This is a genomic window from Streptomyces sp. NPDC002845, assembly GCF_053591955.1.
This window is the reverse complement of the sequence record NZ_JBSFUU010000021.1, coordinates 10,459-68,129: the sequence shown is the minus strand read 5'-3', so window position 1 is coordinate 68,129 and position 57,671 is coordinate 10,459. Positions and strand designations below refer to the sequence as shown.

37 protein-coding genes and 5 pseudogenes (1 of these 42 running past the window's edge) are annotated in these 57,671 nt (G+C 69.9%); 27 read left to right on the top strand and 15 right to left on the bottom strand.

Annotated elements, in window-relative coordinates; translation table 11 throughout:
- The 5 genes from ACWD3C_RS17430 to ACWD3C_RS17410 all read left to right on the top strand — a co-directional run.
- Positions 1-315, top strand: partial view of a hypothetical protein gene (locus ACWD3C_RS17430; RefSeq protein ID WP_451144731.1) — the 3' end only. 2,535 nt of this gene lie to the left of the window's left edge; 315 of the gene's 2,850 nt are visible here — the last part of the coding sequence; its start codon lies off the left edge, out of view; its stop codon occupies positions 313-315.
- 468 nt (positions 316-783) lie between these two features.
- Complete coding sequence (locus ACWD3C_RS17425; RefSeq protein WP_059198621.1) at positions 784-1,278, top strand: hypothetical protein; 495 nt, start codon at positions 784-786, stop codon at positions 1,276-1,278.
- Between the two features lie 480 nt (positions 1,279-1,758).
- Entirely contained in the window at positions 1,759-2,388 is a 630-nt protein-coding gene (locus tag ACWD3C_RS17420) for a tyrosine-type recombinase/integrase (protein WP_352377726.1), read from the top strand.
- Between the two features lie 229 nt (positions 2,389-2,617).
- Positions 2,618-2,824 (top strand): helix-turn-helix domain-containing protein, encoded by a 207-nt coding sequence (locus tag ACWD3C_RS17415; protein WP_210525259.1) that lies wholly within the window; start codon positions 2,618-2,620, stop codon positions 2,822-2,824.
- Between the two features lie 60 nt (positions 2,825-2,884).
- On the top strand, positions 2,885-3,973 hold the full coding sequence (locus tag ACWD3C_RS17410) for a tyrosine-type recombinase/integrase (protein ID WP_210525260.1): 1,089 nt from the start codon (positions 2,885-2,887) through the stop codon (positions 3,971-3,973).
- A 50-nt stretch (positions 3,974-4,023) separates the two neighbouring features.
- Here the strand turns inward: ACWD3C_RS17410 and ACWD3C_RS17405 are convergent, their stop codons facing one another.
- Entirely contained in the window at positions 4,024-5,511 is a 1,488-nt protein-coding gene (locus tag ACWD3C_RS17405) for a hypothetical protein (protein ID WP_451144728.1), read from the bottom strand.
- A 325-nt stretch (positions 5,512-5,836) separates the two neighbouring features.
- Here ACWD3C_RS17405 and ACWD3C_RS17400 point away from each other — a divergent pair, with 325 nt between their 5' ends.
- A complete protein-coding gene (locus ACWD3C_RS17400) occupies positions 5,837-10,342 on the top strand; it encodes a sacsin N-terminal ATP-binding-like domain-containing protein (protein ID WP_319073027.1) in 4,506 nt (1,501 codons plus the stop codon).
- Between the two features lie 259 nt (positions 10,343-10,601).
- Here the strand turns inward: ACWD3C_RS17400 and ACWD3C_RS17395 are convergent, their stop codons facing one another.
- From ACWD3C_RS17395 to ACWD3C_RS17380, 4 genes are all read right to left on the bottom strand, one after another.
- Entirely contained in the window at positions 10,602-11,552 is a 951-nt protein-coding gene (locus ACWD3C_RS17395) for a hypothetical protein (protein ID WP_210525262.1), read from the bottom strand.
- Positions 11,540-12,241 (bottom strand): restriction endonuclease subunit S domain-containing protein, encoded by a 702-nt coding sequence (locus ACWD3C_RS17390; protein WP_319073028.1) that lies wholly within the window; start codon positions 12,239-12,241, stop codon positions 11,540-11,542. Before ACWD3C_RS17390 ends, ACWD3C_RS17395 begins: the two co-directional genes overlap by 13 nt.
- A gap of 464 nt (positions 12,242-12,705) precedes the next feature.
- Complete coding sequence (locus ACWD3C_RS17385; RefSeq protein ID WP_210525264.1) at positions 12,706-14,013, bottom strand: HsdM family class I SAM-dependent methyltransferase; 1,308 nt, start codon at positions 14,011-14,013, stop codon at positions 12,706-12,708.
- A gap of 390 nt (positions 14,014-14,403) precedes the next feature.
- Positions 14,404-15,528, bottom strand: a complete 1,125-nt coding sequence (locus ACWD3C_RS17380) for a DUF4062 domain-containing protein (RefSeq protein WP_451144725.1) — start codon at positions 15,526-15,528, stop codon at positions 14,404-14,406.
- Between the two features lie 78 nt (positions 15,529-15,606).
- Between ACWD3C_RS17380 and ACWD3C_RS17375 the strand changes: the two genes are divergently transcribed.
- The 7 genes from ACWD3C_RS17375 to ACWD3C_RS17345 all read left to right on the top strand — a co-directional run bounded on the left by ACWD3C_RS17375 (position 15,607) and on the right by ACWD3C_RS17345 (position 31,168).
- Positions 15,607-16,059: a hypothetical protein gene (locus ACWD3C_RS17375; protein ID WP_210525266.1), complete on the top strand. Its 453-nt coding sequence runs from the start codon at positions 15,607-15,609 to the stop codon at positions 16,057-16,059.
- A gap of 220 nt (positions 16,060-16,279) precedes the next feature.
- Entirely contained in the window at positions 16,280-16,882 is a 603-nt protein-coding gene (locus ACWD3C_RS17370) for a hypothetical protein (protein WP_210525267.1), read from the top strand.
- Positions 16,876-18,330 carry a hypothetical protein gene (locus tag ACWD3C_RS17365; protein WP_451144723.1) on the top strand — a complete coding sequence of 485 codons (1,455 nt, stop codon included), beginning with the start codon at positions 16,876-16,878 and terminating at the stop codon, positions 18,328-18,330. Before ACWD3C_RS17370 ends, ACWD3C_RS17365 begins: the two co-directional genes overlap by 7 nt.
- Before the next feature lie 607 nt (positions 18,331-18,937).
- Positions 18,938-26,497 carry an amino acid adenylation domain-containing protein gene (locus tag ACWD3C_RS17360; RefSeq protein ID WP_451144721.1) on the top strand — a complete coding sequence of 2,520 codons (7,560 nt, stop codon included), beginning with the start codon at positions 18,938-18,940 and terminating at the stop codon, positions 26,495-26,497.
- A gap of 209 nt (positions 26,498-26,706) precedes the next feature.
- Positions 26,707-29,037: an ABC transporter ATP-binding protein gene (locus tag ACWD3C_RS17355; RefSeq protein ID WP_451144719.1), complete on the top strand. Its 2,331-nt coding sequence runs from the start codon at positions 26,707-26,709 to the stop codon at positions 29,035-29,037.
- 412 nt (positions 29,038-29,449) lie between these two features.
- Entirely contained in the window at positions 29,450-29,674 is a 225-nt protein-coding gene (locus ACWD3C_RS17350) for an MbtH family protein (protein ID WP_451144717.1), read from the top strand.
- 192 nt (positions 29,675-29,866) lie between these two features.
- On the top strand, positions 29,867-31,168 hold the full coding sequence (locus tag ACWD3C_RS17345) for an acyl-CoA dehydrogenase family protein (RefSeq protein WP_451144715.1): 1,302 nt from the start codon (positions 29,867-29,869) through the stop codon (positions 31,166-31,168).
- Between the two features lie 54 nt (positions 31,169-31,222).
- On the opposite strand, the gene ACWD3C_RS17340 is transcribed toward ACWD3C_RS17345, so the two are convergent.
- Positions 31,223-31,435: a hypothetical protein gene (locus tag ACWD3C_RS17340; protein ID WP_451144713.1), complete on the bottom strand. Its 213-nt coding sequence runs from the start codon at positions 31,433-31,435 to the stop codon at positions 31,223-31,225.
- Positions 31,436-31,685: 250 nt separating this feature from the next.
- On the opposite strand from ACWD3C_RS17340, the gene ACWD3C_RS17335 reads away from it, so the two are divergent.
- Complete coding sequence (locus ACWD3C_RS17335) at positions 31,686-31,916, top strand: DUF5132 domain-containing protein (protein WP_451144711.1); 231 nt, start codon at positions 31,686-31,688, stop codon at positions 31,914-31,916.
- A gap of 101 nt (positions 31,917-32,017) precedes the next feature.
- A complete protein-coding gene (gene argG, locus ACWD3C_RS17330) occupies positions 32,018-33,472 on the top strand; it encodes an argininosuccinate synthase (protein WP_451144709.1) in 1,455 nt (484 codons plus the stop codon).
- A 110-nt stretch (positions 33,473-33,582) separates the two neighbouring features.
- On the opposite strand, the pseudogene ACWD3C_RS17325 reads toward argG, so the two are convergent.
- From ACWD3C_RS17325 to ACWD3C_RS17310, 4 genes and pseudogenes are all read right to left on the bottom strand, one after another.
- Positions 33,583-34,098 (bottom strand): annotated as a pseudogene (locus ACWD3C_RS17325) (substrate-binding domain-containing protein); the annotation flags it as partial.
- Positions 34,099-34,272: 174 nt separating this feature from the next.
- Positions 34,273-34,593, bottom strand: coding sequence for a WhiB family transcriptional regulator (locus ACWD3C_RS17320; protein WP_451144707.1), 321 nt, complete (start codon positions 34,591-34,593; stop codon positions 34,273-34,275).
- Between the two features lie 282 nt (positions 34,594-34,875).
- Positions 34,876-34,974: pseudogene (locus ACWD3C_RS17315) on the bottom strand (serine hydrolase); the annotation flags it as partial.
- 202 nt (positions 34,975-35,176) lie between these two features.
- Positions 35,177-35,839 carry a helix-turn-helix transcriptional regulator gene (locus ACWD3C_RS17310; RefSeq protein ID WP_451144705.1) on the bottom strand — a complete coding sequence of 221 codons (663 nt, stop codon included), beginning with the start codon at positions 35,837-35,839 and terminating at the stop codon, positions 35,177-35,179.
- Positions 35,840-36,144: 305 nt separating this feature from the next.
- Between ACWD3C_RS17310 and ACWD3C_RS17305 the strand changes: the two genes are divergently transcribed.
- A complete protein-coding gene (locus ACWD3C_RS17305; protein WP_451144703.1) occupies positions 36,145-39,390 on the top strand; it encodes an AAA family ATPase in 3,246 nt (1,081 codons plus the stop codon).
- A gap of 158 nt (positions 39,391-39,548) precedes the next feature.
- On the opposite strand, the gene ACWD3C_RS17300 is transcribed toward ACWD3C_RS17305, so the two are convergent.
- From ACWD3C_RS17300 to ACWD3C_RS17290, 3 genes and pseudogenes are all read right to left on the bottom strand, one after another.
- Positions 39,549-39,641 carry a hypothetical protein gene (locus ACWD3C_RS17300; RefSeq protein ID WP_451144834.1) on the bottom strand — a complete coding sequence of 31 codons (93 nt, stop codon included), beginning with the start codon at positions 39,639-39,641 and terminating at the stop codon, positions 39,549-39,551.
- A gap of 181 nt (positions 39,642-39,822) precedes the next feature.
- Positions 39,823-39,933: pseudogene (locus tag ACWD3C_RS17295) on the bottom strand (TetR-like C-terminal domain-containing protein); the annotation flags it as partial.
- Positions 39,934-40,084: 151 nt separating this feature from the next.
- Positions 40,085-40,270, bottom strand: a pseudogene (locus ACWD3C_RS17290) (hypothetical protein); the annotation flags it as partial.
- On the opposite strand from ACWD3C_RS17290, the pseudogene ACWD3C_RS17285 reads away from it, so the two are divergent.
- The 4 genes and pseudogenes from ACWD3C_RS17285 to ACWD3C_RS17270 all read left to right on the top strand — a co-directional run.
- Positions 40,271-41,299: pseudogene (locus ACWD3C_RS17285) on the top strand (medium chain dehydrogenase/reductase family protein); the annotation flags it as partial.
- Between the two features lie 132 nt (positions 41,300-41,431).
- Positions 41,432-41,827, top strand: a complete 396-nt coding sequence (locus tag ACWD3C_RS17280) for a TOBE domain-containing protein (RefSeq protein ID WP_451144832.1) — start codon at positions 41,432-41,434, stop codon at positions 41,825-41,827.
- Between the two features lie 42 nt (positions 41,828-41,869).
- A complete protein-coding gene (gene modA / locus ACWD3C_RS17275; protein WP_451144701.1) occupies positions 41,870-42,658 on the top strand; it encodes a molybdate ABC transporter substrate-binding protein in 789 nt (262 codons plus the stop codon).
- 37 nt (positions 42,659-42,695) lie between these two features.
- Positions 42,696-44,633, top strand: coding sequence for an ABC transporter permease (locus ACWD3C_RS17270; RefSeq protein WP_451144699.1), 1,938 nt, complete (start codon positions 42,696-42,698; stop codon positions 44,631-44,633).
- A gap of 23 nt (positions 44,634-44,656) precedes the next feature.
- Here the strand turns inward: ACWD3C_RS17270 and ACWD3C_RS17265 are convergent, their stop codons facing one another.
- Positions 44,657-48,814, bottom strand: coding sequence for a molybdopterin-dependent oxidoreductase (locus tag ACWD3C_RS17265; protein ID WP_451144697.1), 4,158 nt, complete (start codon positions 48,812-48,814; stop codon positions 44,657-44,659).
- A 246-nt stretch (positions 48,815-49,060) separates the two neighbouring features.
- Here ACWD3C_RS17265 and ACWD3C_RS17260 point away from each other — a divergent pair, with 246 nt between their 5' ends.
- The 4 genes from ACWD3C_RS17260 (at position 49,061) to ACWD3C_RS17245 (ending at position 51,815) form a co-directional block, all read left to right on the top strand.
- Positions 49,061-49,468, top strand: a complete 408-nt coding sequence (locus ACWD3C_RS17260; RefSeq protein WP_451144695.1) for a cell division protein SepF — start codon at positions 49,061-49,063, stop codon at positions 49,466-49,468.
- 81 nt (positions 49,469-49,549) lie between these two features.
- Complete coding sequence (locus tag ACWD3C_RS17255; protein WP_451144693.1) at positions 49,550-50,758, top strand: ATP-binding protein; 1,209 nt, start codon at positions 49,550-49,552, stop codon at positions 50,756-50,758.
- Positions 50,759-50,798: 40 nt separating this feature from the next.
- Positions 50,799-51,131 carry a nucleotide pyrophosphohydrolase gene (locus ACWD3C_RS17250; RefSeq protein WP_451144691.1) on the top strand — a complete coding sequence of 111 codons (333 nt, stop codon included), beginning with the start codon at positions 50,799-50,801 and terminating at the stop codon, positions 51,129-51,131.
- Between the two features lie 207 nt (positions 51,132-51,338).
- Positions 51,339-51,815: a DUF6099 family protein gene (locus tag ACWD3C_RS17245; RefSeq protein WP_451144689.1), complete on the top strand. Its 477-nt coding sequence runs from the start codon at positions 51,339-51,341 to the stop codon at positions 51,813-51,815.
- Positions 51,816-52,055: 240 nt separating this feature from the next.
- Here the strand turns inward: ACWD3C_RS17245 and ACWD3C_RS17240 are convergent, their stop codons facing one another.
- The gene (locus tag ACWD3C_RS17240) at positions 52,056-52,223 is read right to left on the bottom strand and encodes a hypothetical protein (RefSeq protein WP_451144687.1); all 168 of its coding nucleotides are present in this window, start codon (positions 52,221-52,223) and stop codon (positions 52,056-52,058) included.
- A gap of 233 nt (positions 52,224-52,456) precedes the next feature.
- Here ACWD3C_RS17240 and ACWD3C_RS17235 point away from each other — a divergent pair, with 233 nt between their 5' ends.
- From ACWD3C_RS17235 to ACWD3C_RS17225, 3 genes are all read left to right on the top strand, one after another.
- Positions 52,457-53,380, top strand: a complete 924-nt coding sequence (locus tag ACWD3C_RS17235; RefSeq protein WP_451144685.1) for an LLM class F420-dependent oxidoreductase — start codon at positions 52,457-52,459, stop codon at positions 53,378-53,380.
- 168 nt (positions 53,381-53,548) lie between these two features.
- The gene (locus ACWD3C_RS17230; RefSeq protein WP_451144683.1) at positions 53,549-55,018 is read left to right on the top strand and encodes a 3' terminal RNA ribose 2'-O-methyltransferase Hen1; all 1,470 of its coding nucleotides are present in this window, start codon (positions 53,549-53,551) and stop codon (positions 55,016-55,018) included.
- A complete protein-coding gene (locus ACWD3C_RS17225) occupies positions 55,015-57,573 on the top strand; it encodes a polynucleotide kinase-phosphatase (protein ID WP_451144681.1) in 2,559 nt (852 codons plus the stop codon). Before ACWD3C_RS17230 ends, ACWD3C_RS17225 begins: the two co-directional genes overlap by 4 nt.
- The last annotated feature ends 98 nt before the right edge of the window (positions 57,574-57,671 follow it).

Genomic DNA, 57,671 nt, shown 5'->3' with positions numbered 1-57,671 from the left:
GTGGTCATGCCGGAGGACGACACGGACGGGTCGCACAGCGGCTTGATCCATACCCTCCGTCCCAAGGCCGCAGGGCGCCGCAATGACCCACCTGAGGTGGACCTGGACCTGTGGACCGAGCCGGGGTTCGGCCCTACCTCGCCGTTCCCCGGTGGGCCGGTCGGTTCCAAGACGAACTTCCATCGGCCCTACTACGTAGATCGCGAACTGTCCACTGGCTCATCCCGCCCGGCGACTGAGCTTGCCTATGAGTGGCTCGTCCGTGACTTGAAGGCGGTTGGCTGGCTGGGTGTGCACGTCCAGCTCTCTTTATGAAGGCGTCGTCAAGGTGTCAGGGAGGGCGAACGGCCAGGCACGCCGTCCAGCTTCCGTAGTGGGTGATTTCTGAGCCGGATGCCGTCGTTGCGGAGTGAGTGGGCACTGGCAATGCACCAGATCGCGAAGCAACTACAGTGTTGGCTCCGCTCCGGCGAGTTGAGACCCCACCGTCCACATGTAGTCGCGGCTGTGTGTGTGAGGATCGGCCGTTGTCGCAGTTTCGAACGCTCTGGGGGCGTACGGAAGTGCCACGGGCGCAGAGCGACGGCTTCCTCTTGCATCTGGAGCGGTCGATAGGCGGCCTTTTCCGTTGCATTTCGGCCAAGTTGAGGAGAGCGTCTGCGGACGTTGCCGGACGTCCACGGACTGGCGCGAACACAGTGAGAACTACTGAGACAGAGTGGGACTGGCCTGGTTTGATCCACGGAGAGTTACCTACTTCGCTCGGCGGGTCACACTGCATTCATGGCGAGCTTCCAGCAGCGGAAAGCGATAGGCGATGCGCACGAGCGGCACGTCGCCGAGCAACTCATCGGGCGAGGATGGGAAGTGGATTTCTGGGGGCAGGGTCTACTGAGCCGGGCGCTCCAATGCGCGCTCCGGAGAACGGACAGCTCCATTCGCTGGTTTCCGGATCTCATTGCGGCGAAGGCACGGGACCTGGTGCTGATCGACTGTAAGGGTGGGATGACCAGCCAGCGAACAGGGCGTCATGCCGTTGAACGCTCAGCAGTTCTGGCGCACTTGCAGCTCATTGCCTGGACCAGTCTCCCGGTCTACTACGTGTTCGATGGGCTCGACGTGTGGGCGCCACATGATGTCCTCATCGCGGGGCAGCAAGGGCCGCACAGCGTTGTCGGCTCCGGGGCCCCGTACTTTCTGATTTCTACGCAAGGAGCCCGCCGCTTCGACGACCTGTTCGGCGGACGGGATCTTCCAGAGTTGGGCATTGCCTCGTAGGGGTCCTCCCGCGTGTCTACGAGGCTGCTGGACGGCTCTCTTGCACGAAACTTCGAGTCCCTGTCGGCGTCGGCTGAGCGTTCGGCCGTCGTCGAGACCAGTGATTGCTGGCTGCCGCCGCTGACAACAGGGCAGGCGCTTAGAAGAAGCCTGCTCTGTTCTCTGGCGTCGACCGCCAGGCGAGCGCGCCGGTAGCGGCGCTCCTGCGTGATCCTGGGGCGTTCTGATTCGCCGACGGCAGACACATTGAGGGTGCAACGGACTGGAATGACGCGGCGAAGCAAGCAAACCTAGAGCGGTCCGGAGAAGCGCGGCTACGCCCTGCTGTTCCGCATGCGCCTGGATGCCGTGAGCGCTGTGTCGGGCGAAACATAGCCGACGATCGCCGGTTAGCCAAACCGGCGATTCCGCAGACCATTGAACCTGTCGCGCTGATCCCCGCGTGACGCATTCCGTTGTTTCCCCGAGGAGTTCAGAGCTATGTATGTCGAGGTCATGGACGAGGAATGGTTGTATTCCGAGGAGCAGGTTCGATCGCTGCTCGAGTGGATGCGCGGGCATGCGGGTGCCCATCGCTCGGTGCACCCCTTCATGCGCATCGTGGCCGAGCAGGCTCTGCGACCGGGTGAGGCTCGCGCCCTGCGAGTGAGCGACGTGGTGCTCCCGGAGGGCGACCTGGGTAAGTTGACAGCCCGTCACAAAGGTGTGGCAAGGGAAATTCCGCTCCAGCCGCAGGCCGTGGAGTTCCTGCGTGGGTGGATCAGCGACGCTGGTCTACAGGAGGACGACCTGCTCTTTCCCGGTATGGGAGGTGGGGCGCTCTCGCCTTCCGTCTACAAACGGGTCTGGGAGCAGGCCCAGCAGGCCGTCCTTTCGCGGGACGAGCTGTACTCGTGGCGTCTGGGGGAGCCGATCTCGATTCTCCGTGAGTCCTGCCTGGTGAAGTGGCTGAGGATGGGCATCTCGTCCTTCGCAGTTGCCGAGTGGGCCGGTGTCACCCCGAACTGGCTGGGGTTGCGCTACCAGCACTGCTTCCGCACCGAGAAGGTCGAAATCGACTGGGACCGTCTGGCCGAAGCCACGGCTCTTCCGGATTTGCCCAGGTCGTGATTCTTACATCGCGCTCTGGCGCACAGCCAGAGCGCGGACGCCACCTGGTCATTCTCTCCTGCGCTGGCGGGCCTCGCCTGACGGAGTCGCACGTGATCAGCTCCTTTGCGCGGAGATTCTCCGTGACGTGATCCCACTGCCCGACAGGGCCGGTTGACCGCCTTGCAACGGCCGATACCCGGTGCTGACTCCCCGGCCCCAGCCCATCCCCACCTCGAGGTTCTCCTCCATGCCTGCACGCCTGCTGTCCATTCCCGCCGTCGCCGCCGCCTTGGACGTCGACCGCCGCACCGTCTACCGCTTCATCGCTGCCGGCGACCTGCCTGTCGTCGACCTCCGTACCGGACCAGGCCGGTCCCGTGTACGGGTCCCCGCGGACGGCCTCGATGAGTTCATCAGCCGCCGCGCCGTCGTCTCGCCGGCCGCCCGCCGCTGACCCGGGCCATCCCGGCCTCGTCACCGTTGAACAAGGAGTATCGCCTCGTACATCCGCAAGTTGAAGTCCGGCAAGTGGCAGGCGACCGTACGCAACCGGACAGGGGACCGGTTCAGCGAGTCGTTCCCCCTCAAGGCGCAGGCGCGCGCCTGGGGCATCGAGATGGAGACCCAGTTCGCCCGCGGAGGCATGCGCGACCCGCGGGCCGGTGAAGTGTCGTTCCGTGAGTGGCACGACCGGTGGTGGAACGCCCGCGTCGTTGAGCCCCACACGCTGCGAGGCGACGCCTCCAACATCAAGAACCACGTCATGCCCTACTGGGCGGAGTGGGAGCTGCGGGCCGTCACCCGCATGGACGTCCAGAGCTGGATCCGGACCCTGGTCGAGAAGGGGGCGGGGGCCGCTGCGATCAAGCGGGCTTACAACCTGACGTCCTCCATGATGCGCGCGGCCGTCGACGACGATGTCCTGGCGGTGACCCCGTGCCGCAACATCGACTTGCCTCAGATCGCGGTCAAGCCGCCGCAGTGGTTCACGCTTGACCAGGCGCAGAGCATCCTGGACGAACTCCCCGCCGCGTGGCGGACGATGTGCTTGCTCGGGTTCTACACCGGACTGCGCTGGGGAGAACTCTCTGGCCTGCATCGCCACCGCATCGACCAGCGCCGCTCGCGCCTGTTTGTGGTGGAGGTCAACAGCAAGAGCGGCATCAAGGAGTACCCCAAGAGCTCCAAGAGCCGTAGAGAGGTCCCGCTCCCGCCTCACGTCCTGGAGGCCGTCGAACGCCACATTCACCGGCTCGACCGGGACGCGTTGGTGTTCACCACCGTCACCAAGGGCCGTGCCGGACGGCTCCTCGCCGACAGCAACTGGCGCCGGCAGACCTGGTGGCCCACCGTCGAGGCCGCCTACTACTTCGACACCGACGGCGAGCAGCAACTCGTCCCGCACTACCCGCCGCACTCCATGCGCCACACTTGTGCCTCGTGGCTGGTCCAGAAGGGAGTCTCGCTGTACGAGGTCCAGCATCTCCTCGGCCATGAGAGCTTCCAGACCACCCAGCGCTACGCTCACCTTCAACCGGACGCGCACAAGGCCGTTCTTGGTGCCTGGGAGCGCTTGGACGTTCCGCTCACCATCGCCGCATGAACGATCCTCCGCCCTGTCCCTTCACGGACAGGGCGGAGGCGCTTGCCTGATCAGGGGGGCCGTGCGACATCCTCTTCGGCCGGCGCCCAGCGCCCCTGACTGTCGAACGGCCAGGGATGGGTGTAGAGATCGCCTGGCAGGAGTTCGCGCAGAGCCTCACGGCTGGCCGGGGGATCCGGCGGAGTCCGCAGCGGCGCGCACAGTGGATCAATCCGGTCTGCGTACGCCTCAGCCCACTGCAGCCACTCCAGTTCCTCCGCCGCAGCGGACGCGCCGTCGGCTCTCGTGCGGGCTGCGCGGCAGAAGGCGCGGATCTCGTCGGCCCGACGCCGTGCCTCCACCTGCTCGACCAGGACATTCGCTCGATGTCGCTCGACTTGACGCTCCCGGGCCTGTGCCACAGCCGCGTACCAGCGGCGTCGCTGCTCGGCCTTGCGGAGTTCTTCTTCTCGCTGCCGGCGTTCGGCCGCCTCGGCACGTTGTTCGAGATCGTGCAGAAGGTGCCCCAGGCGGGACTCCAGTGTCCACCGTGCGCTGTCCCTGTGGGTGTACGAATGCTGGTACCAGCTTTTGGCGGGCGCACCGAGTTCGAGGCGTCCGTTGAACTCGTGGTCGTACTTGGGGATACGCGTCCAGGGATTGCGTTGCTGTTGGCGGATCTCCTGAGCGGTCGGCTCGTGTGGCACCTTGGTCGTCTGCTCTGTGATCGCGAGCGGGAGCGCGTGTCCGCGGATGACGATGACCATCTGGTGTTCGGCTTGGCCGCGATGGAGATCGGTCCGGGTTTCCACCTGGTAGCCGCGGCTTTCCGCCTCGGTCAGGAGCGCGTGCATGATCCGCAGGGCACGGTCGGCCTGCTCCCGTGACACGTGCAGAGGGATGACCTCGGGCGTCCCGCGGGTGTCGACTACGGTCTTGGACCTGCCGAGGGCCTTGCGCGTGGCACGGACGAGCTGATGGGGACGGCCCAGCACGTCGGGGACGTCGATGGTCGGTACCGGCGGCGGTTGCGCAGCCTTCTCGGCTTCCTCGTCGACCAACGTGAAGACGCAGTCACCACGCTGCCGTCCGGTCCAGCGCAGCTTGAGCTCTCCTGGTACGTGATCGTGATGGAGCGCGTCGTAGAAGGCGGTCCGCCACCGCCCCCGGGTCTGCGGGCCCGGATCAGGGACGGTGAGCTTCCAGGTAGTCGCGGACTGCAGTCGAGCGATCAGCTGGGCTCCGTCGGCAGGAGCGCGCTCGGCCTGTTCGGCATCACCGGCCAAGCGCTCCTTCTCGGCTTGGACCTCCTTGGGATGCTTGCCGTGTTTGAGGAAGTAGCGGCCGTCCGACGTCACTACTGCGACGTGCCCGCTACCGCGCCAGCTCCGCTTGATCAGCCCACGCTGCTCAAGGGCCCAAGCCGTGTTCGAACTCTTGGGAGCGATGGGCACGGCACTGGACGCTGCAGCGATCTGGCGGAGCGTGGCAGCCTGCTGTTCAGTCAGCGTGTACTTCACGAGCTTCGGCTCCACCTCGACGAGCTGCGGGCAGACCACCAAGGTAGGGCCGATGAGTGGCCTCGGAGCGCTTCCTGTCGCCCGTTCGGGTTCCACCACCCGAACCTGGTCGTGTTGAGGTCAGCCAATGGTGTAGGTGGCTTGCCGGGCTCAACCCGTCGAACAGCGTGCCGGGTCTGCTCTTTGGGCTCGGATCGTATGGCGGCAGGTCCTTGCGTTGGCATGCGCTGATTGCGCTGGGCTCATTACCCTGTGTCGTGGGGGAGCGCCGAGGTAAGCGGGGGCAGGGATGAGCACGGGGGAAGCGGTGCGTCGAACGGCCGCGGAGGAGCGGGGAATTGCGTCCGCCGATGCGCTCTTCTCCATGGAGGGCATCCCAGAAGGAGCCGTCGTACCGGAGCCGGAGGGTGAGGCGGCGACTGAGGCGGCGGTCGAGCGACTCGGTAGCCGGTTCGCCGGACTGGACGGTCAAGTACGGCACGCGCTGAGACGTACCCGAGATCACGCAGGCAATCTGTCGAGCGACCGTCTCCAGGGACTCTCGGAGATCGTGCAGAACGCCGAGGACCTCGGCGCCACGGACGTACGCATTCTGACGAGGGGACGGGAACTCCTCCTCGCCCACAACGGCAGCCCCGTACGGTTGCCGGACGTTCTGGCCCTGGCGATGCCCTGGCTGACAAGCAAGGCAGAGCAGGCGGATTCCACCGGCAGGTTCGGGATTGGCCTGATGACCCTCCAGTCCCTCTCCCCGCATCTGGAGGTTCACTGCGGGCATTACCGGTTCCGTGTCGGGGATCCGGACATTTCCGTGGCCGAGCCGTTCCCGGCGCCCGACTGGTTCGCCAGCGACACTTGGACGGTTCTACGGGTTCCGCTGGAGCCGGGCGTGCTCGGCGCGGACGAGGTGGACGCGTGGCTTGCCGAGTGGGGGGACAGCGCGCTGCTCTTCCTCGGCAGTGTCGGCAGTGTCACGCACCTGGACGAGCAAGGCCGTGTCCGGCACCGGCTGGCGCTCGACCGTGAGATCGGCGAGCCGTTCGAGGCCGTGGTGGGCGGGCAGAGCGCCGACGTGGAGACCGGCGAGGCACGCGCCGGCGACGGGTCCCGGTGGCTGGTCTGCCGTACGACCGTTCCCAGCCCCTCCGGGATCACCCGGTCTCACAAGGCGGTGGGGTCCACCACCGCAATCGCTGTGGCTCTTCCTCTCGGACCCGATGACGCCGGGCGGATCTACGCCGGTCTTCCGGTCGCGGACACCGCTCTGTCCCTCTGTATCAGCGCCCAGTTCGATCCCATCGCCAGCCGTCAGGCGCTCGACGACACCCCGTGGAACCGCGCACTGAATGAACTGGTGGGCGACCTGTGGACGGCCGCCGCCCTGTGGCAGTTCCGGCGGGATCCGGCACGGGCCTGGCGTGCCGTGCCGCTCCCCGACGACATGCGCGACTCCCGCGACCCGGTCGCCGCGCTGGAGCGACTACTCCTCGACCGTGCCAGGGCGGGCGTGTCCCACGGTCTCGTTCTGGACGTCCCGGGGCACGGGCCGCTCGGCCTGGATGATCTCGCGGTGGAGGACGAGACGCTGGTGGGCGTGGTCACCGAAGAAGAGATCTCCCGCGTCGCCGAGCGGACCGCCGTGCTGCCCAAGGTGGCGCGGGACGAGGGCGGCCGATGGCGCGAGGTGCTGGCGGACTGGGAGAACCACGACAGCGCGGTTCCCGTGACGGTGGACCTCTACGACGCGCTACGCCTCCTCGACGACGAAACCCGGTCGCCGCAGGCGAACATCCGCCTCGCCGCGGCGGGACTTGCCTCGAATATCTACTCCTCCTTGCTGTCGAGCCGCTGGCTCGTGGACAGCTCAGGGGGCCGCCACCGTGTGCCCCGGCCCGCGGAACCAGCGGTGTACACCGACGCCCCGCGGGGCCTCGGCGCCAGTCTCGGATTCTCCCGGGAAATCCATCCGGCATTCCTCGCCGACACCGACGAGGCACGGTCGGTGAGGACATGGCTCCGTAAGCGGGAGGCGCTGCTGACCGACGCGGACGCGGTGGCCGTGATCCGGCGCCTCGCGGCCATCGGCGCGGCGGGGAGCGGCGGCCCGAATGTACTGCGGCTCACAGATGACCAGCTCATCGAACTACGCGACGGCTTCGCACGCGTGCCGGACCACGAACGTGAGACCTTGGGGCGCGACGTGGGCCACGCAATCCGGCTGCAGGGGCATCGCTACGACCGGGCCGGAAAACGTGAAGACATCGACGTCGCTCCCGCCAGGGCGTACCTACCCGCCCGACTGGACAGTTCGGAACGCGAGGAGAGCTTCGCCTTCGCCGCCGGTCGCACGGCAGGGCTGGTGTGGCTACGGCCCCGGTACACCGAGGTCCTGCAGCGCGGCGGCGCCGGGATGGGCGCCCGTAAGTTCCTGAGGCTCCTGGGCGCGGAGACCGCGCCCAGGTTGCGCAGGCACCCGGGGGCGCGGGAACGCTTCACGCAGAGCCCGAAGGGGCTGCCGGCGGAAGTCATTTCGGGACCTCGAGCACGCACTGATGCCCTGCGCGTTCTGGAAGCGACCTTCACACTCGACGACTACGAAAGCCCCGACCTACGCGCCGTCGCCTCTGGCATAGCGGCGGAGCAGAACCCGCAGATCCGCAGGCGCAGGGCGGCAGCGCTGTTCCACGTCCTCGGGCGGGCATGGAGCCGCTTTTCCGACCACGACGAGGTGGATGCCGTCTACGACTACTACGCATGGCAGAACCGGGGCAGGACCGCAGCCTTCTGGCTCTGGCAGTTGCGCGACACACCATGGCTGGACGACGGTAACGGTGCGCCGTCTGCCCCGGTTCGACTCCGCATGCGGACCACCGGCACGGTCGCGGTGTACGGGGCGGACGACGAGCGATTCCTCCATCCCGAGATCCAGCAACTGGTCGGCAGACGCAGTGATGTGCTGCGCGCCCTGGGCATTTCTGCAGAGGCCCGCACCGAGGACCTCGTGGAATGTCTGCAGCGCCTGCGCCGACGGGAGGAAGAGGGCGGCGACAGGGATGTGCCCGCGGCACTGATCCTCTACCAAGCCCTGGCCGAGCGCGCCTTCGTCCGTGGCGCGGGAGCCTCGGGGGAGATGTCCCTGGGCTCTGTCCTCCGGGCATTCGGCGAGGGGAGCGGCCTCGTCCTCACGGACTCCGGCTGGCGCCGGCCGAGCCAGTGCCTGCGCGGAGCGCCGCTCTTCGGTCCGCTCCGTGCGTTCGCTCCCACGTTTCCAGGCAGCGAGGAGTTCTGGCAGCGGCTGGCAGTGCGCCTGCCGAATGTGGACGACGCCACGGCCGTGATCAAGGAGCTGGCACAGCGGGACCGGAAGCAGGGTCGGGACGAGCCGGACGGGACGACCCAGTCCATCGTCCTGGAGACCCTGAAGATGCTCGCCGCTCTGGGCCGTACCCATCCCGGCGCGTTGACGGCCAAGCGCTTGGGACGCCTCCCTCTTTGGACGAGCCAGGGCTGGCGAAGCAAGCGGCCCGTGTACGCCGTCGAGGACCCGGTGGTAGCCGAGGCGCTGGGCCGGGAATGTGCGGTGTGGTGCCCGGGAGCCGAACTGGAGCAGTTCCGGCCGTTGATCGGAGCCCTGCGCATGAGCGAGCTCGCCGCAGAGCATGTCACCGTGTACAGCCCCGGCCCGGCCCCGGCGGACCCGGACGCCACAGCGCTGGTCCGGTCAGCCATCACCCACCTCCGTGAGGATCTGCAGCGCAACGCCGCGAGCGTTGCCCAGTCCCTGGACTGCTCGTGGGACCAGCTGGCTGACCTGACCGTACGCATCGCCCCTCACCTGGCCTGCTGCCTCGATCTTCCAGACACAGGCGAGACGGTGCACATGCCCGTGGACGCCGGGATCGACTGGTCCTCGGGCACGTTGTACGTCCGTGACACTGCCACTCTGACACGCACATCCGGGGTGGGCCGGTCGATCGCCGCCCGGTTTCCGGGCAGCCGCCGCGAGGTGGCCCTCGCCTGGGGAGCAGCGTGTGACCAAGCCGAGAAGGGCCGTACGGCCGTACAACTGAGCCTTGCCGACGACCAGGTGCGGCGCGACCGGGAAGCGGCGGAGGCCGAACGCGAACGACGGCTTCGGGAACTCGGAAACGAAGTAAACCAACGCCGTACCGCGACCAAAGCGCAGGTCGGCACCGTGGCTGGTACCCCACGGACGGCAGTGATCCTGCCGCCTGCCCCCAGCACACCACCGCCCGCCGGGCCGTCAGCCCCGCCTGTGCCCCCCGCCGCCCCACCGCGGAGGCTCGTCGACCCCGGCAGGCTCCGGCTCGTCGATCCGAGCGGCATCATCACGCCACCGAAGCCCTCGGCTGCGGGCGCGCCCAGCGCACGGCCGAGCGAGTACACCTCGGGTACGTCCGGCCTGCCGCAGCCCCGCGCCGGATCGGCGATCCCCCAACAGCACACGCCACCGCGCCCCTACACGGGTACGGAGCAGGAAAAGGTGGCTCTGGACGTGGTACGCAAGGCACTCGCCACCGACGACGACTGGCTGCGTGACCTACGGGCCCAACGCGGCCTCGGCGCCGACGCGGTGGACGCACTGTCGCGATTCTACGAACTCAAGGCATATAAGGACGCCGAGCCGGACACGGTGATGCTGACGCCCGCCGAGTTCCAGCGAGCAGCGGAGAGCGACGATTTCTTCCTCGTCATCGTCTCGGGGCTGGAGGCCGGAACCGCCCCCGTCTCCGTACGCATCATCCCCCAGCCGCTCCAACAACTGACTTGCCGTCCGAGCAGCAGCGTGACGGTCACGGGAATCAGAGGGGCGCACAGCCGGGTGTACCAACTCGAGGAGGATAGATAGGCCAGCCAGCCGTGGCGTTCCGAGACGTGGCGCCCGAGGCGATCACATTCGCCAAGAGCCATGTGTGCAGCCCGGCGACGGCTCGAGAACTGGCATGTCGGCGCCCAGCCCTTGAATCGGAGGTGGTGCTGTTGAGCAGTCTTTGACGGGCGACGGTTGCGAGCCTCGCGGACAGCCTGTCCCAGCCGACCTCGCCCTTCGGACTGCCCAGCTCTCTGACGCCGTGGGCGCTCAGTTTCCGTACTCTCGTAGCACGCCTCTAAGCCCACCACTCCGTAGGCATCTCCCGCACGAGGTACCTCCACGGATCGTTCCGAAGAGCCGGTGGTGGGTCTTCCTCGTACAACAGGCGAGAGACCTCCTGGCAGACGAACTGCGTGAGGCCACGGAGGGTCACCCGCAGGTGCTCCCAGCCGTGCGTGTCCTCGACGACTTCCACGAACCGTTCTGGACGACGCGCATCGTCCGCGACGTGTGACAGGGCGTTCCGGCGACCCCCGAAGCGGGTGAAGTGGTTGTTGAGCTGGGAGAAGACTGGCTGTGAGAGCAACGGCCGCGATTCCGCAAGCAGTTCCAGGAGCGCTCGGCCGCCATCCCCGGCCCCCGGTTTCAGTGCCTCTGCGATCCCGTAACCGCGCCAGTAAGTGGACGTCTGCATCATCTCGGGCCACGGCTCGGCCATGCCCTCCAGCGCGAGGACGTGGTTGACGAGCCCGAGGTACGCCGCGACGAGGTTTTCGTCGTCAGGCAGGCTTGCCGGAGCGACGGGGTCGACTGGTACGTCAGTAGAACTCAGGCTGACGACTTTACCGAGAGTCCACCCGTATATGACCGGGTTGAGGACCGATGGCAGAGGCATCTTTAGATCGGGGACCTCGCTGACCGCACGCCTATGGACGTTCGCCCTGAGAGCCGAACTCAGCGTGTTGTCGTCGCCTGTGTTGCGAAGGCCGGCCAGTACCCAGGTAGCCAGGAGGGCATGCTCGACACTCCCGACCGAGACGTTCCCGACGCCTTCCGCACCGGCCAGTTCCAGCTGCATCGCCCAGTACTCGTCGTAGGCGTCGGCAGCGGTACTCAGCCACGCGGGGGCGTACCCAATCTCGCTCAGCCGCTCCTCGAGGTCGTCGTACCGCTGCTTGTCCGCGGCAAGCAACCGGTACAACTCGGCGAAGACGAGGGGCGAAAGCGTGCAGCTCATGCGGTCCACAAGACCTGCTCCAATTGGTCCGCCAACCCCACGTCCGGCTCGACGTCTCCTTCGAACTCGAGGGCTTCTGCTGGGATCGGGAATCTCTCGATGTCCGTCCTCCGCAAGGACGGAACCGTCACGCCCCGCAAGAACATGCGCCTCCTGGTCTGCCCCTCGCGCCCGTTCAGGAAGTGCGCGAGCGCAGGTCCTTGTGACTGGTCATGCAGCCGGAGGACGAAGACGCCCGGATTCGCGACGGCCGGGCGTTGCGCGACGGTGGCGTACGAGTACTCGCCCACGCGGGCGATCAGGAGGTCGCCCGGGGCGATGAGGGTGACGGTGGTGGACTGCGGCGCGGCCCATCGCCGGGTCGGACGGCCCCCCAGGACACTCACGTCCACGACCGGAAGCGTGCCCGGCAGTTCCGTCGGCACCTCGAAGCCGCGGGTTGAGCGGGACGGCTTCATCTCCCGTACGAAGGAACCGAGCGGTTCGCCGTCCTCCAGGAGCTCGGGACGAGGAGTGGCGAGCATGATCCCCCAGTCGTCCCGGAGCCGAAGGTCAGCCGTGACCCACCACGTCGACTCCGACGGCTCCTCCTCGCGATGCGTTCCCGCCTCGATCGAAGCCAGCACTCTGTCGAGCCGCTGGACCTCCACAAGGGGCGGCAGGGGCACGCCCATCTCCAGCAGATCCGGCGTCTTCACGGACGCCATAGTGGTACCTGTGGCCAGCGACGCCCGACGAGCCTGTCCCGCCCGCGAGTTCAACACGGCCCAGATCCACCGGGAAAACACCGGATCGAGAGGCCGGAGGGCTGTGAACCGGGATGAGAGGAGCGCACCGTTCAGCCGGTCGTCGACAAGAACGGCCGGCCCGGACGGCGAGGGCGGCACCAGGACATCACCACGCCGAAGGCCGCGCGTTCCGACGGTGAATGCCTTGCCTTGGTACTTGGTGCTCCGCCGCCGAATCGCCCCGGTCCGCGCCACCAGGCCGGCGGGCGTGATGACTGGGGAACCAGCGGTCGCGACACTCCCCGCCCGGACACTGGTAACGAGTTCACGCAATGGGACCATCGGCGCCGCTGTCGGCCAAGCGAAGGTGGAACCAACCAGGCGTCCTGGATCCCAGTCGGCCTCGCCCCGCAGATCAACTGTCAAGAAGCTGCTCATGACCGTCCTGCGGTACGTGGCCGGTCGTCTTCTGCGTCGACGAACTCCAGGACGGCATTCAGCCCGGGACCTTCCGGGCCGAGTTGCGTCTCCCAGTCCTCACCGAGATGGGCGACCAGCGTCTCCGCGGGCTCAGTGCGGTCGATGACGACGAGAACGGAACGGACACCGGTGCCTGTGATCGCTCCTGCCGGAAGCCCGATAAGAGCGGCTACGTGGAAGTTCTCGGCCAGGAACATCCTGTACGCCGCGTACCGGTCCGCGAAGGTGAACGAGTGAGCGATATGCAGGACAGCGCGTCCTCCGGGCTTCAGCGCCCGCACACACTTGTCCAGCGCTGCGACATTGCCGTCGGACGTGGTCGATCCGTCCAGGAGAGGGTGGCGGTCGGCCAGGGAGAGACCGACAGGCGGCGCCGTGACAACGACGTCGGCATCCGCGAGGTCCCTCTGGAAGGAGTCGCCCTTCTCGATCACCACGTGCCTCGGCGCGTCCCGACCGATCCCTGCCGCGAGTTCGGCGAGCTGTGCGTCGAACTCGTAGCCGATGAACTCCGCCGCGACGCCTCGCTCCGCAGCACGGTCCAAGGCCGTCCAGAGGAACGATCCGGTTCCGCAGAACGGATCCAAGACGGTGCCAGCCAGATGCTTCTCAACCAGCGCCGAAACGGCGGAGGCAACCACTCGGGGTGAGCTGAACTCTCGGTGTCTGCCACGAGAGGCGAACTCGGTCAACGCGTCCCGCTTCGCGCGCCAGAGTACGTCTGCCCGAACCGGCACGAACCCACCGTCGGGCAGTTCGATACCCGGCCTCCCATTTCGGGAAGACGTCAGGACGTCCCCGGAAGGAAAGTACCGGTCGGCTGAGACCCCGGAGTTGCGGAGACGGTCCGCCTCGAACCACAGACGTTGCACCAGGAGGGAGGTAGCCAGCGACCGGTCGGTGACCAAGCCTTGGGAGCCGTGCTCGGGCGGAGTCGGGCCGTCGACCGGCTGCAAGGAACGGACACCACGGTCGGCCTTGAACCACTGCCCATTGATCACCGCGTAGTGCTCGAGCGTACCCAGCAGGTCCCGGCTGCCCGCCAGGGAGGGAAGGACGAGCTCGGGCTGCCGGAGCTTCTTGTTCTTGTACTCGACAACCGCCCACGGCACGAGTTCCCCGTCGGCATTCGACGCCCACGCCAGTACATCCGGCCGAAGGTTCGACAAGTTTTCAAGCCGCGGCTCGACCTGCAGAATCGTGTAGCCGACGGCACGCATCGCGGCACGAACCTCGGCGATGTCGGACCTGTGATTCGGCATGGGGCTCCCCTCCCTTCTGCCGCCTTCCGCAACAAGGCAGCCCGGCAGGCTATCGCGTCTGATCATGCCCTGCCAACAGAGGCGCGACGGGTACGGAGGCCGGTCCGCGCCTTCGACTCGAGCACCGGTGTCGAGGCTGGGGCGCGATTGGCCCGTGCGGCCCCGGAGATACGAAGTGACACTGGCGTTCAACCTGCACCCTTCCGTCCGGTACATGATTCACGCGGTGGAACTCGTCTGGACGGTCCGGTCAGGGTGGTGTGCTCAGTAGGTCGACCGTCCGCTTCAGTCGCTGGCAGAAGAGGGCGTCGATCGCCAAGCCGGTTCGGACCTTGTCAAGCGTCAAACGAGAGCAGGCGGCGGCCGTGCCCGCTTGCTGTCGAAACGGCCTCAGGCAGCGGAGGGGTGGTGCGCGATCAGTGCCCGCGCGAGATGTTCGGCGACTTCCTCGGCTCCGGCCTGCAGGGCCGCCAGGGTGACGGACTCGTCGGGTTCGGTACGCAGGGCGAATGACCTGCCGAAGCCAGCCAGACTGGCTTTGCGCCGTGACTGACGTGGGTCGAAGGTATCGATGCTGGTCATAGCGGGCTCCGACACGCCAGCAGCCACCACGATGCGGTCCTGCCTGATGATGTTCAACGAGCCGGTGAACTTGAGCAGTTCGGCGATCTGCTTGGGCAGGGCATTGGGATCGAGGATCGGCCCCATACTGTCCTGGGGGAGCAGGGCCCGGGTGGAGAGCTGGCCCGTCTTGTACAGGCGGACCTCTACGAGCTGGCCCGGACGGGGCGTGTCCCACGAACGGGGGCGGCTGGCCGGGACGGAGACGGCCATATGGTCCTGCGATCGGGAAGAGCTGAGGGGGACATCGTCCTCGACCATACCGGTGAGGCGCACACGGCCCGGCAGCGAGTGGCCGAGCGCCTCCAGTTCCCTAGCCGAGTAGCCAGCAGAGTTCAGTGGTAGGACGTGCAGTTCCAGAAGGGTGGTCACGCCGGCGGTCTGCAGGCCGCCTGTACCCTCCTCGAGAGTCCAGTGCAGGGCGGGTGGCTGGGCCAGCTTGGCGAAGGCCAGGGGGGACGGGCCCGACTCCAGCTCCCGGATCTTCCCGGCGACCTTAGGGAGCAGGTCCGCGGCCGTGCGGAAGCTGTCGCGGAATACGCCGGTGGCGTACGCCTCCACTACGCGTACGAACTCGTGCTGGCTGGGCTCGAAGGTCACGTCCAGCTTGCGATAGACGAGGCGGGGCATACCTGCTTGCTGGGCTGCCACCCACTCGTCATGGGTTGCTGACTGCCCCGTCTCGGGGAACACGTGGCCGTAGTTCGGGCCTAGGAGGAAGAGGCACGCGTCGGCGGTCGACAGAGCTTTGAGGCAGGCTTCCCGGCTCGGCGTGGTCTGAGCTGAGAAGTCCTCGAACCGGACCGGGGTGTGCCCGAGAGCGCGGACCAGCCCGTCAAGGGCGTCACGCTCCTCCTCCAGACCCTTGCGGGCACTGCTGATGAAGATCCTCACGCTACGGTGTCTCCACTGCTGAGGGTTCTGCTGTGAGGCGAACCGGGTGGCTGGTGCCGGCATTCAAATGGGGGTTTGATGGCCGAGACGTCGGAAGAGGCGATACGCGCCTACTGGAAGGAGCACCGCGAGCAACTGCGGCAGTGTGAGACCCAGCGCTCCACATTGACGAACCTCCTGCTCATCGTCACGGCAGCCCTGAGCGGTCTGATCGTCCAGCAGAAGTTCACGCTGAACGTCATGCCTTTGTGTCTCTTCGTCGCGACGACTGGAGTCTACGGGGCTGTGGCGGTGGCCAAGTACTACGAGCGGGCCTCCTACCACCTCACCCAGGCAAGGGCGTTGACCCGAGACCTGGCGGTCCGGGGCGTGCTGGGGTCCGATGAAGGGCTCGCCCGGGCACGCGCGGCGCACTACCGCGAGTTTCCCCGGCTGCACCGCATTCGGCTTCACCGCCTGTGGGTAGGGCTGCACCTCGCTATAGCCCTGTACGGGCTCTCCCTCCTTCTCGTCTGTGTGATTGTCGCCTGACGACTCAGGGAGAAGGAGCACAACACACGTGCGGCGCTCTGGTGCGGTCAATTGCCGCCTGAGCAGAGGCTGTCGCCCTGCCTGCCTGGATCCTGTGGTCCGCTCCGCTCCTTCGCGGCACCGCCAGGTTGTCTGCACAGCACTCCCCTGCTCTGAATCAGGGACCGCTCGCTAGTACGGCCATCAGCCGCCGCCCCTCCACGGCGCTTAGACTCTCACCGTGGTAGGAGAGGACGCCCACTTAAAGGGAATCTCGGGAGCGAAGAGAGCCAAGCTCTACCTCGAGGGCACGATGCGGATCTGTGGGGCCTTTGCGAACACGGACTCGGACGCCTGGGCGAGGAAACTGACACTCGGCTGGCCGGAGGGCGGACAGACCTTCTCCTTCGACCTGGGCGGGTCGATGCGGGGCGCCCCGTACCATGGCGACCAGTTCTGCGCGGAGGTCAAGCACTATCAGGGGCCGGCGGACCAGGGCACTCACTTCGTCGAGTTCCTCGCCAAGTGCTACGTCGCGCACCAGGAGAAGTACCTCTTCGGCGATCACTACATGTGGATCACCTGGGCCCCCTTCAATGTGAACAGTTGGTCGCAACTACACGAGCCGCAAAGGATCGAGTCCGCTGTCGTCCAACACCGGCAACGCATCTTCGGTGACGTCTCCGAGGACGAGGCCAGGAAGAGGATCGACGCGAACGCGGTCCAGAGCGTGTCCGAGCGCGTGTGGCGCATCGTCCTGTCAGAGAAGCAGGAGGGTTTGCTGCCCCTCACCGAGTGGCGGGCCATCCTGGCGCACGAGCTGACCCTAAAGGGGGAGTGGTGAACGCCGTCGCATCGTCGATCGCCGAGGCACTCGAGGCGGACGACCCGTACCGCTCGTTCGCCGAAATCAAACGACTCCTCGAACAGCACCTTCGGCAGATCAATCCGCAGATCCGGACCAGGCGCACCGGATACTACAACCACACCCACATGCCGGACCTGGTCATGCGATGGCCGCACGACGACGACCTCAGCGACCGATACGTCTACCTGCGCAGCACGACGGACGCGGACGAGCTCGGGTTCGACATCAGGCGCCTTGCTCGCCAGGACCGGCCCATTGTTCTGGCGCTCGGCTCTCTCCGCCCGTCCTTCGACGCCCGCACCCTGGATTCGCTCGCGATCGACCACCACACCCTGGTCTTGGACCTGGCGGCTTTCGCGGAGCTGACCGCTGGCGAGTCGGCCGACGCCGCGTTGAGGCGTCTGATCGCGAACACCGTCATTGAAGGCGGCCAGGGCCTCCTTGACGAGCGCTCCGTGTCCCGGCTGGCCCGTGCCATGACGACCGGCGCGCAGGCAGCCCGCCGCGGTGAGCGTGAGGGGACTGAGGACGCGCTTGCCTTTGCCTCGGACACGCTGTCCCCACCGATCGCGCGCCGCCTGACGGCCTTCTTGGGTACCTTATGGCGCGCTAGTGGTGCACCGGTAGCCGCACTCGAACGCGCTCCCAAATATCCGCAGCAACTGGACGAGTCGTCGCTCGATTACCTCCTCGAAGGCCAGGAGATCCCTGATGGGAACTTCTGGAGCCGTATCGCCCGTGAGATCACTCTGACCGATCTGCTGCGGCATGGCAGGATCACCGCCACCGACAATCTCCAGCACCTCATGCGCGCCGCGCTGAGCACATGGAACGCCCGGGTTTGCGGCGTAGCTCCCTCCTCCGTCGCCGCTCGCCGTGGCGCAGCCCCCCTGCACTGGACTACGGGCGAGGGAGTCCTGAGCTTCGACGCGCCCGGCTTCGTTCTCACGCTCGCACAGAAGGTCGACCACCTGACATCGTCGGCGGCACGAGCGGCGTACGAACTGCCGGCCCTCGACGAGGTCGGCAATCGTCTGCCGCTCCTAGGGCTGAGCCTCAAGGCCATCACGCTGGTCAACGGTGGCGGGAAGGTGGCGTACGAAGGAGAGGTGGGCGCTTTGCATGGGGACCGGCTCCGCCACCTCAGCGAATCCCTCGGACCGGGAACCCTGGTCAAGAATCTCGAAGCCCTGCCGTCCAGTGGCGTACCGGTGAGGTACAACTTCTCCACGCGGATCGCCTCGGTGAAACCGCCTCGGGGCAGTGTCCCGCTCCTGGAGCTCGTGAACACGTCCATTCGGCTCTTCGCGGATCTGTCCCGTGAGGAGGAGGAACGCCTCGTCGAGGTGGTCCCATCGGGCGGCCGCACCCTGCATGCTGGAATCGATCACGACATGCAGGGGACAGAGCCCCCCGCCGACTGACGCGCGGCGGGTCCACAGTGGGCGCACCGACACGACTCCACCGCGTGAGGCTCCGTACCGGGGGAGGTGCTGCCGTACTGCGGGTAGCCATGCCACGCCAGATTGTCCGTGCCGAACCGACGTACGGCCGTGACGCTCATTTGACGCTCCGGGCGCCCGCTGGCCCTCATTCGGGATCCGAAAGCCTATCTGACCTGCTGTTTTAACGCTTGCGTCCAGGGCGACATGTTTCCGATGACGCATCACGTGGAGTGCGTGGCGATCCTGGAGCCTGCCGCGAAGCGCTCCTGAACCGCCGTTCCGCCGGTGTGTCCAGCTACCCGTCGACCGCTCCGGACCAAGCACCTGCCGCGGCCTGCCCGCAAGGCGGCATGTCATTCCTTCGAGTGGCGTAGTCCCCTGGAGCCCAGGGGTGTGCCCTGGTAGCTGGCACGATGAGTGACGGCAAAGGCTCTGATCACGCAGGTATGTCGTCCCGTCCGGCTGCACGCGGTGCTGCTTCGCCACCGAGTGGTCTGCGGACACTTTCACCCCTCCGTGAGTACAGGAGGCCGGTACTCACCGGTCGTGATCAGGGGTTCCCGGCCCTCTGGCAGGAGGTTCCTCGTTGTCCTATCGCCAGCCGTCCGTTCAGCATGGTGGTGGCCATGCGCAGACCTCCGACTGTGCGGAGGATTCGTCGGTCGAAGTCCTGTCGGTGACCGCGGCGCAGCGTGAGGTCTGGCTCGCGGAGCAGCACTCCCCGGATGTACGTCAGGCACTGCGTCTGGGGGAGTACCTGGAGATCTGCGGGCCGGTCGATCCGGCCGTGTTCGAGGCGGCGCTGCGTCAAGTCGTGGCCGAGACCGATGCGTTGCGGGTGCGTCTGGTGGCCGGTGAGGACGGGCCTGTTCAGGTTCTGGAGCGTGAGCTGCCGTGGGCCCTTTCGTCCGTCGACGTCGGCGACGAACCCGACCCGGAGGCCGCCGCACGCGCGTGGGTTTCCGCCGACATGGCGCGGCCCATGGACCTGGCCTCGGGCCCGTTGTTCAGCTACGCCCTGTTCCGGCTGGCGCCGGACCGGTTCTGGTGGTACCACACGTACCACCATGCGGCGGTGGATGCTTTCGGCTACGCCCTCGTGGCACGGCGGGTTGCCGAGGTGTATACGGCCCTGGCGGATGGGCGGAAGGCCGGGCCCAGCCCCTTCGGTCGGTTGTCGACACTGGTCCGGGCGGATCAGGAGTATCACGAGTCTCAGGACCGCAGCGCCGACCGGGCGTACTGGATGCGGCAATTGGCAGGGTGGACGGGGACCGCCGCGTCTTCGCCCGGCTCAAGGGGTGCGTCGGCGGATCCTGCCTCCACACAGCGGGAGCCGTCGTCCGGGAGCCCGGTACCCGGGGGCGTCCCGACGACCGAGTTGTGCCCGCTGCTGCGCCCGCAGGCGCTGCGGGCGGCGGCTTCGCGCGTCGACATCTCCCGATTCCGGTTCGTGTTCGCCGCCGTGGCGCTGTACACGCATCGTCTGACGGGCGCGCGGGACGTGGTGATCGGGCTGACCGTGGCCGGCCGTGTGGACGAGGCATCCCGCGCGACACCGGGGATGCTGGCCAACAGCGTCCCCGTACGGCTGACGGTCCGGCCCGACCTGCCGCTGCGGGACTTGCTGGCCCAGGTCGACGTCCGGATGCGCGAAGCGGTGGAGCACCAGCGCTACCGTGCGGAGGACCTGCACCGCGACCTCGGCCTGTCCCGTGGCCCCCGCGCGGCGTTCTCGCCGATGGTCAACCTCATCGGGTTCGACTACAACATCGCCTTCGCCGACCACCGGTGCATCGCGCACAATCTCTCCTTCCCGTTGGGCGCCGACCTGATGATCATGGTGTGGGACCGCCGGGACGGCTCCGGTCCCCATATGAGACTGCACGCGCCGCCCGAGGCGTACGGCGAGGCGGAACTCGCGGACACCCAGCGGCGTCTGCTGCGTTTCCTGGCAGACATGGCCGACATGGCGGACGCCGATCCCGATCTCCCGGTCGGCATGCTCGACGTGCTGTCGGCCGACGAGCGACGGTGCCTGCTCGGGATGGGGGACGCCACCGCGGCAGGTGTCCCCGCCGCTCCGGTGCCGAGGCTGTTCGAGGAGCAGGTGCGCCGGACGCCGGACGCGGCCGCGGTGGTGGCCGACGGCACCACCGTGACGTACGGGGAGCTGAACGCCCGCGCGAACAGGCTCGCGCACGCACTGGCGGCCCGGGGTATCGGGGTGGAGGACGTTGTCGCCCTCGCCCTGCCGCGTTCGAGTGAGCTTGTCGTGGCTGTCCTCGCCGTGCTCAAGGCCGGGGCCGCCTACGTGCCGGTGGACCCGGCGTATCCGGCGGCGCGGAGAGAGTTCATGCTCGACGACGCCCGACCGGCCCTGGTGCTGGACGATCCGCGGACGGTGGCCGAGCTGTCGGAGGGACAGCCGGACACCGACCCCGGAATCGACGTGGATCCGCGGCACCCGGCGTACGTGATCTACACCTCGGGCTCGACCGGGCGGCCCAAGGGGGTGATGGTGCCCCACACGGGCATCGCCTCTCTGGTCACGTTCCACCAGGAGCGTCTGCGGATCACCTCCGACAGCAGGCTCCCGCAGATGGCCTCGCCCAGCTTCGATGCCGCTACATGGGAGCTGTGCGTCACCCTGCTGACCGGGGCCACACTGGTGCTCGCCCCTCAGACCGACCCGCTGTCGGTCCTCACCGACCCCGACAGTCGCATCACTCACGCGTTCGTGCCGCCGGCGGCGCTGGCCGTGCTGCCGGATACGGACATCTCCGCGTCGACGCTGGCGGTGGGCGGAGAGCCATGGCCGCCGGGGCTGGCGGCGCGGTGGGCACCGCATCGGCGCCTGATGAATGTCTACGGGCCGACGGAAACCACCGCGATCGTGACCACGAGCAAGCCGCTGGCGCCCTCGGACACGGCGCCGCCGATCGGGCAGCCGCACTCCGGCACCCGCGTCCATGTACTGAACGGAACGCTGCAACCGGTTCCCTTGGGAACCGCCGGGGAGCTGTACATCGCCGGTGTGTCCCTGGCACGCGGCTATCTGCGCCGACCGGCGCTGACGGCCGAGCGGTTCGTGGCCGACCCGTACGGCCCTCCTGGGACACGGATGTACCGGACGGGGGACGTGGTGCGGTGGCGGGCGGACGGGGAGCTGGAGTACGTCGCCCGCGCCGACCGCCAGGTCAAGATCCGCGGTTTCCGCATCGAGCAGGGAGAGGTCGAGGCCGCGCTGATGGCGTGCCCCGGTGTGGCGCAGGCCGCGGTGCTGGTCCGCCCGAACCGGCAGCAGGGTGGTATGCGGCTCATCGCCTACGTCGTAGCCGATGAGGACGGGACACGGCCGCAGTCGCTGCGCGAGCGCCTGCACGAGCGGCTGCCCGATTTCATGGTGCCGTCGGCGTTCGTGATGCTCGACGAGCTGCCGCTGACCCCGAACGGAAAGCTGGACCGGGACGCCCTTCCGGAGCCGGACGTCGAGCCCGGCGCATCCGTCGTACGGGCACCGCACACCCCACGGGAACAGCTGCTGTGCGAACTGTTCGCCGAGGTGCTCGGTCTGCCGAGGGCCGGCATGGACACGGACTTCTTCGCAGCGGGCGGACACTCGCTGCTGGCGATCCGCCTGACGTCCCGGATCCGCGCCGTCCTCGGCGTGGACCTGAACCTGAGCGCGCTGTTCGAAGCGCCCACGGTTGCCCGCCTGGCGGCCCGGCTGGACGGCGCGGACCGGGAACGCCCGGCACTGACCGTCCAGGAACGACCGGATCCCGCCCCGTTGTCGTACGCGCAGCAACGGCTGTGGTTCCTGCACCGTGCGCAGGGCCCCAGCGCCGCCTACAACATTCCCCTGGCGCAGCATCTGACCGGCGAGCTCGACCGGGAGGCGCTGGAGAAGGCGCTGGGCGATGTGGTGGGCCGCCACGAGATCCTGCGCACGGTCTTCCCGGAAGTCGACGGCGAGCCCCTCGCACGGATCGTCGACCCGTCCGCGGGGCGCCCGTCGCTGCCCGTCACCGAGGTGGCCGACGAGGAGTCGCTGCGGTCGCGGCTGAGGGAAGCCGCCTGTTACGCGTTCGACCTGGCCATCGAGCCACCACTGCACGCGGAGCTGTTCGTACGGGGCCCCGCCGAGCACGTCCTGCTGATCGTGGTCCACCACATCGCCGCCGACGGCTGGTCCATGGCGTCCCTGACCCGCGACCTGGCAACCGCCTACCCCGCCCGGCGCCAGGGCAGGGAGCCGACCTGGGAGCCACTGCCGGCGCGGTACACCGACTACACCTTGTGGCAGCGTCGGCTCCTGGGCGACCCCCACGACCCCGATGGACTTCTGAACCGCCAACTCGCCCACTGGAAGTCGGCGTTGGCGGACCTGCCCGAAGAACTCGCGCTTCCCTACGACCGGCCGCGCCCCGCCGTCGCGTCCCACCGCGGTGGCCGAGTCCCCCTGCGCATCGACGCGGAGCTGCACACAGCTCTGACAGAGCTGGCGCGCCGGTCGGGAACAAGCCTCTTCATGGTGCTGCACGCGGGTCTGGCGGCGCTCCTGACCAAGTTGGGCGCGGGCACCGACGTCCCGGTCGGCAGTGTGATCGCCGGCCGCACCGATCAGGCCCTGGACGACCTGGTGGGGTTCTTCGTCAATACGCTGGTGCTGCGGACCGACACCTCGGGCGACCCCGCCTTCACCGAGCTGCTGGAACGGGTCCGCGGGACCGCACTGGCAGCCTATGCCCACCAGGAGACGCCCTTCGAGCAGCTCGTGGAGACGCTGAACCCGACCCGGTCACCGGCCCGCCACCCGCTGTTCCAGGTCGCGCTCTCCCTGGACCCCGACGAGGCTACGGAGTTCACACTTCCGGGTCTGCGCACGTCCAGAGTTCCGGTGTCGACCGCGACCGCCAAGTTCGACCTGGACATCGGCGCCCACGAACAGCGCTCCGAGAAGGGCGAGTGCCTCGGCCTGGCCGGGACCGTCGACTACGCCACCGAGCTGTTCGACCACGGCACGGTCCAGGACCTGACGGCACGTTGGGTCCGCCTGCTGGAAGCGGTCGTCCGGGACCCGGACCGTCCGATCAGCCGCATCGACGTACTGTCCGATGGCGAGCGACGGCGCCTCCTCGGGGACAGCGGGGACACCGACCGGGCCACGCCGGCGCAGCTGCCCGCAGCCACGATCCCCGAGCTGTTCCACGCGCAGGTGTGCGCCACCCCCGACGCGGTCGCCGTAGTGGCGGACGACACCACCCTGACGTACGCCCAGTTGAACACCCGGGCGAACCGGCTCGCACACGCGCTCACCGCTCGCGGCGTAGGAGTCGAGGATGTCGTCGCCCTCGCCCTGCCGCGTTCGAGCGAGCTTGTCGTGGCGGTGCTCGCCGTGCTCAAGGCCGGAGCCGCCTACCTGCCGCTGGACCCGGAGTACCCGGCCCCGCGCATCGCGGCCATGTGCGCGGACGCACGGCCCCTGTTGCTGCTCACGGACACGACCACCGCCGTATCCGGCGACCTCGCCACGGGGACTCCGCGTCTGCTGCTGGACGCACCGGAGACCGTGGAGGAGCTGAAGGGGCTGCCGGATGCCGACCCGGTGACGCGGTTGTCGCCCGAGCATCCGGCATACGTGATCTACACCTCGGGATCGACCGGCACACCCAAGGGGGTCGTCGTCCGCCACGCGAGCGTGGCCAACATCGCCGCACAGTACCGGAACGAGGTGTTCGGACCGGCGGCCGAGCGCACCGGGGACCGGCGGCGCCTGCGGGTCGCCCTGACCGCCTCGGTGTCCTTCGACGCCTCGTGGGGCCAGCTGGCGGCCCTGACGGACGGCCACGAACTGCACGTGCCCGACGCCGCCACCTGGGTGGACGCCGACCGGTTCGTGGGGTGGCTGATCCAGCACCGGATCGACACGGTCGACGTCACGCCCTCGTACATGCGGGTCCTGTCCGACCGTGGCCTGTTCACGAACGAGCGGTGGCGGCCGAGCGTGGCCGTGCTCGGTGGCGAGGACCTCCCGGACCGGCTGTGGCAGGAACTCCGGGCCGTCGACGGACTGGTGGCCCACAACATGTACGGGCCGACCGAGTGCACCGTGGACTCGGTTCAGGCACGGCTGGAAACCGCCGCGACCCCGGTCCTCGGACAGCCGGTCCCCGGCACCCGTGCCTACGTACTGGATGCCGCGTTGCGGCCGGTGCCGCCCGGCGTGACCGGCGAACTGTACGTGGCCGGGGCCGGCCTGGCACGCGGCTACCTGCGTCGGCCGGGCCTGACGGCCCAGCGATTCGTGGCCGACCCGTACGGCCCGCCGGGGACGAGGATGTACCGCACCGGCGACCTCGCCCGCCGGCGTACCGACGGACAACTCGTCTTCGCCGGACGGGCGGACGACCAGGTCAAGGTCCGTGGCCACCGCGTCGAACCCGGCGAGGTCGAAGCCGTCCTCTCCGCCCACCCCCGGATCGCCCACGCCGCCGTGATCGCCCGCGACGACCGAGGCGGAGACACCCGCCTGGCCGCCTACGCGGTGCCTGCCGCCGGGACCGAGGTCGACCCGGCCGACCTGCGCTCCTTCCTCCGAGAGCGCGTTCCCGCCCACATGGTGCCGTCCGCGTTCGTGGCGCTGGACGCCCTGCCGCTGACTCCGAACGGAAAGCTCGACCGCGCCGCCCTGCCCGCGCCGGACTTCGCCACGACAGCCGCACGCGGCCGTTCCCCGCGCACCCCACAGGAGCGGGCGCTGTGCGACCTGTTCGCCGAGGCGCTGGACGTGCCCGCGGTCGGCATCGACGACGACTTCTTCGTCCTGGGCGGTCACTCCCTGCTCGCCACCCGGCTGGCAAGCCGGATCGGCGAGACCCTGGCCGTCCCCTTCAGCCTGTCGGCGCTCCTTGAGGCACCGACCCCGGCGGGACTGGCCCGGCGCCTGAGCGCGGACGACCCGCACGCCGTGTCGTCGTACGTCCCGGACTCGGAAGCGAAGCTGAGCCCCGCCCTCCGCTTCACCTCCGCCACGCCACCGGACGGTGGCCCGCGCGAGATTCTGCTGACCGGGGCCACGGGGTTCGTCGGAGCCTTCCTGCTGTCCGAGCTGCTGCACAGGACAACGGCCCGGGTGCACTGCCTCGTCCGTGCGCGGACCGACACCCAGGCACGTGAGCGGCTGGCCGATGCCATGCGGGTCCACGGCATCATGGCAACGCCGGACGATCCGCGGATGAGCGTCGTCCGCGGGGACCTGACCGCCGTTGGTCTCGGCGTCGGCTCGGCCGACTGGGCACGGCTGCGCGAGACGATCGACACGATCGTCCACAGCGGCGCGTACGTACATCACCTCTCGCCGTACACGCGGCTGAAGCCGGCCAACGTGGAGGGCACCCGAACGCTGCTGCACCTGGCGGGCGAAGGACGGCCGAAAGTGTTCCACCACCTCTCGACCCTCGCGGTGTTCCGACCCGGCCAGGACTCCCGGCCGGTCACGGAGGATTCACCGACCGACGGTGAACGGCACCCGTTCGGGAAGGGGTACGCGGCGAGCAAGTGGGTGGCCGACCGGCTCGTGGAGCGCGCCTTCGAGCGGGGAGCGAGCGGTGGCATCCACCGGCTCGGCCGCATCTGGGCCCACACCTCGACCGGTGCCGTCAATCCCGACGACATGTTCTCCCGGCTGCTCACCAGCTGCGCGGCGCTCGGCTGCTATCCGGCGGAGCCCGAACTGCAGGAAGCCCTCCTCCCCGTCGACGTTCTCGCCGGCGCCCTCGTCGAACTGCTGCGCAGCGGTGACAGAACCGGCCTCGTCCACCACCTTCACCACCCGCGCAGCACCGGACCACGTGCCTTCATGGCCGGTTACGACCGGATGCACGGGACGCGCTCCGAAGAGATCCCGCTCACCGCATGGCTGCGACGCCTGCGCCGCGCGAGCGAACGAGGACAGGACCTGCCGATCCTGCCGTACCAGGCGTACTTCGAGGAGCAGGCCAGGCATGCACCAGCCGTACGGCAACCGACCCTGGAGTTCGAGAACGACAGGACCGTCGATCGGCTGCGGAGACTCGGGGTCGAGATCCCCGAGATCGATGAGGCCGCGATCTCCCGCTACTGGGGCTTCATTGAACGGTGAGGTGAGCTTCGGGAGCCGGTCGCGGCATCGGCTCGGCCGCGCGCAAGTCCCTGCCGTGCCCCCGCGAATACCGGGAGGCTCGTCGAACCAGCAGCGAAGTATGCCGTTGGCGGCACGACCGCCGAGAACCAGTGATGGTGGCGATGGCCTTGCGTGGAAGCCCACCCGTTGACACCCCGACGACATGCCGTACCCGTACGAGAGCGAGGATGCGACCGCGTTCGATCGTGCACGGCCGCCAACGCTGGGAAGTGGACCATGTCCGCGGCAGACCCGCCTTGGCGCGGCTCACCGAGACGGCACTCCTGGACGTCTCGGGCATCGAGGAGGTGCACGCCAGCCCGGTCACCGGCCGGGTGCTGCTGCGCCACGACCGCACCATCAGCCCGCGAGAGGTCGCCCAGTTGCTGCGCCGGGCAGTCGACCGGGCATGGGCGACCTTGCGTGCGGCCGCCGCGAAGATGCTGGGGCGCGGACGCGCCACACAGCCCGGTGAGGCCGACAGGCCGCGAGCGCGTCAACCGGGCACCCGTCCCCACGGCACCCGCAGAACGGGGCACCGCAGGGACAGAGCGGGCGCCGGACGCCGGCTGCCGAAGGTGCTCGCGGCCGGAGGTGCCGTAGCGGCGGCCGTTGCCGGCGGGCCGTTCCTCCTGAAGCTACTCAGCCGCCCTCTGCTCACTCTCGGACTGGCAGCCGCGGCGACGGCAGCCGTCGTCCGGAGAGCGTGGCGCACATCGGAGCGCGCACAGGGGCCATCGGACGAAGCCGCCCCGCGGCGCCATGCCCTGCGGCGCATCATCGGCCCGCACAAGCGGAAGTTCGGCCTGGCAGCGTTGCTGTCCGGACTCTCGCAGCTGGGCGAGATGGCGCTGTTCGCCTTGAGCCCGTCGATCGTGCTGCTGCTCGCCAGAGGCGGGAGCGCCACCCTGGCCGGGCTCGGCGTAGCCGGCGTCACCGCCCAGTTGTCGCTTCTCGTCGGTGCCGCCGGGATGGCCTGCCTCGCCATGGCCGCCTCCGGCTACGGCGCCAGTGTCGTCTGGCGCCAACTGGCGCAGGACATCGAGGACGACTGGCGCACTCGCACCTACGAACACGTCCAGCGGGTGGCGCCGGCCGACCTGGAGAACGAGCGCGTCAGCCGGGTCAACACGGTCATGTCCGAGGACATCAGCCAGATCGGCGCCTTCGTCGGTTCGAGCATGCACGACATCGTCCAGATGGGCACGAGCCTCGCGCTGCTCGTCCCGGCGTTCCTGCTGCTCGCTCCGCAGATCGCCTGGATCGCCTTCGCGCCGATTCCGCTCGTCGCCTGGCTGTCCTTCCGCTTCCACGAGCGCGCGGTCGCCGGCCACGCCACCTCCGACGAGCAACGGGCACGGCTGAACAGCCGGGTGACCGAGAACCTCCATGCCCACACCACCATCAAGTCCGCGGTCAGCGAAGAGCACGAGATCGCACGGATCGCCGAGCTGAACCGCAAGTGCAGCGAGGCCAACCGCGCCACCGGACGCAGCGCGGCGATTCCGCCGCAGATCCTGCGACTGGCCGGTGGTTCGGCCCTGGTCGGCACGGTGCTGCTGGGCGGCCGGGCCGTGCTGCGGGGCACCCTGTCGACCGCGGCCTTCGGCCCGCTGATCGAAATGCCGGGCATCGCCATGCTGCGGCTGTCCCGACTGGGCAGCACCACCGACCAGTACCAGCGCACCGTCACCGCCCTGGACCGGGTGGAGCGTCTGCACGCCCTCCCCGTCGAACCCGTCGCGGAAGGCCGCCGGGTACCCGTCCAACAGGTGAAGGGGGAGATCGAACTGCGCAAGGTGACCTTCGCCTACGCCGGTCGGTCACCGGCACTCCGCGACACTTCCCTGGTCATTGCGCCCGGTCGGACCACCGGCATCGTCGGCGCCAGCGGCGCGGGCAAGACCACCATCGCCAAACTGCTCATGCGCTTCCACCATCCCGACCGGGGGAAGGTGCTGCTCGACGGCACCGACGTAAGCACCCTCGCCCTGCCCGACCTGCGCCGCGCGATCGGATACGTCACCCAGGAGCCGTTCCTGTTCGACGCGACGATCGCCGAGAACATCCGCTACGGCGCTTTCCACGCCACGGAGGATCAGCTTGTCGCCGCTGCCCGCACCGCCGGGGCGGACGCTTTCGTCGACACCCTGCCCGACGGCTACGCGACTCGGGTCGGTGAACGCGGCGCCGCACTGTCCGGCGGGCAGAAACAGCGCATCGCGCTGGCCCGTACCATCCTGCGCGATCCACCGGTCATCATCCTCGATGAGGCCACCTCCGCCGTCGACAACGGGACCGAGGCCATCATTCAGCAGGCCCTCCAGGTGTTCGGGACGGACCGCACGATGGTCGTCATCGCCCACCGGCTGTCCACCGTCCAGAACGCCGACCAGATCTACGTCATGGGCCCCGGCGGACTGGTCGCCGAACAAGGTACGCACGAGGAGCTGGTGACACGCGGCGGTACCTACACCACCCTGTGGGAGTTGCAGGCCGGCAGACCGGCACTCGCCTGACGCCGGGGTCGGCGGGGATGCGACAGGACGACTGAACACCCCATGGATCACACCCCATGGATCGCCGCGTGTTCCTTGTCGCTCGACGCGGACTTCGTGTCCCCGCCGGCCTGCGAGCCGTTTGTCATTCGTTCGGGTGGCAGCGGATCGCAGCCCCCCGAGAACAGCCGCTGACCTGCCATGATGGGTGTCCGAGCCCAGCCCTCCGAGCGCCAACCGGTCACTCGACACGGGTGATCCGCGGGCGACCGAACCCCCACGCCGTCACAGTGCCCGTGCTGTTCCAGGAGCGGGCGCGGCGAGCCCCGCTACCCCGCCGGACGCGCTCATCCCGTCCGTCCGATCCTCCCCGCTCACCTCTGCCAACGCCCCGCTCACCGGGGCCCCGGTGATGAGAACCAGGAGAGCTGACATGACGCACGCGACCAATCCGTTCGAGGACGATGAAGCCCGCTTCCTGGTGCTCGTCAACGACGAGGGCCAGCACTCGCTGTGGCCGGCCTTCGCCGATGTACCCGGCGGCTGGACCGTTGCCCACCCGGAGGACACGCGGCAGGCGTGCCTCCACTACGTCGACGAGGTGTGGACCGACATGCGGCCGCGCAGCCTTGCCGAGGCCATGGACGGCGGACGGTGAGGTCATCGACGTACGGACCACCCAGTGCCCGGCTCTCCGGCTCTGGTGAACGGCACGACGTGCTGAAGATCAACGGCGCTGGGCCACCGGACAACACCTCGTCGGTTTCCGCGCCATGAACGATCGGCGAGCCGCTCGCGGACTCCGCCCCCGGTGCACCCGCTCATCCCTCAAGCCGTCTAGGACACCGCCGTGTTTCTCTCAGAATCCTGCGCCGTTCTCTCCCGCCACCCCGCTCTCAAGGACTTCACTTCCCGAGTCACCGCCTTCCTCGACATGCACCTGCCCGAGCCGGTCACGGAGGCTGCGGCCCGGCCGCCCTGGCTCGATCTGCGCAAGCGCGCCGCCCAAGCCGGGCTGACGGGGTTCGACCTCACGTGCGCCACCGGCGAGCCGGGTAACGGTCGTGGCCTCGCGGGGGCCCGGGACCCGGTCGCGGTCGTTCCCCCGGGCCTCGGGCGCACGGCCCAAGGGCTGGCGATGTTCCTGGCCGGGCGACGGGACTGCGACGCGCGGGAGATCTTCAGCTCGGGTCACGGCGCCATGGCCCTGCGGTACGGCACGCCCGACGTCGCACAGGCGGTCCGCGAGCGCGTGGTGGACTTCGGCGAGCTGGCGGGCGTGGCGTCGAGCGAACCGCACTCCGGGTCGGACGTGCGCGGCCTGCGGACCGTGGCGGTCGACCATGGCGACCATCTGCTGCTGTCCGGTACGAAGGGCCTGGTCAGCCGGGTGGAAGAGGCCACCGGATTCGTCGTCTTCTGCAAGGTGATCGGGCCGGAGCAGGCTGCCGTGCGGGACACCGACGACATGTGGCTGCGCGAGGTGCCGCTGTCGGCGCTCTGGGTGCCGACGGCGAGCGCCGGCATCGTGACCGAAACCACCGCCCCCCTCGGCCTTCGTGGTTGGAGCCTGGGCCACCTGTACTTCGACAACGTACGTATCAGCAAGGATCTTCTGCTCGGGGCACCCGGCGACGGCCGCCGGATCTTCGACATGCACTTCTCCAACTGGCGTTTGATGATGGCGCTGGTCTGCCTGGGGGCGGCGACCGCCGCGATCGAGGAGACGATGGCCCGTGCCCGCCGACGCAGTGTCGGCCGGACGTCGCTGGCGAACGTTCCCTCCGTCGTGTCCCGGCTCGGCACCGCGGCAGCCGAGGTCGAAGCAGCCACCGCCTGGTGCTTCTCCCTCCTGGAGCGGCTGGAGGGGCTGGAGGGGCTGAAGCAGGACGGAGACGGCGTCGACGTGGCGGCCTGCTCCGCCGCCAAAGCCCTCGCCACGGACACGTCCTACCGCGCCGTCGACATCGGGCTCCAACTGCACGGCAGCGAGGGATACACCCGTTGCACCCCCATGGAGAAGCGCCTCAGGGACATCCGGGGGCTCCGTATCGCCGACGGCCCCAACGACACCCTGTACAGCGTTCTGGCCCACTCCCTGCTCGCCGGCTCCCCGCCGACCCCGTCTCTGGTGGCGCAGCGGCAGGCATGACCCGGGCGCCTTATTTGGTTTTTGTGCCAACGCCGAACGGCCCCCAAGGGCCGTTCAGCAGAGTTTGCTCCTGAGCATCGCAAGATAAAACGGGAGTTTCTTTACGGCCGTCTTGGGCACCACGTAGACCTCCACGCTGCCGTGCAGGTGGTCGCTGATAGTGAGCGTGCACTTTCCTTTTTCGTGGCGCACTTCAGCGGAATAAAGGACTTCCTCCGTTGCGGTTTCCATCGCAGCAGCGGCATCGCCGGTTGCGGATTTCTCCATGTTTAACTCCTGGCTCAATGTGAACTTGGAGACGCTGCCTTCAGCTTGCCCTCTGCTGCACGGTAGGTCAGACGGAGGTGGAAAAGATCAACGCAACCAAGGGTGCACTCGAAAGGGTGAATGTCCTAGTTCACCCTGGTGAAGCGGGCTCTTGGGGCGCTAAAGTCGGATTCTGAGGACACTGGCGGGGAAAACCTGAAATGCTGCGAGAAAGGCTGCACTGACTATGCTTCCTGTAATTCCCGTATTCTTGGTCGGGGCAGCTTCTGCGCCCCTCGTCAAGAAGATCATTCGAGGGACTGTCAAGTCCTCCGTAAAGCTGGCGATGGATGCCAGGCGAGTCGCCCACGAGATCAACGAAGACCTGAGCGACATTGCCGCCGAGGCGACCGCCGAGGTGTTCGCTTCCGACCTTCAGGACGGGTCAGAGGTGCCGCGTCAGACCACCAAGAAGGCCCGCGCGAGCAACGTGTCCACGTGAGCTGGAGCCGGTTGGGAACGGCTCCTGAGCTGTTGCTTTCCGGAGGCGCCGGTCTGTGCTGCACCTTTGCATGATCATGCGTGAACATGCATACTCTTCCTATGTCTAAGGTCCTCACCTCCCTTCCCGACGGCGAGTGCGTCGGCATTGCCTTCTCGGGCGGGCTCGACACCTCGGTCGCGGTCGCGTGGATGCGCGACAAGGGCGCCGTCCCGTGCACCTACACCGCCGACATCGGCCAGTACGACGAGCCCGACATCGCCTCGGTGCCCGGCCGCGCGAAGACCTACGGTGCCGAGATCGCGCGCTTGGTCGACTGCCGCGCGGCACTGGTCGAGGAGGGCCTGGCCGCGCTCACCTGCGGGGCGTTCCACATCCGCTCGGGCGGGCGTGCCTACTTCAACACCACGCCGCTCGGCCGCGCCGTCACGGGCACCCTCCTGGTCCGGGCGATGCTTGAGGACGACGTACAGATCTGGGGCGACGGCTCGACCTTCAAGGGCAACGACATCGAGCGGTTCTACCGCTACGGCCTGCTCGCCAACCCGCACCTGCGGATCTACAAGCCGTGGCTGGACGCGGACTTCGTGACCGAGCTCGGCGGCCGCAAGGAGATGTCCGAGTGGCTTCTCGCCCACGGCCTGCCCTACCGCGACAGTACGGAGAAGGCCTACTCCACCGACGCCAACATCTGGGGCGCCACCCACGAGGCCAAGACCCTGGAGCACCTGGACACCGGAGTCGAGACCGTGAACCCGATCATGGGCGTACGGTTCTGGGACCCCGAGGTCGAGATCGCCACCGAGGACGTGGTGATCGGCTTCGACCAGGGCCGCCCGGTGACGATCAACGGCAAGGAGTTCGACTCCCCCGTGGATCTGGTGATGGAGGCGAACACCATCGGCGGTCGCCACGGCTTGGGCATGTCGGACCAGATCGAGAACCGGATCATCGAGGCCAAGAGCCGCGGCATCTACGAGGCGCCCGGCATGGCCCTGCTGCACGCGGCGTACGAGCGCCTGGTCAACGCGATCCACAACGAGGACACCCTCGCCCAGTACCACAACGAGGGACGGCGCCTCGGCCGGCTGATGTACGAGGGCCGCTGGCTGGATCCGCAGGCGCTGATGGTGCGCGAGTCCCTCCAGCGCTGGGTCGGCTCGGCAGTCACCGGCGAGGTGACGCTGCGGCTGCGGCGCGGTGAGGACTACTCGATCCTCGACACCACGGGCCCGGCGTTCAGCTACCACCCGGACAAGCTGTCCATGGAGCGTACCGAGGACTCCGCGTTCGGTCCGGTGGACCGGATCGGTCAGCTCACCATGCGCAACCTCGACATCGCCGACTCGCGCGCCAAGCTGGAGCAGTACGCCGGGCTGGGCCTGATCGGCACCGGCAGCCCCGCCATCGGTGCCGCCCAGGCGGCCGCGACCGGGCTGATCGGGACCATGCCGGAGATGCCGGAGGGCGGCGCCGAGGCCATCGCCTCCCGCGGCGAGGTCTCCGAGGACGACGAGCTGCTGGACCGCGCCGCGATGGAGTTCGGCACGGACTGACCGGACCGACCCTTGGCCAGGGCCGTTCGGCCCTTCTGCGCGTGGGGTGCCGACCCTCCTCGTCGACTACTCCGCCACGGGCGGGCCGGGACGCCCGACCGCCCCACGGGCTACGTCAGGCCGATCGCCGCGCAGTCCGCCTCGTACTCCGGGGTGCAGATCTCCTCGACGGTGTAGACGCCGTCCTTGATCACGGTGTCCTTGATGTTGTCCTTCGTGAGGGCGGCCACCGGTACCAGCATCGACCGGATCCCCTGATCCGTCGGGCTGTCGACCCTGTCACGGGTCAGCGCCTCGAACTCGATCGAGCGGCCCTGGATCCTGGCCACCGCCATGTCCGCGGCGTTGTTCGCCTCCAGCAGGAACGACTTGTACACCGTCACGTACTGCTCGCCCGAGATGATCCGCCGCACCGCCGCCAGGTCCGCGTCCTGCCAGGTCACCGGCGGGACCTCGCTGACGCCCGCCTCCTTCAGCGCGTCGATGACGGCGCCCGCCATGCCGTCGTTCGCCGAGTAGACGGCGGCGATGTCACCCAGGCCGACGGACTCGATCGCCTTGAGCATGTTCGCCTTGGCGATCTTGGGCAGCCACTCCTTGGTGTCGTACGACTCGGCGATGATCACGTTGATACGAGCGTTCACATCGAGTGCCTTCCAGGCGAGAGAGCCGCATGGCGAGGCAAGTGACGGAAAGCCAATGCGGCGACAGTATGTACGGACAAACGGCACCGGTCAATGAGACGGCGACGGCGTCGCATTCCTGTGGGAACAGAGGGGGCACGGTGCTGTTCACGAACGCTACAGCGTCCGCTCCACCGCTGCGGATTCGGGCAACTCCGCCACGGCCTTGGCGTATTCGGCCAGGAGCGTCCGCCGCATCGCCTTGGGGCCCAGTCGGTGCCGTAGCCGCTTGCGGAGTTCTTTGCGCCGCGGGGGTGTGGTGGCACCCCAGATTCCGTCGGTGGCCATGGACGGATGGGCCAGCGCCCAGATGAAGCACGCGCGCACCAGTGGGCAGCGGTGGCACATCGCTTCGGCGGCGACCACGGCGGGGCTGCGTGAGGCGTAGTCGTCGAGGAAGAAGCCGTAGGCCGTCGTACAGGGCTCGGCCCCTGTCATCGGGGGCATCGGCAGAACGGGTCGGTGTCTCATCACGCTCATTGCGGGAGGAACTGACGGTTTGGGGAACCGGCGGTGTGAGGGAGCGGTCGGTCAGGTGAGGGCTTCGGCCACGATCGTGGCGGTGCGGGCGAGGAGGGGTTCGTCCGCGGGCGCCTAGGGGCCGGCTCTCGTGGAGAGCGCCGCCGGCACCAGGGGGGCCGCGCCGGGCGGCCGGGCGATGCCCACGTCGTTCGTGGTGCGGTAGCCACCGGTGCCGGTCTTCTCGCCGACCGTCCGGTCCGTGACCGACGTGGGCCCGCCGAGTTGCTCCAGCAGCAGGTCGGCGGCGGTGTTGTCGCTGTGCGAGACGGCCGCGGCGCACAGGCTCTCGACGGTCATGTCCTTGAGGACTTCGTCCACCTCGTGCTCGTGGATCACCGTCGTGCTCCCGCTCTGCCGTGCGCTGCCGTGCGGCCGGACACCGATGTCGTGCCGCCGGACCCGATCGTGCCCGTTGCGCCGTCCGTTGCGCAGGCGCCCGGGGGACGGACGCCGGGCAGACCAGGCTGCCCGTGGGGCCCGAATTCGGTTGCCCGTTCGGTCAGATGTAGCCTTCCCGGAGTGCATATGCCACGGCATGCGCCCGGTTGCGCAGGTGCAACCGTGTAGTGAGCCCGTGCATGACGTTTTTGACGGTGCGTTCGGAGTAGGACAGCTTGCCGGCGATCTCTCCGGTGTCGAGCCCCTCGGCGACCAGTCGCAGGACGTCCGCCTCACGCGGTGTGAGCCCCGAGGCGGGGGTGCCGGACCGGCCGGCATGGGTGCGGTGCAGCGTGCCCACCTGGTTGATGAGCCGGCCCAGCAGGTCCGAGGGCAGGTCGCCGTCGCCACGGGACGCGGCCAGTACGGCCTGCACCAGGCGGTGCGCGGTGGCCTCGCGGCGCCAGACGATCGCTCCGACCCCGCACTCGATGACATCGAGCAGCTCGGTCTCGCGGATCGCCCCCACGACCAGGACCGCGCGTGCGCCCTCCCCGCGCACGACACGGCGCAGCCGTGCCAGCGCCCCCTCGTTGAGCGTGTCGTCGATCAGCAGTGCCACGGTGTCCGGCCCGGTCTCCTCGCGGAGGTCGATCTCCGGGTGCCGGCGCAACTGGCTGACCGCGCCCTCCCGGGAGATCGGGTCCGACGCGTGTACGGCCACCGGTACACGGCGCCCGACAACGGCCGTACCGGAGCCTGTGGTCCGTAATGAACTGTGCAACCAATGCTCCCCAAGTTCACGGGCCGCCACCCCTGTGGGGTCGGCGACAGGCGTGCGCCGTCCACACTCGTGTGACGGATGGCGCGCGGGCAATCGTGGAGCACCACGAGTCGGACCACGAGAACGGCCGTACGACGACCACGACAGGCGTGCCGATCTCGGGTATCGAGGCAGGTCAACGGGCGTGTATGGATTCGGCGGGGGATCGGTTCCCGCCCCGGTCCGTGGGGTTCGTCACGTCACCGAGGCGGCGTCCGGCACGTCCTCGACAGCGGGGATCATCACGTCCATGACAGGAGGCAGCGATGTCCGGACCGCTGCGTGAACGCGAGGAAGCGTACGAGTTGCTCGCCGCCGAGACCGGGCGGGCCCGCGCCGGCACCGGCCGGCTGGTCCTGCTGCGCGGGGCCACCGGCACCGGCCGTACCGCCGTACTGGAGGCCGCGGTCGAGCACGCCGAGGCGCACGGCATGCGTGTCCTGCGTGCCCGCTGCTCTCCCGAGGACACCGCGCTGCCCTTCTCCGCCGTACTCCAATTCCTCGGCCCCGTATCGGAGTTCGCGGATCTCTCGGTGAACGCGGACGAGCGGGCGAGCGCCGCGCGGCTGTGGCGGCTGCTGCGGTCGTACGCCGCCGAGGGCCCGTTGCTGGTCGCCGTGGACGACGTCCACCTCGCCGACGGCGCCTCGCGCCGCTGGCTCACCGAGGCTGCCCGGCGGATCGACGGACTACCCGCACTGCTGGTGGTCACCGAGCGCAGCCAGTACGACATCGCCCCACCGTCGGCCGGCCTGACCCATGCGCTCTCGCCCACCCTCGTGCGCACCCACACCCTCGCCCCGCTGACCGACGCGTCGGCGGCCGCGCTGGTCCGCACGGCCTGTCCCGACGTCTCCCCGCACTGGGTCGACGACTGTGTACGCGCCGGCGCGGGCAGCCCGCTGCTGCTCCACGCCCTGCTCGACGACCTCCGCGCCGCCGGCCGCCCCACGACCCTCCCGGAGACCAGCGCCGCCCTGTACCCGGGCGCCTACCCGGCTGCCGTCTCCTGGTGGCTGGACAGCACCGGCACCACAACAGCCGAGGTGGCACGCGCACTGGCGGCCCTCGACGAGGGCTGGTCGGCCACGGGCCCCGGTGCCGCGCCGAACGGCACGCCGAGGGACCTCTCGGGGAGTGCGCCGGGAGGCATCGGGACCGGTTCCCCGGCGACGACGCCGGATGGTACTTCGGACGGTTCCCGGGTGAGCACGTCGTACGGCGCATCGAGCGGCCGTTCGGCGAGCACGCCCGGCGGTGTCCGGAGCGGTTCCCCGGCGACGAGGCCGGGCGGTATTTCGAGCGGTGCTGCGGCGAGCGTGCTGGGCGGTGCTTGGAGCGGTTTCCTGGCGAGCACGTCGTACGGCACGTCGTACGGCACATCGAGCGGCCCTTCGGTGAGCACGCCCGGCGGCATCCGGAGCGGACCCTCCGCGCACGTCCCGGAATGCCCTCGGAGGGATCCCTCGGCAAGCTCCTCCGGGCCTACGCACGCCCCCTTCCCCGTCCCCGCCCTCAACTCTGTACGCGTCCCTGCCCCCACCCTCACCCCCGATCCCGCCTGGACCGACCTCCCCTGTCTCCTCGCCGAGATGACCGGCGCCGACCCCGCCCGGGTGACCGGCTGGCTCACCGCGATGGCGCGGCTCGGGCTGCTGCGCCCCGATGCCGGTGGCCGTCCCCGTTACGCGCACCCTCTCCTGCGGGACGCGGTGCTCACCGGCGTGTCGGCGGCGCGGCGGCAGGCGGTGCACCGGGCGGCGGCCGAGGCGATGCTGCGGCGCGGGGCCGAGACGGAGACGGTGGCCCGGCAGCTGCTGCGGGCGGACACCGTGGGCGCGCCGTGGGCGATGGCCGTGCTGCAGGAGTCCGCCACCATGGCCGTACACGCCGCCCGCGGCGCCGACGCGGTCGCGTATCTGCGTCGCGCCCTGGACGAGCCGATGTCCGACGACGCCCGGCAGCGGCTGCTCATCGAACTGGGCTCACTGGAGTACGCCGTCCAGCTCTCATCGGCCTCGTCCGCCTCCCCGGCCGGACTGTCACGGTTCATCGAGGCGCTGCGGCTGCCGGGCGAGCCACGGAACCGGGTGCGCGCGGCGCTGGCCCTCGGCACGGCCCTGGTCGGCCGGGGCAAGGCCCGCGCCGCCGTCGAGGCGCTGCGCACCCTGGACGATGAGCTGACCGGCCGCCCCGACCTGGTCCGCACGGTGCAGAACGCCTCCGCGCTGCTCTCCGACCACGACCAGGCGGTACGACAGGAGGTGTACCGGTGTCTGTCCGACACCGCCGAGCGCTCGCCGGAGCTGATCGACACGGCGGGACAGGCGCTGCTCGTCCGGCACGCGGCGACGGCCGGGCTGACCTCGGCCCAGGACGCGATGAAACGGGTCCTCGCCCTGCTCGCCGAGCCCGCCGACCCGCTGACCGAGCCCTTCCTGCTGGGCACGGCCGCCGCGGTCGCCCAGTGGGCCGACGAACTCGACGAGGCCGAACGGCTCGTGGCGCGCGGCCTGGCCGGCCAGCGCCCCTCGCTCCTGCACCCGATGCACAGGGCACTCCTCGACACCCGTACCGACATCGCCGCCGCCCGCGGCGACCACGTATGGCTCCTCGCCGGAGCGGACAACGGCGCCTGGCCCGTGGAGAGGGGCTCCGGACCGTCCAACGCCGACGCCCACACCCTGCTGGCCCTCGTCGAGACCGGCCGTACGGAGGAGGCGTGGCGGCTCGCGGACGCCTTCGAGCTGAGCCGGGCGCCGGACTCCTGGGAGCTGAACCGGTTCCTGTACGCGCGGGGCGTGCTGCGGGCCGCCACGGGTGATCCGGCGGGCGCGCTCCACGAGTTCCTGGAGTGCGGACGGCGCCAGGCGGCCCGCGAGGTCGTCAGCCCGGTCGTCACCCCGTGGCGGACGGCCGCCGCCGAGTGCCGTCTCGCTCTCGGCAGCCCCGAGGAGGCGCTCGCGCTGGCCGAGGAGGAACTGCGCCTGGCCCGGGTGTGGAACACGCCCCGCACGGTGGGCCGTTCCCTGCGGGTGCTGGGCACGGCGACCGGGGGACGGCGCGGCCTGGAACTCGTCGACGAGGCCGTACGCATCCTGCGTGACGCCGACGTCGACACCGAGCTGATCCCGGCACTGCTCGCCCAGGGGCGCCGGTTCACCGCCGCCGGGGAACGGGCCCGCGCCCGTGACTGCCTCCGCGAGGCCGCCGAGCGCGCCGAACGGCTGGGCGCCGTACGGCTGAGGACCCTCGCCGAGGAGGCCCTGCGCGTGGGCGGCGCCCGCCGCCCGGCCACCCCCCTCACCGGCTCCGGCTCCCTCACCGACAGCGAACGCCGCATCGCCCGACTGGCCGCCGACGGCCGCACCAACACGGAGATCGCCGACCTGCTCCACCTGGCCCGCCGCACGGTCGAGACCCACCTGACCAGCACATACCGCAAGCTGCGGATACGGCGACGGGCAGAACTGCCGACGGCCCTGGGAAGGGAGACCCGGGCGGAAACCTGAGGCATGTCCGGCGGGTCACGCCTGGGCCGCGGGGGCCGGCACGGGCTCTCCCGGAGGGGGTGCATTCAGCGGCGCTGTCGTCGGTCGCCGACGCTCCGCGTCACCCGCCACGGCCCCGGCGGCAGTGTGTGCAGCTGCGGGATGCGCCCGCCGCACGGTCACCCGCGCGAGGCGATCAGGCCGTGCACCTCGACCTCGTAGAGCGGTGCCGGATCGAGCCCCATCGACGTGAAGTTGCCCTCGATCTCCAGGGAGACCAGGCCGTGGAGGTGGGCCCAGAGAATCGTGGAGTGGGCGGCGGCCGCCGACGGTACGGAGTCGACGTCCCGGCGGCGCAGCCAGGCCTCGGACTCGGTCGCCGTGTTGGGCGGGCGCGGGAGGGGTGGGGATGTCGGCGACGACCTTCAGTACGACGTTCATGGCCCGCTGCGAGGCCTCGACCAGGTCGGTGGACTGGGCGTCGTAGCCGGGCAGAGGCGCCCGGAACAGCAGGCGGTAGCGGTGGGGCTCGGCCAGGGCCCAGGAACGGTAGCCGTCGACCACGGCGGCCAGGCGGGCGGGCGCGTCGGCCGTGGGGGGCACGGTCGGCGGCGCCGGCCAGGGCGGTGGCGAGGTCCTGGTAGGCGTCGACGACGAGTTCGGTGAGCAGGCTGTCGCGGCCCGCGAAGTAGCGGTGGAGCGCGGGCCCGGTCATGCCCACCTGCTTGGCGATGGCGTTGAGGGACAGCGCCTGCGGACCGCCCTCGGCCAGCTGCCGCAGGGCCGCCGCCTTGACCTCCTGCCGCACCTGCGCATGGAAACGGTCGCGCAGGCCGGGTCCGCCCTGGGTGCCCTGGGCGCCCTGCGTGTCCTGGCTGTCGGTTCGGCTCTCTGCGGCCATGTGAACCCCGCCGCCGACGTCGTCACCGAGATCGTCCTGCCGGGCATCGTGGAGCCCGGCGGCCTCGAAGTCCGGGTACGGCCCACCCCCGAGCCCGCGGTGGGCGAGGCCGTGCTCGCGCTGGAGGCCTCGGGCGTGTCGTTCGCCGAGCAGCAGATGCGCCGGGGCAAGTACTACGACCAGCCGCCGTTCCCGTTCGTGCCCGGCTACGACCTGGTCGGCGTCGTGGCCGCAGTCGGACCGGACGTGGACCCACGCTCGTCGGCCGCCGCTTCGCCGCGCTGACCAAGGTCGGCGGCTGGGCGAGCCGGGTCGTGCTGCCGGTCGCCGAACTGGTCGAGGTCCCGGGCGGGTTGGACCCGGCCGACGCCGAGACGCTGGTCGTCAACGGGATCACCGCCTGGCAGATGCTGCACCGCGTCGCCGAGGTCCGCGCCGGTGGGACCGTGCTCGTGCACGGCGCGAACGGCGGCGTCGGCAGCACCCTCGTCCAGCTCGCCGTCCACGCCGGAGTACGCGTCATCGGTACGGCCTCGCCTCGCCACCACGACGCCGTACGCGCCCTCGGTGCCGAACCCGTCGACTACCGCTCACCCGATCCCCCGCCCTCATACGGGAGTTGGCGCCCGGCAGGGCCGACGCCGTCTTCGACCACATCGGCGGCGACGGCATCACCGACTCCTTCGGACTGCTCGCGAAGGGCGGCACCCTCGTCTCGTACGGTACGGCGGCCACGAAGGACGTCGTCGCCGGTCGCCGCGGCTGCCCGTCCTCAAGCTCGTCTGCCGTCTGCTCCTGTGGAACGCGCTGCCCAACGGCCGCCGTACGCACTTCTGCAACATCTGGGCCGGCAAGCGCCGCGCCGATGCCTTCCACGACGGGCTGCGGCGCGACCTCACCCGCGTGTTCGCCCTGCTCGCCGACGGCACCATCACCGCGCAGGTCGCCGCCCGCGTACCGCTCAGCGAGGCCGCCGAGGCCCTGCGGCTCGCCGAGTCGGGCACCATCGTGGGCAAGATCGTCTTCGTACTGGACGCGGGGGCGGGGCGCGGGCACGGTGACGGCGGACACTCGTGTCGCCTCCCTCTCCGTCTCGCATCTGCCATGGTGGAAGCTCCAAAGCCTTGCAGATGCGGGATCGATCGGCCTAGTCTTCCGCATATGCAGTCCTACACCATCGGCCAGGCGGCCCGGCTCCTCGGCGTCAGCGCGGACACCGCGCGCCGCTGGGCCGACGCCGGCCGGATCGCGACCCACCGGGACGAGAGCGGCCGGCGCGTGATCGACGGGCGGGACCTCGCCGCGTTCTCCGTCGAACTCGCGCAGAGCGGCGGCGGCGAGGAGGAGGAGCCGTACACCTCCGTCCGCAACGCGTTCCCCGGCATCGTCACGGCCATCAAGCTCGGCGACGTCGCGGCCCAGGTCGAGATCCAGGCGGGCCCGCACCGGCTGGTCTCCCTGCTGACCAGGGAAGCCGTCGAGGAACTGGGCCTGGAGGTCGGCATGCGGGCCACGGCCCGAGTGAAGTCGACCAACGTCCACGTCGACCGCACCTGAGGCTCACCCGCCGCCCCCACGTAATACCCAGGAGCCGCCCGGATGTTCCGCACCCGCCGCCGTACCGCCACCGCACTGACCGCCGTAGCCCTGCTCGTCCCGCTCGCCGCCTGCGGCAGCGACGACGGCGACGGCGGCAGCGGTACGGCGGACAACGGCAGCTCGGGCGCCGACCTCACCGTGCTCGCCGCCTCCTCGCTGACCGACGTCTTCAGGACGGCCGGGGCCGCGTACGAGAAGGAACACCCGGGCACGGAGATCACCTTCTCCTTCGCCGGCTCGCAGGAACTGGCCGCGCAGGTCGAGCAGGGCGCCCCCGCGGACGCGCTCGTCACGGCCGACACCAAGACGATGGACGGGCTCGCGGCCGACACCGGCACACCCACCGTCATCGCAAAGAACCGCCTGGTCATCGCCACCGGCGAGGGCAACCCGGAGAAGATCGACAGCCTGGACGACCTCGCCGACACCCGGCTGAAGGTCGTACTCGCCGCCCCCGAGGTCCCCGTCGGCCGCTACAGCCGGCAGATCCTCGACGCCCAGCAGGTCACCGTGCGGCCGGTCTCCGAGGAGGCCAACGTACGCGCGGTGCTGAGCAAGGTCGAACTCGGCGAGGCCGACGCGGGCATCGTCTACCAGACGGACGCCGCCACCGCCGAGGACAAGGTCGACACGGTCACTGTCCCCGACGACCAGAACGCCATCGCCTCCTACCCGGCCGCCACTCTCAAGCAGTCCGAACACCCCGAGGCCGCCGAGGCCTTCGTGACCTGGCTCTCCTCACCTGAGGCCCAGCGGCTCCTGCTGGCCGCGGGCTTCGAGAAGCCGTAGAAGCCCGTGGAAGCGGTAGGACACAGGTGAGCCGCCCATGAAATCTCTGACTCGCACCCCCCTCACCCTGGCGATCCCCGCCCTCCTCGCTGTCACGTTCCTCGTGCTGCCGCTCGCCGGCGTCCTCGTCCGCACCCGATGGAGCGACCTCGGCGCCCACCTGACCGGCGAAGCCACCACCGAGGCACTGCGGCTCTCACTGATCGTCTCCTTCTGGGCGCTCGCGCTCTCCCTGCTCCTCGGCGTGCCGCTGGCCTGGGTACTGGCCCGGATTCCCTTCCCCGGCAAGGCGCTCGTACGATCCCTCGTCCTGCTGCCGATGGTGCTGCCGCCCACGGTCGGCGGAGTCGCGCTGCTGCTCGCCTTCGGCCGACGCGGGCTCCTCGGGCCCTGGCTGGAGGACACGTTCGGCATCACGCTGCCGTTCCACACCTCCGGCGCGGTCCTCGCCGCCACCTTCGTGTCGATGCCCTTCCTGATCATCAGCGTGGAGGGCGCGCTCGGCGGACTGCGCCCACGCTACGAGGAGACCGCCGCCTCGCTCGGTGCCTCCCCGGTCCGCGCCCTGTTCACCGTGACGCTGCCCATGGTGGCCCCCGGCCTGATCGCCGGAGCCGCCCTCACCTGGGCCCGCGCGCTGGGGGAGTTCGGCGCGACGATCACCTTCGCGGGCAACCTCCCCGGCACCACCCAGACCCTGCCCCTCCAGGTGTACCTGCTCCTCCAGGACAGCCCGGAGGCCGCCACCTCGGTCTCACTCCTGCTGCTCGCCATCGCCATGGCGGTGCTCGTCGCGCTGCGGGGCCGGTGGTCGGGTACGCCGACGGCCCGCCCGTACGCCGCCAAGTCGCCGTCGCAGTCGCAGTCGCAGTCGGGGGAAGGAAACACGGCGGCAGCGCGAGACGTCCTGGAGGAACTCCCCGCCGACGCCAAGGAACTCTGGTCCCTGCACGCCGAGGTCACCGGCTTCACCCGACTCACCCTCGACGCCGAACCCGGCACCACCCTCGCGGTGATCGGCCCCAACGGAGCCGGAAAGACAACCCTGTTGAAGGCCCTCCTCGGCCTGACGCCCCGCGCCCACGCACGGCTCCGCCTCGGCGGAACCGACGTCACCGACCTCCCCCCGCACCGCCGCGAGGTCGCCTGGGTCCCGCAGGACGGCGCGCTGTTCCCGCACCTCACGGCCCTCGCGAACACCGCGTACGGCCTGCGCGCCCGCGGTGTACGCCGGGCCGAGGCCCGGCGCACCGCCCAGCAGTGGCTGGACCGTCTCGGCGTCGGCCACCTCGCCCACCGCAAGCCGCCCCAGGTCTCCGGCGGCCAGGCCCAGCGCGTGGCCCTGGCGAGGGCGCTGGCCGCCCGGCCCCGGCTCCTGCTCCTCGACGAACCTCTCGCCGCCCTCGACCAGACCACCCGCGCCCAGGTACGGCACACGCTGCGCCGCCACCTCGACGGCTTCGGCGGGGTCTGCCTGATCGTCACGCACGACCCGGTCGAGGCCGTGTCACTGGCCGACCGTGTCCTCGTCCTCGACGACGGCCGCGTCCTCCAGGACGCCACGCCGGCTGAGATCACCCGCCATCCCCGTTCCCCCTGGGTGGCCCGCATGCTCGGCCGGAACGCCTGGCCCGGCCGGTCCACCGCCGAGGGAATCCAACTCGCCGACGCGGACGGCCGGTTGACGGTGGCGGACCCCCTGCCGGAGGGCACGGACGCGCTCGCGATCATCGCCCCCGAGGCGGTCTCCGTCCACCGGCACCGCCCCGAGGGCAGCCCGCGCAACGTCTGGCCCGGCACCGTACGCGAGATCACCGCCACCGGCAGCCGCCTCCGCGTCCTGATCACCTCGGACCAGGCCCCCGACCTCGTCGCCGAGATCACCCCGCAGGCGGCCGCCGAACTGGGCCTGGCCGACGGCACAACCGTGTGGACCAGCGTGAAGGCGACGGAGACGACACTCGTGGCGCTCTGAGGAGTCCGTCCCAGGAGTCCGCCTCAGTACACATCCCGCACGTACCGCTTGTCCGCGGCCAGTTGCTTCACATACGCGGCGGCCTCCGCCTCGCCCATCCCGCCGTGCGCGACGGCGATGTCCCGCAGCGCCTGGTCGACGTCCTTCGCCATCCGGGAGGCGTCCCCGCAGACGTAGAAACGGGCGCCGTCCTGGAGCCAGTGCCACAACTCGGGGCCGTGCTCGCGCATCCGGTCCTGGACGTAGACCTTGGCACGCTGGTCACGGGAGAAGGCGGTGTCGAGCCGGGTGAGGGTGCCGTCCTGCCGGAAACCCGTCAGCTCGTCCGCGTAGTAGAAATCGGTGGCCCGGTGCTGCTCGCCGAAGAACAGCCAGTTGGGCGCCCGGTGGCCGAGCGCACGCCGCTCCTGGAGGAACCCGATGAAGGGCGCGACTCCGGTGCCCGGCCCGACCATCACCATCGGGGTCGCGGGATCGGCCGGAGGCCGGAAGTGCACAGACCGCTGCACGAACACCGGCACCTCCATGTCCGGCTTCCCGTCCGCGAGGAAGGGCGAGCAGACTCCGCCCCTCGGACGCCCGCGCAGATTCTCGTACCGCACGACGGACACCGTCAGCGACACCTGGTGCGGGTCGACCAGCGGGCTCGACGAGATGGAGTACAAGCGGGGCTGGAGCCTCTTGAAGACATCGGCCCACTCCTGGGCGGAGGCCCGGACGTCGTGCTCGGCGACCACGTCCACGGCCTGCCGCCCCCACGACCACTTGGCCAGCCCGTCCTTGTTGTCGGGCCGCAGCAGCTTCTTCAACTCCCGGTTGTCGCGGGCCCGTTCGGAGACGAAGCGGAGCAGATCCGAGGTGATCCTCGTGATGTCGAGATGCTGGTGCAGCGCCTCGGCGAAGAGCAGCTCACCGACTCCGTTCACCTGCACGGCGGCCGACCCGTCGAGCCCGGTCACCGCCAGCCATTCCGCCACCAGGTCGAGGGAGTTGACCGGACGTACCCCGAGCGCGTCTCCCGCCTCGTACGTCAGTGACGTCCCACGTGTGTCGAACGTGAACCGGCGTACCTCCTTGCCCGCGCCGGGCAGGCTGAGCAGCCGGTTGCCGACCAGCCGGGCGGTGACGGGCGCGGGCTTCGGGGCCGGGGGCGACCGGGTGGGCGCGGGGATCTCCGTCGCCGTCCCCAGCGCCCCGAGCACCTGGTCGAGCCACGCGCCCGCCGAGGGCTCGTAGTCGGGCTCGCAGTCCGTACGCGGCGCGAGACGCACCGCCCCCAGTTCGTCGAGCCGTGCGTCCAGCCGTCGGCCGTGGCCGCAGAAGTCGTCGTACGACGAGTCCCCGAAGGCCAGCACGGCGTAGCGCACACCGTCGAGGCGCGGTGCCTCCCGGTGGGACAGCGTCTCCCAGAACCCGGAGCCGTTGTCGGGCGCGTCCCCGTCACCGAAGGTACTCGTGATCAGCAACAAGTCCGCCGTACGCGGCAGTTGCCCCGGGTCGGCCTCATCCATCCCGACGAGCCTCGCCCGGTGCCCGGTCGCGGCCAGCCGCTCCGCCGTCGCCACCGCGAACTCCTCGGCCGTACCTGTCTGCGAGGCCCACAACACGACGACCTCCCGCCCGGTCGGCTCCGGCGCGGGGACCATCGGCGGCGCCGAACGCGAGTACATCCCCGCGAGCACCCCGTTCACCCACAGCGCGTGCTCGGGACTGAAGGGCGCGTCGGGCGGAAGCACGGGCACGCCGGGGGCACCCGAGCCGAGACCGGCGAGAAACCCGGTGAGGTACTGGCGCTCCTGGGCGGAGAGGACGGGGGGAGGAGAGGGGGCGAGCCCGAGGGCAGCCATACCGAGGGCACCGTCTTCACCCCGCCCGTCACCCGAGGACAGGCCGTGTCCGGGGTCCGAGAACACGCCTCCCTCAGCCCGTCCGGCGTGTGAGGACGAGCCCGCAAGGGCGACACGGGGGTCTGGGGGCGGAGCCCCCAGGGATGGGACGGGTAGGGGCGGCGGGGGCGAGGAAACCTTGGCCACCCCCACCGCACACACCTTCAACTCCGGCTGGAACGACAGCGGATCCACCGCGTCACTCGTCACCGCGTTGATGCTCAGATACTCCCCGAACAGGTCGTTCCAGTGGAACGGCGCGAACAGACACCCCATCCGCACCCGATCCGTCACCACCGCCGGCAACACCGCCCGCCCCCGCCGCGAGGCGACCTCGACGAAGTCCCCGTCCACCACCCCCAACGCGGCAGCGTCCCGCGGATGCACCTCCACGAACGGCCCGGGATTCAGCTTGTTGAGCCTGGCGACCTTCCCCGTCTTCGTCAGCGTGTGCCACTGATGCTGCAACCGCCCGGTGTTGAGCACGAACGGATAGTCGTCGTCCGGCATCTCGGCGGGAGCCATGTGCGGCCGTGCGAAGAACACGCCCCGCCCACTCGCGGTCGGAAAGACGGGCCGCCCACCGCTCTCGCCTCCACCCTCGACATACCGAATGGGGTTCCGATCCGCCCCGTCCTCCGAAGCCGCGGGCCACTGCACGGACACCGACCGCAGCCGCTCGTACGTGACTCCCCGCAGATCCCACCCGGTCTTGGGGTTCCACGCCCGCTTGATCTCCTCGAAGACCTGCTCGGCACTGTCGTACGAGAACCCCTTCTCGTACCCCATCTCGCAGGCGACCGCCGCGATCAGCCGCCAGTCGGCCATCGCCTCGCCGGGCGGATCGACGGCGGGCCGGGCGAGCGTGAGGTTGCGCTCGCTGTTGACGAGCACGCCCTCGGACTCGGTCCACATCGCGCCGGGCAGGACGACATCGGCGTACGCGTTGGTCTCGGTGTCGGCGAAGACGTCCTGCGTGACGACGAACTCGGCGGCCTCCAGCCCTTCAATCACGGTCTTCCGATTGGCCACCGACGCGACGGGGTTGGTGCAGATGATCCAGCAGGCCTTGATCTCCCCGTCGGCCATCTTCTGGAACATCTCGACGGTGCCCTTGCCGACCCCGTCCTTGCGGATCGTGTCCGGCGCCAGATCCCACAGCTCCTCGACGAACGCCCGCTCCTCGTCGACGAGCACGGACCGCTGACCGGGCAACCCCGGCCCCATGTAGCCCATTTCGCGCCCGCCCATGGCGTTGGGCTGCCCGGTGAGCGAGAACGGCCCGCTGCCGGGGCGGCAGATGGCACCCGTCGCCAGATGCAGATTGATGAGCGCGTTGGTGTTCCAGGTGCCGTGCGTGGACTGGTTGAGCCCCATGGTCCAGCAGCTCGTCCACTCACCGGCCTCACCGATGAGCCGGGCGACCTCCCGTATGTCCTCCTCCGGGATGCCGGTGATCCCGGCGACGGCGGCGGGCGGGTAGTCGGCGAGGAAGCCGGGCATCGCCTCCCAGCCCTCGGTGTGCGCGGCGATGAAGTCGGGGTCGGTGTGCCCGTTCTCGTGCAGCAGGTGAAGCAGCCCGTTGAGCAGCGCGAGATCCGTACCCGGCCGTATCCGCAGGAACAGATCGGCCTTGTCGGCGGTCGCCGTCCGCCGCGGGTCGACGACGATGAGCTTGGCGCCCGCCTTCACCCGGTCCATCATCCGCAGGAAGAGGATGGGGTGGCAGTCGGCCATGTTCGAGCCGATGACCAGGAAGACGTCGGCCTTGTCGAGGTCCTCGTACGAGCCGGGCGGCCCGTCCGCGCCCAGCGAGAGCTTGTAGCCGGTGCCCGCGCTGGCCATGCACAGCCGGGAGTTCGACTCGATCTGGTTGGTGCGGATGAACCCCTTGGCCAGCTTGTTCGCCAGGTACTGGGCCTCCAGGCTCATCTGCCCGGAGACGTAGAAGGCGAAGGCGTCGGGTCCGTGCTCGTCGATGATCGCGCGCAGCCGGCGGGCGGTCGCGCGGACCGCCGTGTCCACGGGGGCGGGGACGGGCTCGTCGCCGCGGTCGTCCCGGACGAGCGCCGTGGTCAGACGGCCGGGCGCGGCGAGCATGTCGGCCGTGGTGGCGCCCTTGGTGCAGAGCCGGCCGAAGTTCGCGGGGTGGGCCTTGTCCCCGGACGCCTTCAGCACCGTGCGCCGGCCGTCGGGACCCATCCCGATGTCGAGGACCATCCCGCACCCGACCCCGCAGTACGAGCACACCGTCCGCACCTGTGTGCCGGTGCCCTGCGCGCCCTGTGCGGCCACGAATGCCCCTCTCCGATCGAACCTGACGACCGTGAGTGTACGAATTGCCCGTTACGTCAATGTCACATGACCTGATCATGAGGGGTTACGCCCGCTGCACAGTCGTCGTTCAAGGAGTGTGAGGACACGATCCGGCCGATGTGACGCGTGAGGGTGTCGCGGTCCGTGTCGCTGTTGAGCCGAACGGGTGACCATGCGTAAGAATTGGCAGGTGCAGACATTCAGTGCGAGCCATGGGGAGGGCCGGTGAACAGCCACGATGTCACCGACGAACAGTGGGAAGGGCTCGCCCAGGTCGTACCGCTGCGGGGCCGGGACGCCTGGCCGTCCGCAGTGGACCACCGGACCATACCCGAGGCCGAGACGGAGGCCCGGCGCCGTTTCGTCGTCCTGCGGGTCAACGTGTTCGCCGACGCCCGCGACGTCGCCGAGACCCTGATGGCGGGCATCCCGGTCCTCCTCGACCTGACGGGCGCGGAGACCGAGGTCGCCAAGCGGGTGCTGGACTTCAGCACCGGGGTCGTCTTCGGGCTGTCGAGCGGGATGCACCGGGTCGACCGGAACGTGTTCCTTCTCACCCCGCCGGGCACCGAGGTGCGGGGCTTGATGGAGGGGGCCGGGATGCCGGGGGCGCCGGGGGCTTCCGGGGTGTGACGGCCGGGCCGGTCCCCCGATCGTAGGAAGGTCGTGGGGGCGGAACGGTTCGCCCCGGCGGGGCGGCCATACGGTCCGGATATGACGCTGTCATCCCCACCCCCACTCCCTGCTCCTTCCCCTTCGGTTCTGCCGTCCGTGTCTCTCCCAGAGGCCGGTGCGGACACGCGGGCCCGTCCGGACCGGCCGAGCGTCACCGAGCTGCGGCTCTCGGCCTTCGCCGGGCACCGGGGAGCCGTCCTCCCGCTGGGACGGCTGACCTTCCTGGCCGGAAGCAGCGGGAGCGGGAAATCGACCGCCCTGCAGGCGTACGAGGCACTGGCGCGGCTCGGCGGCGGGGCCGAGCTGGGGGAGGTGTTCCCGAACCCGGTCGCGTGCGTGCCCGAGCGGGCGCTCCCCGACCACCAGCGGCGACGCGGTTTCCGGATCGGTTGTACGACCGACGGTCCTCAGGGGCCGGTACGGCTCGACGTCGCCGTACAGGTCGAGCCCGAGCTGCGTATCGCGGGCGAGCGGCTGACCGCGGGGCGGCAGGTCCTGCTGGAGACGGCGTTGCGGGACCCGAGCCGGCCCGTGGTCCAGGCGGCCTGGCACACGGCGGGCTCGGCGCCGGTCACCAAGGGCCCGCTGCCCGACGACCGCCTCGGCACGGCTCTGCTTCCCCTGCGCGTCGCGGGCAAGACGGACGGCCAGCGCCAGGTCCTCGCCGCCGCCGAGCAGACGGTGGTCGCGCTGCGGTCCGTCTTCGCCTGCGACCCACGGCCCGAGCACATGCGCGGCGCGGTGCCCCTGGTCGCGGGCCGGCTGCTGACGGGTTGCGGCAACCTCGCCGAAGTGCTGTGGCGGACCCGGACGGAGTGCGGGCGGCGGCACGCCCTGCTGACCGGCGCCGTCCACGCCGGGTGCGCCGGCCCGGTCACGGACGTACGCGCCGAGTCCCTCGGGGACGGCACGGTACGGGCCCTGCTGGACCGGGGCGACGGGGTACGGACACCGCTGGGCCTGCTCGGCGACGGCGAACTGCGCTACCTGGCGCTGGCTCTGGTGCTGCTGACCGGCCCCGGGGTCCTGGAGGTCGACCCGGTGGGCGAGGTGCCCGCGGCCCTCCAGACCCTGACCGTCCTGGCCGACGGTTTCGACCGGGCCCTGGACGCCCGGCAGACGGGGGAGCTGGTGCGGCTGGCGGCGCGGATGTGCGAGCGCGGGCACATCCGGCTGGTGGGGGCGGTCAGCGACGCGTCCTGGGCCGCGGGGGTGGAGGGGGTGACGGTGGTGGACCTGGACGGGTGAGAGGGTTGGTTGTCGTACGGCGGTGATAGACCTGGGTCCCGTGAAAGAACTGGACGTGGCGACCCTGCAGCGTCGGCTCGCCGACTTCGCGGCGGCCCGCAACTGGCAGCCGTACCACACCCCCAAGAACCTCGTCGCGGCGCTGAGCGTCGAGGCGTCCGAACTCGTCGAGATCTTCCAGTGGTTGACGCCGGAGGAGTCGGCCCGGGTGATGTCCGACCCGGACAGGGCCCACCGGGTCACAGACGAAGTCGCCGATGTGCTCGCGTACTTGCTTCAGCTCTGCGAGGTGCTCGGCATCGACGCGCTGGCGGCACTGGACGCGAAGATCGACCGGAACGAGCGGAGGTTTCCGGTGCCGGAGGAGCCGTGATGGACATCCGTTCAGGACGGCTCCCTCGGGAAGCTCTGAATCCGATTGTCACTCTCCGGAGTTAACAGGTTGTCCACAGTCGATTAAGTGTCCACAGATTTCGGATTTCCTCTGGCGTTTCGTCTCGCGGGCTCTCACTCTGGGTAGTGGACAAGTGGAGTTCGGGCGGACGTGCGAAGAGCGCGTCATGGCAGACAGGGGCAGCGCATGGACGCGGTGCGGCTCATCGTGGCGAGCAGGCGTGCCCTGGCGGGAAGCGGCGAGGAATCTCAGATCATGACGGAGGCGTGGCAGGCGCAGGCCCTGGCTCAGGCGATAGGCAGCCGCCTGGCCGTGTCGGGTCCGCCCGAACTGCGCGGCGAGGCGCTGGGGTTGACCGAACTGGCGGGCAGAGGCTGCGGGATCCTCGACGCCCCGCCCCTCGACGTGAGCAGCCTGCGTGCCGCCCGGCTCACCGAGTTGGGCGACGCCCGCCAGGCCCTCCTCTGCCTCGGCGTCCTCCTCGGCGAGGTCGGCATCGCCCTGGTCGGCATCGCCTCCGCGGCGGACGAGGAGAGCACGTACTGGCAGTGCATGGAAGCGATCGACGCGGCCGACGAGTCCCGCGACCGAGTCCTCGAAATGCTCCGCCGCCTGGCCGACCGCGACGAGATCCTGCCGGAACGGGACTCGGCGGCGGGGTGAGGGGCGTCGTGGGGAGCTGGCCTTCGGGGTGGGGGGTGGGGGGAGGGGGAAGGCCCCACCCAACGGTCACTCAACGACCGAAGCCGTCCCCGACACCGTCACGCCCCCTCCGCCGGGATCGCGCCCCCGAGGACGCCCCCGGAACAGCGAACGCCCGGCCGTCGGGCGGCCGGGCGCGGGACCGTGAGGTGCGGTCGGTGAGTGCGGTCAGCGAAGCGTCACACGCGCGGGACAGCGACGTCAGACGGACTCCGCCCCGTCCGTCGACGTGGGCCGGGAGTCGGAGAGATCGGCGTCGAGTTGGGAGAGGTCCGCGTTGAGGGCCGCCATCAGCTCCTCCATCTGCTGGAGCAGCCCCTTGGGCTGGGCAGCGGGTACGGTCTGCTCCGGCACGGCTTCCTGGGACATGACGGCCTCCTCGGCCCCCGCGAGGGGCCCGCGAGCGAAAGCGCCCCGGCAGCGGCCGCCGGCGACGGGTGCCGGGCGGTCCGGCTCCGCCCACGCCAACGATCACCGTTCGGGCGGGTCACTGGCGCGGGCATGGTGCGGCACGGGGTTGACGGTTTTTCACTCGACCGTGGTGGCGGGGCACCGGCGGCACCGGTGAGGTTGACCCGTACCCGAGCGTGCAGGATGGACGCATGGACCTTCGTGTATTCACCGAGCCCCAGCAGGGGGCGACCTACGACACCCTTCTCACCGTCGCCAAGGCCACCGAGGACCTCGGCTTCGACGCCTTCTTCCGTTCCGATCATTACCTCCGCATGGGTTCGGTGGACGGCCTCCCCGGCCCCACCGACGCCTGGACCACCCTCGCCGGGCTCGCCCGGGAGACCAAGCGCATCCGCCTCGGCACCCTGATGACCGCCGGGACCTTCCGGCTGCCCGGCGTTCTCGCCATCCAGGTCGCGCAGGTGGACCAGATGTCCGGTGGACGCGTCGAACTCGGCCTGGGCGCGGGCTGGTTCGAGGAGGAGCACAAGGCGTACGGCATCCCGTTCCCCAAGGAGAAGTTCGCCCGCCTGGAGGAGCAGCTGGCGATCGTCACCGGCCTGTGGGAGACCGAGGTCGGCAAGACCTTCAGCTACCACGGCACTTACTACGACCTCACCGACTCACCCGCCCTGCCCAAGCCGGCCCAGTCCAAGGTGCCGGTCCTCATCGGCGGCCACGGCGCCAAGCGCACCCCCGCGCTCGCCGCCCGCTACGCCGACGAGTTCAACATGCCGTTCGCCTCCGTCGAGGACAGCGAGCGCCAGTTCGGCCGGGTGCGCGCCGCCGCCGAGGAGGCGGGCCGCAAGGGCGACGACCTGACGTACTCCAACGCCCTCGTCGTCTGCGTCGGCAAGGACGACGAGGAGGTGGCCCGCCGCGCCGCCGCCATCGGCCGCGAGGTCGAGGAGCTGAAGGCGAACGGCCTGGCCGGCTCCCCGGCCGAGGTCGTCGACAAGATCGGCCGCTACGCCGAGATCGGCTGCAGGCGCCTCTACCTCCAGATCCTCGACCTCGACGACCTGGACCACCTGGAGTTCATCTCCGCCCACGTGCAGTCACAGCTCTCGTAACCCTCGTGTCGTCGTCACGACCAGCGGCCGGAGTCCCACCGGAATATGCGCAGGCGGCGGACGGCCGTCGTATGGCAAGGTGAAGGCGTCCTGCCGAGCCCCCAGGATCACCTCCTGGGGGCTTTCGTGCGTCCGGCCCTACAGAGGTGCCCCGACAGAGGTGCTTGCATGTTTCTGACGATCACCACCACAGGTACCCCCGAACGCCCCGCGACCGACCTCGGTTTCCTGCTGCACAAGCATCCCGACAACGCGCAGGCGTTCTCCACTTCGTACGGCACGGCGCACGTCCTCTACCCCGAGGCGAGCCCCGAGCGGTGCACGGCCGCGCTGCTGCTGGAGGTCGACGCGGTGGCGCTGGTCCGGCGGCGCAAGGGCAAGGGCCGGGGCGGGGCACCCGACGCGGCGCTCGCGCAGTACGTCAACGATCGTCCGTACGCGGCCTCCTCCCTGCTCGCCGTGGCGCTGAGCGGCGTGTTCTCCAGCGCGATGAGGGGCCAGTGCAAGGCCAGGCCCGAACTCCCGGAGCAGAAACGCCCGTTGCGCATAGAGGTACCCGCGCTGCCCGCACGCGGAGGCCCCGATCTCGTACGAAGCCTCTTCGAGCCGCTCGGCTGGACGGTGACGGCGGCGCCCGTGGCGCTGGACGCGGAGTTCCCCGAGTGGGGCGACTCCCGCTACGTACGCCTCGTCCTGGAGTCGGAGGCGCTGACGGTGGCCGAGGCGCTGCGCCACCTCTACGTCCTGCTCCCGGTGCTCGACGACGCCAAGCACTACTGGGTGTCGTCCGACGAGGTCGACAAGCTGCTGCGCGCCGGGGACGGCTGGCTGCCGGACCACCCGGAGCAGAAGCTGATCACCAGCCGCTACCTGTCCCGCCGTTGGTCGCTCACGCGCCAGGCCATGGAGCGGCTGGAGCTCGTACGGCTGGCCGAGGCCGACGACAGCGAGGTCGAGGAGATCGACAACGCGGTCGAGGCGGAGGCCGAGAACGAGGCGAAGCCGACCCCGCTCGCCGTACGGCGCCGGGAGGCGATCGTCGCCGCGCTCAAGGAGTCCGGCGCCGCCCGGGTCCTCGATCTCGGCTGCGGACAGGGCCAGTTGGTGCAGGCACTGCTCAAGGACCCGGCCTTTACCGAGATCGTGGGCGTCGATGTGTCGATGCGCGCGCTCACCATCGCCTCGCGCCGTCTGAAGCTGGACCGCATGGGGGAGCGGCAGGCATCGCGGGTCAGCCTCTTCCAGGGCTCCCTCGCGTACACCGACAAGCGGCTCAAGGGGTACGACGCCGCCGTGCTCAGCGAGGTCATCGAGCACCTCGACCTGTCGCGGCTGCCCGCCCTGGAGTACGCGGTGTTCGGCTCGGCCCGCCCCAGGACCGTGCTCGTCACCACGCCGAACGTCGAGTACAACGTGCGCTGGGAGACCCTCCCGGCCGGGCACGCACGGCACGGCGACCACCGCTTCGAGTGGACGCGCGCGGAGTTCCGGGAGTGGGCGGAGACGGTGGCCGAACGGCACGGGTACGCGGTGGAGTTCGGCCCCGTCGGTCCCGACGATCCCGAGGTGGGGCCGCCCACGCAGATGGCCGTCTTCACGATACGGACCAGGAACGAGAAGGAGGCGAAGGCAGCATGACGGAGACTCAGGATCGGACTGCGGTGGTGAAGGGGCGCGTCCTGCCCGTCACCGACCTCTCGCTCGTCGCGCTCATCGGCGCCTCAGGCTCGGGCAAGTCCACTTTCGCCCGCAGGCACTTCAAGCCCACCGAGGTCATCTCGTCCGACTTCTGCCGCGGCCTTGTCGCCGACGACGAGAACGACCAGAGCGCCAGCCGGGATGCCTTCGACGTCCTGCACTACATCGCGGGCAAGCGGCTCGCGGCGGGCCGACGCACGGTGGTCGACGCGACGAACGTGCAGCAGGAGAGCCGTCGCCAGCTCGTCGAACTCGCCAGACAGTACGACGTGCTGCCCATCGCGATCGTCCTCGACGTCCCTGAGGAGGTGTGCGCCGAGCGTAACGCGGCGCGCACCGACCGGGCCGACATGCCGCGCCGGGTGATTCAGCGGCACACCCGCGAACTCCGCCGTTCCCTGCGGCACTTGGAGCGCGAGGGCTTCCGGAAGGTGCACGTCCTGCGGGGCGTGGCGGAGGCCGAGGCGGCGACGGTCGTCACCGAGAAACGCTTCAACGACCTGTCCCACCTCACCGGCCCGTTCGACATCATCGGCGACATCCACGGCTGCGGGTCCGAACTGGAGTCGCTGCTCGGCAAGCTGGGTTACGTCGACGGGGTGCACGCCGAGGGCCGTACGGCGGTCTTCGTCGGCGACCTCGTCGACCGCGGACCCGACTCCCCGGGCGTTCTGCGCCGCGTGATGTCCATGGTCGCGTCGGGCAACGCCCTGTGCGTGCCCGGCAACCACGAGAACAAGCTCGGCCGCTGGCTCAAGGGCCGCAAGGTGCAGCACACGCACGGACTCGCCGAGACCATCGAGCAGTTGGAGGGGCAGAGCGAGGAGTTCCGGAACCAGGTACGCGAGTTCGTGGACGGACTGATCAGCCACTACGTCCTGGACGGCGGCCGGCTGGTGGTCTGCCACGCCGGTCTGCCCGAGAAATACCACGGCCGTACGTCGGGCCGGGTGCGCTCGCACGCGCTGTACGGCGACACGACCGGCGAGACGGACGAGTTCGGGCTGCCGGTGCGCTACCCGTGGGCGGAGGACTACCGGGGCCGGGCCGCGGTGGTCTACGGCCACACGCCCGTGCCCACCGCCACCTGGCTGAACAACACCATCTGCCTCGACACCGGTGCCGTCTTCGGCGGCAGGCTCACCGCGCTGCGCTGGCCCGAGCGGGAACTCGTCGACGTACCGGCCGAGCGCGTCTGGTACGAGCCGGTGAAGCCGCTGGCCACCGAGGCGCCCGGCGGGCACGAGGGCCGTCCGCTGGACCTGGCCGACGTGCACGGCCGCCGCGCGGTGGAGACCCGGCACGCGGGACGGGTGGCGGTCCGTGAGGAGAACGCGGCGGCGGCCCTGGAGGTGATGAGCCGTTTCGCGGTGGACCCGCGCCTGCTCCCGTACCTCCCGCCGACGATGGCACCGACCGCCACCTCGCACATCGAGGGCTACTTGGAACACCCGGCCGAGGCCTTCGCCCAGTACCAGGAGGACGGGGTCGCGCGGGTCGTGTGCGAGGAGAAGCACATGGGGTCGCGGGCGGTGGCCCTGGTCTGCCGCGACGCGGAGGTCGCGCGCGAGCGCTTCGGTGTGACCGGGCCGACGGGGTCGCTGTACACACGCACGGGCCGGCCCTTCTTCGCCGACGGTCCGGCGACCGAGGAGATCCTCGGACGGGTGCGGGAGGCCGCGGACGCCGCGGGTCTGTGGGATGCGCTGTCGACCGACTGGCTGCTGCTCGACGCCGAGCTGATGCCGTGGTCGTTGAAGGCGTCCGGGCTGTTGCGTTCCCAGTACGCGGCCGTGGGGGCGGCGTCCGGGGCGGTGTTCCCGGGGGCGCTGGCCGCGCTGGAGGGCGCGGCGGCGAGGGGTGTGGACCTGGGGGAACTCCTCGCGAAGCAGCGCGAACGGGCTGCCGACGCGGTGGCGTTCACGGAGGCGTACCGGCGGTACTGCTGGCCGACGCAGGGGCTGGAAGGGGTGCGGCTGGCTCCGTTCCAGATCCTGGCGGTTCAGGGGCGCAGCCTCGCCGCCCTGCCCCACGACGAGCAACTGGCCCTGATCGACCGGCTTGTCGAGCACGACGGGAGCGGGCTGCTGCAGACGACGCGGCGGCTCTTCGTCGACACGGGGGACGAGGAGTCGGTGCGGGCCGGGATCGACTGGTGGCTGGAGATGACCGGACGAGGGGGTGAGGGCATGGTGGTCAAGCCGGTCGAGGCGGTCGTGCGCGGCAAGCAGGGGCGTCTCGTCCAGCCAGGCATCAAGTGCCGTGGCCGTGAGTACCTGCGGATCATCTACGGTCCCGAGTACACCCGGCCCGCGAACCTCGCCCGGCTGCGGAACCGGTTCCTCAACCACAAGCGGTCCCTGGCGATCCGCGAGTACGCCCTCGGTCTTGAGGCCCTGGACCGGCTGGCCGAGGGGGAGCCGCTGTGGCGGGTCCACGAGGCGGTGTTCGGGGTCCTGGCGCTGGAGTCGGAGCCGGTGGACCCACGGTTGTGAGGGAAGTGGGCTGAGGAGGGGCGGATCCGCCCCTCCTCATCCCTCTCCGAGGGCGAGCGCAAGCGCACCCTCATCGCCCGCGCCCTGATGGCCGACCC

Coding starts and splice junctions, on each gene's coding strand:
- ACWD3C_RS17425 (WP_059198621.1), top strand. CDS start 784: ATGGCGAGCTTCCAGCAGCGGAAAGCGATAGGCGATGCGCACGAGCGG.
- ACWD3C_RS17420 (WP_352377726.1), top strand. CDS start 1,759: ATGTATGTCGAGGTCATGGACGAGGAATGGTTGTATTCCGAGGAGCAG.
- ACWD3C_RS17415 (WP_210525259.1), top strand. CDS start 2,618: ATGCCTGCACGCCTGCTGTCCATTCCCGCCGTCGCCGCCGCCTTGGAC.
- ACWD3C_RS17400 (WP_319073027.1), top strand. CDS start 5,837: ATGGAGGGCATCCCAGAAGGAGCCGTCGTACCGGAGCCGGAGGGTGAG.
- ACWD3C_RS17385 (WP_210525264.1), bottom strand. CDS start 14,013: ATGCCGAATCACAGGTCCGACATCGCCGAGGTTCGTGCCGCGATGCGT.
- ACWD3C_RS17375 (WP_210525266.1), top strand. CDS start 15,607: ATGGCCGAGACGTCGGAAGAGGCGATACGCGCCTACTGGAAGGAGCAC.
- ACWD3C_RS17355 (WP_451144719.1), top strand. CDS start 26,707: ATGCGACCGCGTTCGATCGTGCACGGCCGCCAACGCTGGGAAGTGGAC.
- ACWD3C_RS17350 (WP_451144717.1), top strand. CDS start 29,450: ATGACGCACGCGACCAATCCGTTCGAGGACGATGAAGCCCGCTTCCTG.
- ACWD3C_RS17340 (WP_451144713.1), bottom strand. CDS start 31,435: ATGGAGAAATCCGCAACCGGCGATGCCGCTGCTGCGATGGAAACCGCA.
- argG (WP_451144709.1), top strand. CDS start 32,018: ATGTCTAAGGTCCTCACCTCCCTTCCCGACGGCGAGTGCGTCGGCATT.
- ACWD3C_RS17320 (WP_451144707.1), bottom strand. CDS start 34,593: ATGACAGGGGCCGAGCCCTGTACGACGGCCTACGGCTTCTTCCTCGAC.
- ACWD3C_RS17305 (WP_451144703.1), top strand. CDS start 36,145: ATGTCCGGACCGCTGCGTGAACGCGAGGAAGCGTACGAGTTGCTCGCC.
- ACWD3C_RS17280 (WP_451144832.1), top strand. CDS start 41,432: ATGCAGTCCTACACCATCGGCCAGGCGGCCCGGCTCCTCGGCGTCAGC.
- modA (WP_451144701.1), top strand. CDS start 41,870: ATGTTCCGCACCCGCCGCCGTACCGCCACCGCACTGACCGCCGTAGCC.
- ACWD3C_RS17270 (WP_451144699.1), top strand. CDS start 42,696: ATGAAATCTCTGACTCGCACCCCCCTCACCCTGGCGATCCCCGCCCTC.
- ACWD3C_RS17255 (WP_451144693.1), top strand. CDS start 49,550: ATGACGCTGTCATCCCCACCCCCACTCCCTGCTCCTTCCCCTTCGGTT.
- ACWD3C_RS17245 (WP_451144689.1), top strand. CDS start 51,339: ATGGACGCGGTGCGGCTCATCGTGGCGAGCAGGCGTGCCCTGGCGGGA.
- ACWD3C_RS17240 (WP_451144687.1), bottom strand. CDS start 52,223: ATGTCCCAGGAAGCCGTGCCGGAGCAGACCGTACCCGCTGCCCAGCCC.
- ACWD3C_RS17235 (WP_451144685.1), top strand. CDS start 52,457: ATGGACCTTCGTGTATTCACCGAGCCCCAGCAGGGGGCGACCTACGAC.
- ACWD3C_RS17230 (WP_451144683.1), top strand. CDS start 53,549: ATGTTTCTGACGATCACCACCACAGGTACCCCCGAACGCCCCGCGACC.
- ACWD3C_RS17225 (WP_451144681.1), top strand. CDS start 55,015: ATGACGGAGACTCAGGATCGGACTGCGGTGGTGAAGGGGCGCGTCCTG.